The 55425-nt window shown below is 61.7% G+C and carries 56 protein-coding genes and 1 tRNA gene (1 of these 57 only partly in view); 27 read left to right on the forward strand and 30 right to left on the reverse strand.

All coding sequences use genetic code 11. From position 1 onward, the window contains the following. Positions 1-30: 30 nt before the first annotated feature. A complete protein-coding gene (locus tag EOC83_RS29160) occupies positions 31-198 on the reverse strand; it encodes a hypothetical protein (RefSeq protein ID WP_013531392.1) in 168 nt (55 codons plus the stop codon). Between the two features lie 156 nt (positions 199-354). Between EOC83_RS29160 and EOC83_RS29165 the strand changes: the two genes are divergently transcribed. The 5 genes from EOC83_RS29165 to EOC83_RS29200 all read left to right on the forward strand — a co-directional run bounded on the left by EOC83_RS29165 (position 355) and on the right by EOC83_RS29200 (position 5707). Then, a tRNA-Thr gene (locus EOC83_RS29165) sits at positions 355-430 on the forward strand. Between the two features lie 1097 nt (positions 431-1527). Next, entirely contained in the window at positions 1528-2181 is a 654-nt protein-coding gene (locus EOC83_RS29175) for an outer membrane beta-barrel protein (protein WP_013531390.1), read from the forward strand. A 269-nt stretch (positions 2182-2450) separates the two neighbouring features. Next, the gene (locus tag EOC83_RS29180) at positions 2451-2831 is read left to right on the forward strand and encodes a hypothetical protein (RefSeq protein WP_013531389.1); all 381 of its coding nucleotides are present in this window, start codon (positions 2451-2453) and stop codon (positions 2829-2831) included. A gap of 608 nt (positions 2832-3439) precedes the next feature. Next, entirely contained in the window at positions 3440-4147 is a 708-nt protein-coding gene (locus EOC83_RS29185) for a Crp/Fnr family transcriptional regulator (protein WP_063168079.1), read from the forward strand. Between the two features lie 1260 nt (positions 4148-5407). Beyond that, positions 5408-5707 (forward strand): DUF1236 domain-containing protein, encoded by a 300-nt coding sequence (locus EOC83_RS29200; protein ID WP_013531386.1) that lies wholly within the window; start codon positions 5408-5410, stop codon positions 5705-5707. Between the two features lie 366 nt (positions 5708-6073). Here EOC83_RS29200 and EOC83_RS29210 read toward each other — a convergent pair whose 3' ends face one another. Next, positions 6074-6643, reverse strand: coding sequence for a DUF2569 family protein (locus EOC83_RS29210; protein WP_063168081.1), 570 nt, complete (start codon positions 6641-6643; stop codon positions 6074-6076). A 126-nt stretch (positions 6644-6769) separates the two neighbouring features. Then, positions 6770-7384 carry a TetR/AcrR family transcriptional regulator gene (locus EOC83_RS29215; RefSeq protein ID WP_024503901.1) on the reverse strand — a complete coding sequence of 205 codons (615 nt, stop codon included), beginning with the start codon at positions 7382-7384 and terminating at the stop codon, positions 6770-6772. Between the two features lie 91 nt (positions 7385-7475). Here EOC83_RS29215 and EOC83_RS29220 point away from each other — a divergent pair, with 91 nt between their 5' ends. From EOC83_RS29220 to EOC83_RS29240, 5 genes are read left to right on the forward strand one after another with little or no spacing between them, the layout of a single operon-like run. Next, positions 7476-8567 (forward strand): spermidine/putrescine ABC transporter substrate-binding protein, encoded by a 1092-nt coding sequence (locus EOC83_RS29220; protein WP_063168082.1) that lies wholly within the window; start codon positions 7476-7478, stop codon positions 8565-8567. Positions 8568-8580: 13 nt separating this feature from the next. After that, positions 8581-9462: an ABC transporter permease gene (locus EOC83_RS29225; RefSeq protein ID WP_063168083.1), complete on the forward strand. Its 882-nt coding sequence runs from the start codon at positions 8581-8583 to the stop codon at positions 9460-9462. A gap of 1 nt (position 9463) precedes the next feature. Then, positions 9464-10246 carry an ABC transporter permease gene (locus EOC83_RS29230; RefSeq protein ID WP_013531381.1) on the forward strand — a complete coding sequence of 261 codons (783 nt, stop codon included), beginning with the start codon at positions 9464-9466 and terminating at the stop codon, positions 10244-10246. Beyond that, positions 10243-11307 carry an ABC transporter ATP-binding protein gene (locus EOC83_RS29235; protein WP_063168084.1) on the forward strand — a complete coding sequence of 355 codons (1065 nt, stop codon included), beginning with the start codon at positions 10243-10245 and terminating at the stop codon, positions 11305-11307. The genes EOC83_RS29230 and EOC83_RS29235 overlap by 4 nt, the downstream gene beginning before the upstream one ends. Positions 11308-11327: 20 nt before the next feature. Next, entirely contained in the window at positions 11328-12086 is a 759-nt protein-coding gene (locus EOC83_RS29240; RefSeq protein WP_063168085.1) for an MBL fold metallo-hydrolase, read from the forward strand. A 107-nt stretch (positions 12087-12193) separates the two neighbouring features. On the opposite strand, the gene EOC83_RS29245 is transcribed toward EOC83_RS29240, so the two are convergent. The 4 genes from EOC83_RS29245 to EOC83_RS29265 all read right to left on the reverse strand — a co-directional run bounded on the left by EOC83_RS29245 (position 12194) and on the right by EOC83_RS29265 (position 16919). Further along, entirely contained in the window at positions 12194-12895 is a 702-nt protein-coding gene (locus EOC83_RS29245) for a TetR/AcrR family transcriptional regulator (RefSeq protein WP_063168086.1), read from the reverse strand. 139 nt (positions 12896-13034) lie between these two features. Continuing rightward, the gene (locus EOC83_RS29250; RefSeq protein ID WP_063168087.1) at positions 13035-14462 is read right to left on the reverse strand and encodes an amidase; all 1428 of its coding nucleotides are present in this window, start codon (positions 14460-14462) and stop codon (positions 13035-13037) included. An 85-nt stretch (positions 14463-14547) separates the two neighbouring features. After that, positions 14548-15582 (reverse strand): extracellular solute-binding protein, encoded by a 1035-nt coding sequence (locus EOC83_RS29255; RefSeq protein ID WP_024503894.1) that lies wholly within the window; start codon positions 15580-15582, stop codon positions 14548-14550. 365 nt (positions 15583-15947) lie between these two features. After that, positions 15948-16919 carry an NAD-dependent epimerase/dehydratase family protein gene (locus tag EOC83_RS29265; protein WP_063168088.1) on the reverse strand — a complete coding sequence of 324 codons (972 nt, stop codon included), beginning with the start codon at positions 16917-16919 and terminating at the stop codon, positions 15948-15950. A gap of 722 nt (positions 16920-17641) precedes the next feature. Between EOC83_RS29265 and EOC83_RS29270 the strand changes: the two genes are divergently transcribed. Together EOC83_RS29270 and EOC83_RS29275 are read left to right on the forward strand one after the other, a co-directional pair. Continuing rightward, the gene (locus tag EOC83_RS29270) at positions 17642-18415 is read left to right on the forward strand and encodes an NAD kinase (RefSeq protein WP_013531374.1); all 774 of its coding nucleotides are present in this window, start codon (positions 17642-17644) and stop codon (positions 18413-18415) included. Between the two features lie 198 nt (positions 18416-18613). After that, positions 18614-20209 (forward strand): DEAD/DEAH box helicase, encoded by a 1596-nt coding sequence (locus tag EOC83_RS29275; protein WP_063168089.1) that lies wholly within the window; start codon positions 18614-18616, stop codon positions 20207-20209. A gap of 71 nt (positions 20210-20280) precedes the next feature. Here EOC83_RS29275 and EOC83_RS29280 read toward each other — a convergent pair whose 3' ends face one another. The 8 genes from EOC83_RS29280 to EOC83_RS29315 all read right to left on the reverse strand — a co-directional run bounded on the left by EOC83_RS29280 (position 20281) and on the right by EOC83_RS29315 (position 28835). Next, positions 20281-20886, reverse strand: coding sequence for a hypothetical protein (locus tag EOC83_RS29280; RefSeq protein WP_013531372.1), 606 nt, complete (start codon positions 20884-20886; stop codon positions 20281-20283). A 241-nt stretch (positions 20887-21127) separates the two neighbouring features. Beyond that, on the reverse strand, positions 21128-21778 hold the full coding sequence (locus EOC83_RS29285; protein WP_013531371.1) for an OmpA family protein: 651 nt from the start codon (positions 21776-21778) through the stop codon (positions 21128-21130). A gap of 175 nt (positions 21779-21953) precedes the next feature. Further along, the gene (locus tag EOC83_RS29290; protein WP_024503891.1) at positions 21954-22322 is read right to left on the reverse strand and encodes a GFA family protein; all 369 of its coding nucleotides are present in this window, start codon (positions 22320-22322) and stop codon (positions 21954-21956) included. A 168-nt stretch (positions 22323-22490) separates the two neighbouring features. After that, complete coding sequence (locus EOC83_RS29295; RefSeq protein WP_013531369.1) at positions 22491-22868, reverse strand: hypothetical protein; 378 nt, start codon at positions 22866-22868, stop codon at positions 22491-22493. A gap of 288 nt (positions 22869-23156) precedes the next feature. Continuing rightward, a complete protein-coding gene (locus EOC83_RS29300) occupies positions 23157-23576 on the reverse strand; it encodes a GFA family protein (RefSeq protein WP_013531368.1) in 420 nt (139 codons plus the stop codon). Between the two features lie 77 nt (positions 23577-23653). Beyond that, positions 23654-24785, reverse strand: a protein-coding gene (prfB, locus tag EOC83_RS29305; RefSeq protein ID WP_013531367.1) for a peptide chain release factor 2 whose coding sequence is annotated in 2 segments (ribosomal slippage) — positions 23654-24718 and positions 24720-24785 — 1131 coding nt in all. Because the reading frame shifts where the segments join, the coding sequence is not laid out codon by codon here. Between the two features lie 117 nt (positions 24786-24902). Next, positions 24903-27359, reverse strand: coding sequence for a penicillin-binding protein 1A (locus EOC83_RS29310; protein WP_013531366.1), 2457 nt, complete (start codon positions 27357-27359; stop codon positions 24903-24905). Between the two features lie 213 nt (positions 27360-27572). Further along, positions 27573-28835 carry an N-acetylmuramoyl-L-alanine amidase gene (locus EOC83_RS29315; protein WP_063168091.1) on the reverse strand — a complete coding sequence of 421 codons (1263 nt, stop codon included), beginning with the start codon at positions 28833-28835 and terminating at the stop codon, positions 27573-27575. 654 nt (positions 28836-29489) lie between these two features. Here EOC83_RS29315 and EOC83_RS29320 point away from each other — a divergent pair. Then, positions 29490-32438 carry a ribonuclease E/G gene (locus tag EOC83_RS29320; protein ID WP_063168092.1) on the forward strand — a complete coding sequence of 983 codons (2949 nt, stop codon included), beginning with the start codon at positions 29490-29492 and terminating at the stop codon, positions 32436-32438. A gap of 172 nt (positions 32439-32610) precedes the next feature. Here the strand turns inward: EOC83_RS29320 and EOC83_RS29325 are convergent, their stop codons facing one another. Next, positions 32611-33558 carry a glutaminase gene (locus tag EOC83_RS29325; protein WP_013531363.1) on the reverse strand — a complete coding sequence of 316 codons (948 nt, stop codon included), beginning with the start codon at positions 33556-33558 and terminating at the stop codon, positions 32611-32613. Positions 33559-33562: 4 nt separating this feature from the next. Further along, positions 33563-34711 carry an aminotransferase class I/II-fold pyridoxal phosphate-dependent enzyme gene (locus tag EOC83_RS29330; protein ID WP_063168093.1) on the reverse strand — a complete coding sequence of 383 codons (1149 nt, stop codon included), beginning with the start codon at positions 34709-34711 and terminating at the stop codon, positions 33563-33565. 145 nt (positions 34712-34856) lie between these two features. Here EOC83_RS29330 and EOC83_RS29335 point away from each other — a divergent pair, with 145 nt between their 5' ends. The 6 genes from EOC83_RS29335 to aat all read left to right on the forward strand — a co-directional run bounded on the left by EOC83_RS29335 (position 34857) and on the right by aat (position 40169). After that, positions 34857-36251: a M48 family metalloprotease gene (locus EOC83_RS29335; RefSeq protein WP_013531361.1), complete on the forward strand. Its 1395-nt coding sequence runs from the start codon at positions 34857-34859 to the stop codon at positions 36249-36251. A gap of 61 nt (positions 36252-36312) precedes the next feature. Then, complete coding sequence (locus EOC83_RS29340; protein ID WP_013531360.1) at positions 36313-37116, forward strand: DsbA family protein; 804 nt, start codon at positions 36313-36315, stop codon at positions 37114-37116. A gap of 149 nt (positions 37117-37265) precedes the next feature. Beyond that, a complete protein-coding gene (gene aroQ / locus EOC83_RS29345; protein ID WP_013531359.1) occupies positions 37266-37700 on the forward strand; it encodes a type II 3-dehydroquinate dehydratase in 435 nt (144 codons plus the stop codon). 26 nt (positions 37701-37726) lie between these two features. After that, positions 37727-38185, forward strand: a complete 459-nt coding sequence (gene accB, locus EOC83_RS29350) for an acetyl-CoA carboxylase biotin carboxyl carrier protein (protein WP_013531358.1) — start codon at positions 37727-37729, stop codon at positions 38183-38185. A 10-nt stretch (positions 38186-38195) separates the two neighbouring features. After that, entirely contained in the window at positions 38196-39539 is a 1344-nt protein-coding gene (gene accC / locus EOC83_RS29355) for an acetyl-CoA carboxylase biotin carboxylase subunit (RefSeq protein ID WP_063168094.1), read from the forward strand. A 12-nt stretch (positions 39540-39551) separates the two neighbouring features. Then, a complete protein-coding gene (gene aat / locus EOC83_RS29360; RefSeq protein WP_024503883.1) occupies positions 39552-40169 on the forward strand; it encodes a leucyl/phenylalanyl-tRNA--protein transferase in 618 nt (205 codons plus the stop codon). Between the two features lie 9 nt (positions 40170-40178). Here the strand turns inward: aat and EOC83_RS29365 are convergent, their stop codons facing one another. The 3 genes from EOC83_RS29365 to EOC83_RS29375 all read right to left on the reverse strand — a co-directional run bounded on the left by EOC83_RS29365 (position 40179) and on the right by EOC83_RS29375 (position 41753). After that, positions 40179-40565 carry a hypothetical protein gene (locus tag EOC83_RS29365; protein ID WP_024503882.1) on the reverse strand — a complete coding sequence of 129 codons (387 nt, stop codon included), beginning with the start codon at positions 40563-40565 and terminating at the stop codon, positions 40179-40181. Positions 40566-40640: 75 nt separating this feature from the next. Then, positions 40641-41231 carry a DUF2155 domain-containing protein gene (locus tag EOC83_RS29370; protein WP_013531354.1) on the reverse strand — a complete coding sequence of 197 codons (591 nt, stop codon included), beginning with the start codon at positions 41229-41231 and terminating at the stop codon, positions 40641-40643. 123 nt (positions 41232-41354) lie between these two features. Next, positions 41355-41753, reverse strand: a complete 399-nt coding sequence (locus EOC83_RS29375) for an NADH:ubiquinone oxidoreductase subunit NDUFA12 (protein WP_013531353.1) — start codon at positions 41751-41753, stop codon at positions 41355-41357. Positions 41754-42008: 255 nt separating this feature from the next. Between EOC83_RS29375 and panB the strand changes: the two genes are divergently transcribed. Together panB and panC are read left to right on the forward strand one after the other, a co-directional pair. After that, positions 42009-42824: a 3-methyl-2-oxobutanoate hydroxymethyltransferase gene (gene panB / locus EOC83_RS29380; protein ID WP_032808013.1), complete on the forward strand. Its 816-nt coding sequence runs from the start codon at positions 42009-42011 to the stop codon at positions 42822-42824. Beyond that, entirely contained in the window at positions 42821-43672 is an 852-nt protein-coding gene (gene panC, locus EOC83_RS29385; protein WP_063168095.1) for a pantoate--beta-alanine ligase, read from the forward strand. The genes panB and panC overlap by 4 nt, the downstream gene beginning before the upstream one ends. Positions 43673-43709: 37 nt before the next feature. Here panC and EOC83_RS29390 read toward each other — a convergent pair whose 3' ends face one another. The 4 genes from EOC83_RS29390 to gatB form a co-directional block, all read right to left on the reverse strand. Further along, entirely contained in the window at positions 43710-44126 is a 417-nt protein-coding gene (locus EOC83_RS29390) for a hypothetical protein (protein WP_082826463.1), read from the reverse strand. Between the two features lie 27 nt (positions 44127-44153). Then, positions 44154-44852 carry an AIM24 family protein gene (locus EOC83_RS29395; protein WP_027160398.1) on the reverse strand — a complete coding sequence of 233 codons (699 nt, stop codon included), beginning with the start codon at positions 44850-44852 and terminating at the stop codon, positions 44154-44156. Between the two features lie 161 nt (positions 44853-45013). Further along, entirely contained in the window at positions 45014-45508 is a 495-nt protein-coding gene (locus EOC83_RS29400; protein ID WP_063168096.1) for a GNAT family N-acetyltransferase, read from the reverse strand. A 4-nt stretch (positions 45509-45512) separates the two neighbouring features. Next, positions 45513-47012, reverse strand: coding sequence for an Asp-tRNA(Asn)/Glu-tRNA(Gln) amidotransferase subunit GatB (gatB, locus tag EOC83_RS29405; protein WP_063168097.1), 1500 nt, complete (start codon positions 47010-47012; stop codon positions 45513-45515). A gap of 354 nt (positions 47013-47366) precedes the next feature. Between gatB and EOC83_RS29415 the strand changes: the two genes are divergently transcribed. After that, positions 47367-47669 (forward strand): YjhX family toxin, encoded by a 303-nt coding sequence (locus tag EOC83_RS29415; RefSeq protein ID WP_082826465.1) that lies wholly within the window; start codon positions 47367-47369, stop codon positions 47667-47669. A gap of 47 nt (positions 47670-47716) precedes the next feature. Here the strand turns inward: EOC83_RS29415 and EOC83_RS29420 are convergent, their stop codons facing one another. Next, positions 47717-48148 (reverse strand): CBS domain-containing protein, encoded by a 432-nt coding sequence (locus tag EOC83_RS29420; RefSeq protein WP_013531344.1) that lies wholly within the window; start codon positions 48146-48148, stop codon positions 47717-47719. 87 nt (positions 48149-48235) lie between these two features. Next, positions 48236-48994, reverse strand: a complete 759-nt coding sequence (locus EOC83_RS29425) for a rhomboid family intramembrane serine protease (protein WP_013531343.1) — start codon at positions 48992-48994, stop codon at positions 48236-48238. Positions 48995-49382: 388 nt separating this feature from the next. Between EOC83_RS29425 and EOC83_RS29430 the strand changes: the two genes are divergently transcribed. From EOC83_RS29430 to EOC83_RS29440, 3 genes are all read left to right on the forward strand, one after another. After that, positions 49383-50015 carry a PAS domain-containing protein gene (locus EOC83_RS29430; RefSeq protein ID WP_024503876.1) on the forward strand — a complete coding sequence of 211 codons (633 nt, stop codon included), beginning with the start codon at positions 49383-49385 and terminating at the stop codon, positions 50013-50015. A 183-nt stretch (positions 50016-50198) separates the two neighbouring features. Continuing rightward, positions 50199-50816, forward strand: a complete 618-nt coding sequence (locus tag EOC83_RS29435) for a PilZ domain-containing protein (protein WP_013531341.1) — start codon at positions 50199-50201, stop codon at positions 50814-50816. A 266-nt stretch (positions 50817-51082) separates the two neighbouring features. Beyond that, positions 51083-51691 (forward strand): transglutaminase-like cysteine peptidase, encoded by a 609-nt coding sequence (locus EOC83_RS29440; RefSeq protein WP_063168098.1) that lies wholly within the window; start codon positions 51083-51085, stop codon positions 51689-51691. Positions 51692-51823: 132 nt separating this feature from the next. Here EOC83_RS29440 and EOC83_RS29445 read toward each other — a convergent pair whose 3' ends face one another. Together EOC83_RS29445 and EOC83_RS29450 are read right to left on the reverse strand one after the other, a co-directional pair. Next, positions 51824-52363 (reverse strand): gamma carbonic anhydrase family protein, encoded by a 540-nt coding sequence (locus EOC83_RS29445; RefSeq protein ID WP_024503875.1) that lies wholly within the window; start codon positions 52361-52363, stop codon positions 51824-51826. 19 nt (positions 52364-52382) lie between these two features. Then, positions 52383-52724: a hypothetical protein gene (locus EOC83_RS29450; protein ID WP_063168099.1), complete on the reverse strand. Its 342-nt coding sequence runs from the start codon at positions 52722-52724 to the stop codon at positions 52383-52385. 125 nt (positions 52725-52849) lie between these two features. On the opposite strand from EOC83_RS29450, the gene EOC83_RS29455 reads away from it, so the two are divergent. Then, a complete protein-coding gene (locus tag EOC83_RS29455) occupies positions 52850-53575 on the forward strand; it encodes a hypothetical protein (protein ID WP_063168100.1) in 726 nt (241 codons plus the stop codon). Between the two features lie 62 nt (positions 53576-53637). Here EOC83_RS29455 and EOC83_RS29460 read toward each other — a convergent pair whose 3' ends face one another. After that, the gene (locus tag EOC83_RS29460; protein WP_013531334.1) at positions 53638-53841 is read right to left on the reverse strand and encodes a DUF3126 family protein; all 204 of its coding nucleotides are present in this window, start codon (positions 53839-53841) and stop codon (positions 53638-53640) included. Between the two features lie 310 nt (positions 53842-54151). Next, the gene (gene cysE / locus EOC83_RS29465; protein ID WP_013531333.1) at positions 54152-55000 is read right to left on the reverse strand and encodes a serine O-acetyltransferase; all 849 of its coding nucleotides are present in this window, start codon (positions 54998-55000) and stop codon (positions 54152-54154) included. Positions 55001-55147: 147 nt separating this feature from the next. On the opposite strand from cysE, the gene EOC83_RS29470 reads away from it, so the two are divergent. Continuing rightward, positions 55148-55425 carry the start of a hypothetical protein gene (locus EOC83_RS29470; RefSeq protein ID WP_063168101.1) on the forward strand. 325 nt of this gene lie beyond the right edge of the window, so only the first 278 of its 603 coding nucleotides appear in the window; it begins with the start codon at positions 55148-55150; its stop codon lies beyond the right edge, outside the window.

Genomic DNA, 55425 nt, shown 5'->3' on the forward strand with positions numbered 1-55425 from the left:
CTATTCCCCTATTCCCCTATTCCTATTCCCTCACCCCATCCCCGTGACATGGCGCAGCCAGAACGCCAGCGCGATGAAACCGATGATGGTGGTGACGCCGGTCCAGTCGACATTGGCCTTCTTCACGTCGCTGATGATCTTCACCAGCAGCATCCAGGCCACGAAGATGATCGGGAGAATGATGACAAATCTGATCATGCGACACCCCTGCTCGAAGCGATTGCACCCTTCCCTAGATGTAGGAAGCAATCCGGCGGTTTTCAGGATGCCCTCGCCGATGGCCCATGCGGCATGCCGGGAAAAAACGGAGTTTTGTCTTTACTGGCTCAACAAATATGCTAACCGGAGCGCCGTGCCCTTGTAGCTCAGCTGGTAGAGCAGCGGTTTTGTAAACCGAAGGTCGGCGGTTCGATTCCGTCCGGGGGCACCAGCACAATGCAAAAACCATAACATTTTCAAAAGCTTAGAAAACAAGGTTCGGGTTCGATCCACCGCTTATCCACCTGGAATTTTTCATTTGCCAACGCGAGTATCCGCCCAGAGCATCACCGTATCCGGATCATCCTCTTCGTCCTCCTCCGGCTCGTAAGGTTCCGGCGCCACCAGCAAATCGATTCGCCTAAGGTCAGTCCCTCCCATTGGCGCATCGAGCGAGAGCGTTTTGAAGGTGTCATATTTGTGGATAGTGTGCTTGGTGCTAGGTTGCCAAATATTCAGCCTGGCTCAGATTTGGGAATATTGGGGGGACGTCACTTTGATCCGCATTTTGGTCGCACTCGCCGCCGCAATTTGCTTCGCGTCTTCGGCGGCTTCGGCAGGACAGGACAATATCCACTTCCTGGTCGGGATGCCCGATGCCAAGTTAAATTTGGCCGCTAAAATGGCAGGTAACCTCAACGGCGTTATGCAAAGGTGCCGGCTGAGGCCTACAGAGAATGGAAAAGCTATCATTGCTGTCCCTGTGCTTTTGTACGAGGGGATAGAAAAACACCTGACGCCTAATCCTCCTAAGTTCCGGAAGGCCATTCACACCTATGAAAGAGCTTACGCCATGGCGGTCCAGAGAGCGGGAAATTGCCAGGCTGAGAAGGCCAAATACCCGGGACTTTACCGATAGATGGCTGCGAAGGGACCCGGACATTGGGCGAGTCACCGCCCTGCGCGCCGCCGCCTAACTATGGCGTCGACGGCATCCTTCCTGATTGCTGCGGATTGAGCCGTCCGGTATACCCATCGGCATTCTTCACGAACACAGCTGCAAGCCTGATCCGTGCGGCAGCGGCTTCATTGAAGATCAGAACGGCACCCCTTCCACGCTCCGCACTTGAATTTCTCGATAATGCCCGCATCGAAGCCTGACGCGGAAGTATTGAGCTCTTCGAGGGATGCCTGCTTGCACCGGCCATCCCGATACCTATTTCGCCGAATTCAGGCGCAGCAACTTAGCCTACGGGTGTGACTTCCTAGCTATATACAAAGTTGCAGGCTCATCGATATAAAGCGATTGGCGATTTTGATGGGGATTTCATGAAAGCTTTTTTGCTCGCTTCATTCGTTGCGCTTTCCGCGGCTCCGGCCATGGCTGCCGATATGACGATCGCTCCTGTCGATACCCCTGAATGGACCTGGCAAGGGCCATACGCCGGCGTGTTCGGTGCCGGAACGTTGGAACACTACAAGATCTATGGACCGGGCGCCCAGGCTGGCGCAACGCATAATGTCGGCTCGGCAACGGTCGGCGGCTTTGCAGGCTATAACCTCCAATCCGGCAAGATTGTCTATGGCGTCGAAGGCGAGCTTGGCTACCGCTTCAAGAAGAACACCTTCGACGATATTCCAGGCCCAGGCGTCCTTGACGCCTCCACAGGTTTGTTCGGATCCGTAAAGGGTCGCGTTGGCATGGACATGGGAGCCTACATGCCGTTCGTCACGGCTGGTGTAACCGCTGCAAAGCTGAAGACATTCTACCCGGGTGGAAACGCTGAGCGGGATGCCACCTTGGTCGGTGGTGTTGTTGGAGCAGGCATCGACGTCGCGCTCACACACAACGTGTTCTTGCGCGGCGAATACGACTTCTCCTTCTTCGGCAAGAAGTCGCTTGAATATTGTGGCGGCGGATGCACGCTGGAACACACGCTTCAGACGCACGATTTCCGCGTCGGCATCGCGATGAAGTTCTAACTGTTCAGCGCGTCTCCGACTTTGACGCCCCCCGCGGGAATGGCAAGACCAAGGTCCAGCTTGTGAATGGCATTCCGCGGGCGCAATGTCGCCGCGAACCCGACGGCTAGGGGCCTGGATCGCAAATAGTTTGCCGTTCAGGCCCTTCGTTCGTTCCGGACCATGCCCATCTGCGCGCCATCCCTTCGTACCAAACCGTACGTTGAATCCTTCTTGGGTCACGCGTGACAAGAGAGTAAATAAATCCTTTCGCAGGAAGGGAGGCCGCGATGGCAGAAACGCATATAGAAGTCGCACGCGCGGTTATAGAAACCAGCTTTCGGTTGCGGCACCATTCCCTGGCCGGCACTGCCTCATTTCGCCGTGATATGGACCACTCCCGACGCGCAATCGAGGCCTCGCGCGAACTGCTCAAGCGCCTTCGCCAACGTCATCGCGATGACATGGCCCGGGAGGGAGATCCGGAGCCAGGTCCTGTTGCCGTCTCGGCCTTCGATGCCGACATTCTCCGCTCGGCGTTTCGAAACCTGGTCAGGGAAACAGGCGTTCCCGAGTGTGAATGGCGCCACCTGGCTGAAAGCTTGGTCCGCGAATATGTCGGGTGCGAGCAGGTTAACGTTGGCTTGTTGGACTGGATTACCCACAAGTAGTCAGCGGTATAAATTGCGTACCAACGCAAAGCAGCCCGTCCCGCCCACATTGCCGGTGACACGAAACGGGCTGCGGAAGCCCGCATGCGACGCTTCCTGCAATCCAACTTCGGGCGAGTACGGATGTTCCGTTAGTTTCTGCTGAAAGGCGGTACATTCTGCTGCCGTGGCCATTCGACAGTCACTGGTAGGGTAGACCCGCCGCTCCATTTGCGAAGCGACGGGCTCTCGCCCACCCCATACCTGTGAAAGCAATTTAGATGCCAAACTTTTGACCCGTTATGGGGCACAACCGTCGCCTTGCCAGTCGGTCGGTCGCCCTCTCGTCGCTCTGCCTCGACATTGATAACCATGTACATCATGCCGGCTCGTTGGCTGCGATCACAAATTGTCGGATTCGTACGAAGCAGAGTTCTGTACGATTCCAACCCTGTAACTTTGTACACCCCTGTTTTGTAATTCGGCGGCTGAGGGGACGCCGTGCATCAGGTTGCATTTCACTGTCAATCGCGCGCCAGAGGGCGTATATTTTTTAAATCGTCTGCACGTGTCTACGGGCGCAGACGGCAGGGAGATTGGAAAGCTCTTGCCCCAAGCGGGATTGAGCTATGACCAATCCAGAGAACGATTCCTACAGAAACCAATTGTTGCGCAGGCTTGACCCTGGTGACCTGGGGCTTTTGCAGCCACACCTTGAACTGTGTGACCTCGAGCCGAAAATGACCTTAGAGAAAGCCGATTCGGAGATCGAGACGGTGTACTTCCTGGAGGACGGCATCGCTTCTGTGGTCGCGACGGCTTCAGGTAAGGAAGCCGAGGTGGGCCTTGTCGGCTTTGAGGGAATGACCGGTGCCGCGCTCGTGATGGGCGCTGACTATGCAGCGCATCAATGCTACGTTCAGTCGGCCGGCAGCGCTTTCAGGATGGGAACCGAGCCCTTCAAGGAGGCTCTTGCGAACAGCCCAACGTTGCGCCTTTTCCTGTTGCGCTATGTCCACTACTTCCACATCCAGACCAGCTATACGGCCCTGATCAACGCAAAATCAAACCTTGAAGAGCGGTTGGCGCGCTGGCTTCTAATGTGTGACGATCGGGTCCACGGCGAGCGCCTTGCGATCACCCATGAGTTTCTCGCCGTCATGCTTGGAGCAAGACGCCCAGGCGTTACCGTTGGGCTGCAAGTTCTGGAAGGACGTGGTTTCATCTATTCTCGACGTGGCGAAGTGCACATCAGGGACCGCAGCGGACTTGCGGCCTGCGCAAACGGCACCTACGGCAAGCCAGAAGCCGATTACGTTCGGCTAGTTGGATTATAGCGCTCCAAGCATGCCGGACGTAGGCCGCGGTGATCCAAGCACCTGCGCCTCGCGCCAGCAATACAGCCCGTCCCGCCCACATTGCCGGTGACACGAAACGGCTGCGGAAGCCGCGATCCGATGCGATTGCAATCCAACCCTGGGCGCGCACGGATGTCCCGCAAGCTTCATATCCCGTGCGTCAGCACAAGATAAATAGCGGGGACGAGCATCAACCAGCCGCTCAGTCCAAGAACCACCAAGATGGCCATGCGCTCTGTTCGCCTGACAAGGTCGGCAATGTTTTCTTTGTCCGGCAAAGCGACGGAGGCCACAAACCCGGGCGCACGATCATCGTTGCCATTTCCCGGTTGGTTCGCGCTGCCACTCTCATTCGATCTCTGGACCAATGTCATTGTGATCGTTCACCGAAAAGAATCTAAACCGGCCCGTTCTCGGCGCGTGAGCCGGAACGGGCCGAGGCGGGAAATCAGTTAAAATCGAAGGACGACCGAAGGACCACGTCGGCGGTTGCACCGGATGCGACGGCGACCATGCCGCCAATAACTGCGGCAAACCCGTCTCCAGCCCCGCCGGCGGCGGTGGGGACGGTAGTGCCAGTCCCGATGATAGACTTGCTGCACTTCTGCCTGTGCGTCTTCTTCAAAGGTCTCTGTTTGTGGCGTCTCAAGTTCATCGAGGATGCCGTGTCCGGCCCCTGGAACACCCGCCATTGCGTCAGTTGGGCGGACAGCGCTTGCAAGGGCCGCTGCCCCGGCAACGCCAAACATTGCAGTCAAGAAGGATCGCCGATCCATAATAAACCTCCCAAGGTACATGTGCTAGAAATGCGCCCACGCCTGCCGAATGAGCATGCATGGGCGCACGGTGAAATACAGGACCCGCCCGCCGCCGAAGCAGCTCACGGGTCCTATCAGCGCAGGAAGGGACGTAGCTGCGCCGATCCACGCCATGTCAGCCAAGAACGACCCCCATCACCAGGAAGGTGATGGCTGTTGCGAAAATCGGTGCGAGCAACCATCGCGCCTGGCCGACACTTTTTTCCACTGTTTCTCTCCGAATTGGAGAGACAACAACCTTTAGGCCTAAGCCGTTCCGCCTACTCCCAACGGGTAAGACCATTGCGTTTTCCAACCAGACTTTGGTCCTGCGCGGATTCAGACAGAGGCCCGTATGAGGAACGTTTGGCCTGGCGACGTGTTCGGGTGGCTGGCGCCCAGCCGATCGTGCTGCCGCCAGGTTACAAGAGGAGAAAAACAAATGAGGATGCACCTAAGCAGCGCCGCTGCGGCGCTCTTGCTGTTGGCCAGCGTCGGCGCGGTTGCGGCACAGGATGTGGTTATCACACCGGAACAGGACACCGTCGTGCGCGAATACGTGAAGAAGCAACCCTTGGCTTCTGTGAAGCTTCCGGGGGTGGAGTTGAATGTCGGCACGGCTCTGCCAGACACGGTCGAACTCCACGAGGTTCCCAACGTCAAATACCGCTATACGGTGGTCGACAACCGAACGGTTTTGGTGGACCCGAGCACACGCAAGATTGTGAAAGTCTACGACTGAAACTTCGAACCGGCCAGGCCCGCCGGCAGGGATGCCGGCGGGTTGCGCTCGTCAAATCGCCACTCAATCGGACAAATGAAAATGATGAACCCTGAAGTCGAGACGTCGCAAGCGCTCGTGGCGCGCCTGGTTGATCTCCAGGCGAGAGCGCGGGCAGCACGTATAAATGAGGCCGAAATAAAGACCTTCCAAAAGGTCGCAGCCGTCACGGATGATGGTCGAGGTCGGTCGGCTCAGGATCTGGCCGTTCCAGGTTCGATGGCGACATAGTGGTGCACGAGGTCACACCCCAATCGCCGCCACAAGAATTCGGTTCTGCCCGCGGATCGCCGCGCGCAGTTCCAACATTCCAAGTTGTGCCTTCTTCTACGACGCGCCAGCAACCTGGGTGGATGCCCCAACCCTGGTGAAGGTGTTCCGCACCCTGACGGACTTGTAGACGTAGGCGACCCAGAGCCCTATCAGCACAAACGAGACTATGTGCGTCGCAAGCGCCTCGCCAGTGACCACTTGCCGAACCGAAACCCCGATCGCGGTGGAGACCCAGATCGCGTCCAGTATGACCGCCACCGGGATTGCGAGCCATTGGATGAGAAACAACTGCTTGAACCGAAGGCTCCGCCTCAGCATGGCAACGAGCACCACAAGCTGAAGCACCATGAATGCCAGCAGCAGGGCAACCTCGCCATAGACCACCATGGGTCCATTCGGCACCAGCATGAGCTGGTTGTCGCCATCGCTGGAGGCCCCCAATTCGGCGAGTGTGCGCAGCGGTGACAATGCCTGACCGATAGCCAGCAGCATCAGCCAGCCGCCGAAGCCCACAAGAGCCTCAGGATTCTGCGACGGCTTCGCGGCCGATCGAACAGCAAAGAAAACAGGCACGCCGATCAACAGCAGCATGATCGCCCAATGCCAGATGGAAAACGCCCCCATTTACGCCTCCCCTTTTTATGCTCCCTTAAGTTGTACCAGGCTTTAAATTCAACTCAAGAGGCGAGCGCTGGTGTGAAATGACAATATGCCGAACCGACGATTTTCTCCTGTCTGCTCCTGACTCCCTCACACCCCGATCGCCGCCACCAAAATCCGGTTCTGCCTCCGTATCGCTGCGCGCAGCTCCGGTATCCTCGCCGCGTCGCGTTTCACGAACTCGATGAACATCATGTTCATGTTGTTGAAGATCAGTTCGCCGAGCGCCGCCCCGTCGATGTCCTGGCGCACCAGGCCGAGCGCCTGCAGCCGGGCGATCAGGGCGCGGATCTGTTCGGTCAGCGCGCGGTCGAGCGCGGTGTAGGCCTGGCCGAACGGGCTGTCGGGCAGTTGCGTCGAGATCGCCATTGCCTGCCGCCACATCTCCTTGCTGAGATAGTGCAGCGAGTGCTCGATGTAGATGCCGATCAGCGTATCCAGCGCATCGCCGACATTGGCCGGCGGCCTGGCGACGACGCCCTGCCCGGCATTCAGCACCTCGTTGACCTCCAGCGAGACGATGGCGCCGAGGATGTCGCCCTTGTTCTCGTAGTAATTGTAGATGGTGCCGACCGAGACCTCGGCCTGCGTGGCGATCGCCTCTATCTTGGCGCCCTCATAGCCGGCCTCTCGAAACAGTTCCGCCGCCGCTTCGATGATGCGCCTGTGCCGGTCCGCCTTTTGCCTTGCCCGCAATCCGCTCATTCCAGCCTCTTTCCACAAAAACAGAATTGACTCAATTTTAGAATTGGTTCAATTTTTTGCAAGAAGCCACAAAGGCAAGGGAGAACACTCGATGTCCGCACATTCCAAGACCATGAATTCGCTTTCCATGTTGAAGAGCCATCTGCATGCTGCGTGCGCGGCCGCGGCGCTGTTGCTCGCAGCCGGCAGCGCTGTCCAGGCCGCCGACCTCAACGCGCTGATCTGGTGCGATCATGCCGATCCGGCGCTGCTGCAGCCCTTCGAGGAGGCCAATGGCGTCAAGGTCAACGTCAAGGATTTCGAGGGCACCGGCGCTGGCCTCGCCATCGTCGAACAGTCGCAGCCGGGCGACTGGGACGTGATGGTGATCGATTCGATCGACGTGCCGCGCGGCGTCGAAAAAGGCCTGTTCGAGCCGCTGCCGGAAGACAAGCTGCCGCTGGCCGACCTGTTTGCGCAGGTGAAGATGAACGGCTCCACCATGGTCGGCGGCAAGCGCTACGGCATCACCGAAAAGTTCGGCTACAACACGATCGGCTACAACAAGACCAAGGTCGATCCGGCCGACATGCAGTCGATGGCGGCCCTGACCGGCGACAAGTACAAGGGCAAGGTCGCCATCTACGACTACTACCTGCCGGTCATCGGCATGGCCGCACTGGCGATCGGCAAGAAGACGGCCGATCTCACCGAAGCCGACCTGCCCGCCCTCAAGGACGAGCTCTTGAAGATGAAAGCCAATGCCAAGCTGGTCGGCGAAGTGACCGCCAGCCAGACGGCGCTGGCGACGGGCGAGGTCGACATACTGGTCGGCGGCGGCGAATGGGTGACGGCGGGCCTAGCCAAGGAAAACCCGGCGCTGGACTTCTCCATCCCGAAAGAAGGTGCGGTTCTGTGGTCGCAGTCGCTGGCCATGTTCAAGGATTCCAAGAACAAGGACATGGCGCTGAAGTTCATCCAGTACATTATGAGCCCGGAGGGCCAGGCGCGGCTTGCCACCTCCTCCTGCTACTGGGGCATGCCGGCCAACACCAAGGCAGCACTGACCGACGACCAGAAGAAGGTGCTGCGCTTCGACGAACAGCCGGGCTTCCTGACGCGTGCCCAGGCCTATCCGGCGCCGAACGCCGATCTCGACAAGAAGATGCAGGACATGTGGACCGAAATGCTGCAGGCGAAATGAGCCGATAGCGCTCATGAGCTCGGCTGGAAACAACCCCTTGCCCCGGGCGGGCCATACCCTGCCCCGGGCGAGCTCTGCTCTGCCCTGGGCGCTGGTCACGCCGGCGCTCGGCTGGACGCTGCTGTTCTTCGTGCTGCCGTTCATTGCCATGGGGTTTTCCAGCCTGACGGCGCATGAGGGCGGCGGCTTCACGCTGTCCAACTACAGCCAATTCTTCACCAACCCCTCCTACTGGCAGGCGATGGTGAACTCGCTTGAGGTGACCGCGATCGTCACCGTGGTCTCGGTGCTGCTCGCCTATCCCTTCGCCTGGATCCTCGCCGAACAGGTGCCGGAGCGCTGGCAGCGGCTGGCGCTGATGCTGGCGGTGCTGCCGTTCTGGACCTCCTATGTCGTGCGCTCCTATTCCTGGCTGCTGGTGCTGGCGCAGAACGGCGTCATAAACCGGGCGCTGACCGGCTCCGGCCTCATCAGCGAGCCTGTGCATCTCGCCAACACGCGTTTCGCCACCATCACCGGCTTCGTGCACTTCTTCGTCATGTTGTTGACGCTGACGATCTTCGCCAATCTCAAGCAGCTCAGCCCGAGCTACCGCAAGGCGGCCGCCGATCTCGGCGCCGGGCCGGTGCGAACCTTCCTGCATGTCGTGCTGCCGCTGACCTTGCCCGGCATCATGGTCGGCGCCTTCCTCACCTTCGTGCTGTGCATCGGCGACTACATCACGCCGCAGATCCTGGGCGGCAACAACGAGCTGCTGATGCCGCAGCTGGTGATGATGCAGATCGGCCGGCGCGGCGACTTTCCGCTGGCCTCGGCGCTGTCGATCATCCTGATGGCGGTGGTCACCATCGCCTATCTCGCCTGCGCCCACTGGCTGAAGATCGAGCGGGCCTGAGATGCGCAGGATTGTCCGCATCGCCTCCTGGCTCTACGCGCTTGCCGTCTACGGCTTCATCTTCCTGCCCGTGATCGTGCTGGTACTGTTTTCGCTGCAGGCGACGTCGTTCCCGATCCCGCCCTTCACCGGCCCGTCGCTGCGCTGGTACGACGCGGTGCTCTCGGACCCACGGCTGACTTCGGCGTTGGTCAATTCGCTGCTGGTCGCGTCCATCTCGTCGCTCGCCGCCGTGACGCTCGGCTTCCTTTCCGCCTGGGGCTTTGCCCGCTTCGTCCTGCCCGGCTCCGGCCTGCTGCGCGGGCTGATCACCCTGCCGCTGACGGTCAGCTATCTCATCATCGGCATGGGGCTGCTGGTGCTGTTCAACTGGGCCGGCGTACCGAAATCGCTACTGGCTGCCGGCATCGGCCATGTCGTGATCAATCTGCCGCTGTGCTTTGCCATCATCTACAGCCAGATGGGCGACCATCAGATCAACATCGAGCGCGCCGCGCGCGACCTCGGCGCGCCGGAATGGAAGGTGCTGCTGTTGATCACCGTGCCGGTCATGGCGCCGGCCATCTTCGCCGGCTTCTTCCTGTCGATGACCTTCTCCTGGGACGAATTCGTGATCTCCTTCCTGCTCACCCGCTTCGACACCACGCTGCCGGTCGAGATCTGGAACCTGCTGCGTTCCGGCCTCAATCCCAAGACCAATGCCGTCGGCTCGCTGGTCTTCGCCGTCTCCATCGTGCTGGTGGTGTTTTTTGAACTGACATTGCTTCGGAGAAAGCCGGCATGAGCGCGCCCCTCGTCGACATCAGCAGTGTCTCGCATCGCTTCGGCCAGCACACCGTGCTGAAGGATGTCTCGCTGCAGATCGAGCCCGGCAGCTACACGATCCTGCTCGGGCCGTCCGGCTCCGGCAAGACGACGCTCTTGTCCATTCTGGGCGGCTTCGTCACCCCCAGCGAAGGCAAGGTGTTCATCCGTGGCGAGGATTGCACGTCGGTGCCGCCGGCCAAGCGCCCGACGACGACGGTGTTCCAGGACTATGCGCTGTTTCCGCATATGAGCGTCGGCAGCAATGTCGGCTTCGGCCTGCGCATGCAGGGCGTCGACGGCGCGACACGCGCCGCAAAGGCGCGCGAGGCGCTGGCGCTGGTCGGTCTCGCCTCTGCCTTCGACAAGAAGCCGCATCAGCTCTCCGGCGGCCAACGGCAGCGCGTGGCGCTGGCGCGGGCGCTGGTGATCGAGCCGGCGGTGCTGTTGCTCGACGAGCCGCTCGGCGCCCTCGACCTCAAACTTCGCCGGCAGATGCAGGATGAATTGAAGGCGATCCAGAAGCGCGTCGGCACCGCCTTTATCCATGTCACGCACGACCAGGAAGAGGCGATGGCGCTGGCCGACCATTGCGTGGTGATGAATGACGGGCGCATCGAGGACGAAGGTCCGCCAGAGCGCGTCTACGCACGGCCGGCGACGCGTTTTTCGGCGACCTTCATGGGCGAAAGCACGATCCTCGCCGGCACGGTCACGGAGGCGAAGGATAGGACAAGCACCGTCGCGACGCCGGTCGGGCCGGTCTCGCTGCCCGGCGCCTTGCCGGTCGGCTCTACCGTTGCGCTGGCCATACGGCCGGAGCATCTTGTCCTCGGCGAGGCGCGCGGCGGTGTCAGGCTTGGCACAGCCGAGGTGAGCGACGTGGTTTTCCAGGGCAGCTTCAAGCGCGTGCTCGCCGTTTCCGTCGAGGACCCTTCGCTCCACTTCATCGCCAAATTGCCCGCGACGGCGACCGTCCAGCCGGGCGACAGGGTCGCGATTTCCTGCGATACCGACCAGATCATCCTGCTGACGGACTGAACTTTCTGACGGATTGAAACATGGCAACGCTTGCGGTCATCGAGGCACCAGACTGGTACGAGACCATCCGCATGAGCGATGGCGTGACCTTGATCCACGAGCCTTGGATAAAACCGTTCTTCCGCTGCAACATGTGGCATGTGCGCGGCCGCGATCGTGACCTTCTGTTCGACACCGGGCTTGGCCATTTCAGCCTCAGGCGTCACGTGCCGTTGGTCAGCGAGCGCAAGCTGATTTGCGTCGCCAGCCACACGCATTTCGATCATATAGGCTGCCACCACGAATTTCCCGAACGGTGCGTGCACGCCGCCGAGGCCGGGATCCTCGCCGATCCGCGTAACGAGTGGACGGCAGCCGACACCTATGCGACCGACGAAATGTTCGATTGCCAGCCGCAAGGCTGGAACACGGCGCGCTACCGTATTCCGCCCGCACCGGCAGGCCGTTTGCTCAAGCATGGGGACGTCGTCGATCTCGGCGATCGTGCCTTCGAGGTGATCCACACGCCCGGCCATTCGCCCGGCGGCATCGCGCTCTATGAAAACAGGACGGGCATCCTGTTATCAGGCGATATCATCTATGACGGCCCGCTGATCGACGACGTCTACCACTCGGACATATCAGACTACATGGCGACACTGCTGCGCCTGCGCGACCTCGATGTCTCGGTCGTGCATGGCGGCCATTTCCCGAGTTTCGGCAAGGTGCGCTACCGCCAGCTTGTCGACGAGTATCTGGAACAGAAGCGGCAGGCCGGCTGCCATCTGCGGCAGCCATGAAAGCGGTCAGAGCGGTTCACCGTTTCACGGAAACGGCGAACCACTCCAACTCCTTGTTTGGCGCAATTCCGGACGGAAAACCGTTTCACACTTTTCCTGGAATTGCTCTAGCGCATCAGTTCGAAATGCCGCGGGAATGCCTGATGCAGCAGGAGCAGCATGGTCTTGCGCAGCACGTTGGTGTCACGGCTGGATGGATTGAGATGATCCCAATACCAGGCGCCGTGGACCAGATAATTCAGGCTCTCCGACAGCGTGTCGATGTCGACGTCGGTGTAACCGCCGCTGCGCGAAATCTCGATCAGCAACTCGCGCGCTTCGGCGGTGTAGGCAAGATCGCTCGGCAGGCCGATCTCATTGTAGATCTGCATGCTCTTGCGGTCGCTGGAGAACACGACAAAGACCGAAACCCATTTCGGGTGCTGGCGGGCGAAACGTTGCGCGCAATCGACCGCGCCCAGGGCCCGCTCAACCGGCGACAGGCCGGGCGCTCGCACCAGCGTCACCCACAGCTCGTCGTATCGATCGCTGAGATACTGCAGGACGGCGCGAAACAGGTTCTCCTTGCTGCGGAAATGGAAGACGACCAGGGCATTGGACGAGCCGACATGTTCGGCGATGCGCTGCATGGTGACGCTTGCCAGTCCCTCCTCCGCGATGAGCTCGATGGTGGCGTCGATGATCCGCTGCACGCTGGCTTCGCCGCGTTCGCGCCGACGGTCCTTGGGCGGCGCGGCATCGTTTGCCGCACGTCCATTCTTCGCCGTTGCGCCTTTGCGTTTTGCCGCCGCAGTGTTTTGTTGCGCCATCTTCGTCCAGCTCCTTTCGGACTTCTGCCGGCGATCGCCGGCGCCGCCACGGATCCGTCTATTCGAGGTGTCCGGCGTCGGCTCACCACAACCGAAACCGCAGATCAACCACGATCGCGGCAAGGGCCGCATCGCCCTGTTATAGCGACGGGCGCGTTTCGGCGTTTGTGTACCACTGCCCCTTGGCCATCTCATAGGCCATGGCCGCCCGGAAGACATCGGCATCGCAATAGGTGCGGCCGACGATCTGGATGCCTGTCGGCACGCCGCTTGCCGCCCGGCCCGACGGCACGGATAGAACCGGACAGCGGCTCATCATGTTGAACGGCGTCGTCATCACCCAGCCAAGCGACGGGTTCACCTGCTTGCCGTTGATCTCGACCGTGCCCGTTGTCTGATCGAACTCCGCCGGCACGGCGGGAAGCGCGTTGGTCGGGCAGATCAGCACATCGTAGGTCTCCAGCAGCGGCCCCAGCGTCTGGTACATCCTGGCCGCCACTTCCAGTGTTCCGACAAAGTCCGTCGCCTTCGACCTTTGCCCGTCCTCGGCGAACTGCCTGGCATAGCTCGTCATGTCCTTGCCGTGCTCCTTGAGCAGTTGCGACAGTGAGGCGCCGAACAGATGTTCGAGATAGGCCATGCCCGCCTTGAGCACGTCGTCGCCCCAGCCCAGATCGACTTCCTCGACCGTGGCGCCAAGCGAGCGAAACACATCGCAGGCGGCAAGCGTGTTCTTGCGCACGTCCGGATCGACCTCGAAAGAACCGAGGTCCATCGAGAAAGCAATCTTCCAGCCCTTGATCGGCTTGTAGTCGCTGGGCAGGCGCAGTTTGGGGCGGAGCGTGGCGATGTCGAGCGGGCTCGGTCCGGCCATCACGTTCTGCAGCAGGATCGCATCCCCGACGTTTCGCGCCAAAGGTCCGGTGTGGCAGTAGAAATCGAGGTTGAACGGCGGCTCGTCCGGATTGCGCCCGTAAGGCGGCTTGAAGCCGACAAGACCGCAGGCCGACGCGGGAATTCGGATCGACCCGGCAATGTCCGAGCCGGTGGCGATCGACGACGTGCCGGACGCCAGCGTCGCCGCGGCACCGCCGGACGAACCGCCGGGCGTGAAATCCGGGTTCCACGGATTGCGCGTCACGCCCCAGCGTTTCGACCAGGTGTAGCCGGCGCAGCTGAATTCAGGCGTCGCCGTGCGGGCATGGACAATGCCTCCGGCCTTGATGATGCGCTCGTTCATCGTCGACGTATGGCCACCGATGGCATCCCGGGACAGCAGCGAGCCGTGCGAGGTCGGCTTGTCCTTGATGTAGCTCTCGTCCTTGATGCCGATCGGCAGCCCCTCGAGCGCCCCGGTACGGGCCCCCCTGGCGTATTTCGCCTCGGCTTTCCTGGCCAGATCCATCGCCTCGTCGAAATGCGTGAAGGTGAGGCAGTTGATCGTCGGCTTGGTGGCTTCGGCGCGGCGGATGGTGGCCTGCATCAGTTCGACGGGCGAAAGCTTCTTTGCCTTGAACAGCCGCAGCGCCTCGCTGGCCGGCATGTAGCAAAGGTCGAGATCGGTCATGGGAAGTCTCCTGCGATCTGCGCATCGCGTTGCATGGACGGAGATGACCGCGCCGCGTGCTGCGGCGCGGGAAAGCCTGGTCAGGTCATTTCTGCAGATCGGTCCAGATCTTCGTGTAGAGCGCCTGCACGTCGGGCGGGCATGCCTGCATGAACTGGCCCTTGGCGGCGAAATCGGCGGGAATGTTGACTTCCGGCGCGGTCTTCATGTCGTCGGGCATGAAGGCTTCCGAGCCCTTGATGCCGTTCGAATAACGCGCAAAGGCTGAGATCAGCGCCGCATTCTGCGGATCCATGATGAAATTCTGGAACAGCTTGGCGTTGTCGACGTTTTTGGCGTCCTTGAGGACAGCGACATTGTCCATCCAGATCGGATAGCCTTCCTTGGGATAGCCATAGACGATCTTGTCGTTCTCAAGCCGCTCGCGCAGCGATATGCCGTTCCAGTTGACGCCCGCGGCGATGTCGCCCCTGCCCAGGCCGTCGACGGCCGCATAGTCGAGCGAAAGCCATTTCGCCTTGGCCTCCACCAGCTTGTCATGCACCTTCTTCAGCATCTGCATGTCGCTGCTGCAATATTTGCCACCCTCGTAAGCGATGGCGAGGAACATGATGTCACCCATTTCGGGTACGACATTGATCTTGCCGACGAGTTCGGGGGGTGGGTCGAGGAAGATCGCCGATGTGTTGGGGTCGCCGGCATAAACCGACTTGTTCACCGAAATGCCGGTCGTTCCCCACTGCCATGGAACGGTATATTTGCGGCCTGGATCGAATGGAACATCGACCCACCTGGGATCGACGTTCTTGAAGTTCTCCATCTTGTTGGGATCGGTCTCCAAGAGCAGACCTTCGCTGATCCAGACCGGCACGACGCTCGCCGAGGGCACGACGATGTCATAGCCGGAGGCGCCCTGCCGGACCTTGGCCAGGGCGGTATCGTTGGAATCATAGTCGGTGACGGTGACCTTGACCTTGTAGGTCTCCTCGAACTTCTTGATCAGCTCGGGACTGGTGTAGTTGCCCCAATTGTAGATGTTGAGTTCGCCGTCGGCATGGGCAACGCCCGTGACAGTCAGCAGCGACAGGCCGATGGCCGTCGCGGTCAGTTTCCAGTTCATGCTGTATGCTCCCATTGTTGGGACCGGCGGCGTTACGGCCTCAGGTCCGTTTCCTGCTGACGAAAAGATGGCCGCGACAATGCCGATCGACGGCACGAGAACGGCCGTCGGCATCGCATTTGCGGCATGCGGCGCACCGGCAACGGCAAGCCGCATCGCAGTCGAGATATTCCCCTCTTCACGGTGGCCATTCACCGGCTGGCGCCGGCTGTCCAACTCAATTCGCGACCTCAGGAGTAACTATGACTAAACATGCAGTCAATATCTTTATGCGGATACGGCCATGGCTCGCCGATCGATGCGCCCGATGCGGTGGTGACCAAGTGGGCAGCCAGGAAAGAGCTTTGGCCGCGACGTCGGGCGCGTCAGGCCGTTGGGGCCGCAACGGTTCCGGCCGCAATTCGCTGACGGAACCAATCGAAGGTGCGCCCGATGCCTTCCTGATAGCCCGTCCTGGCTTCCCAGCCAGGAAGGACATGCCTCGCCGACGTCAGGTCCGGACGCCGATTTGTCGGATCCTGGGGAGCCGGAGGGTGGTGCTCGATGCGGCTGCCGGGGACAAGCGACCTGACGAATTCCGCGATGCGCAGGACGGAAACCTCGTGATCGTTGCCGATGTTCAGAGGGCCGCGATGCGAGATGCCGTCGCGCCAGAAGTAACGTTCCAGCCCCTCGACGATGTCGTCGACATAACCCCAACTGCGCGATTGGGACCCGTCGCCATAGACCGTCAGCACCCCGGTTGTCAGAGCCTGGATGGCAAAGTTCGAAACGGCGCGTCCGTCGTCGATGCGGGTTCGCGGCCCATATGTGTTGAAAATCCTGACGACGCGAATGTCGAGCCCGACAACCCGCTGCTGTTCGAACAGCAATGCCTCGGTGCAGCGTTTGCTTTCATCATAAGAGGCCCTGGGACCGGTGCAGTCCACCGATCCCCTGTAACTCTCGGGTTGGGGTGAAACCAGGGGGTCGCCATAGACTTCCGAGGTCGAGGCGAAGCAGAAACGGCCGCCGGGCTTGAGCAGCGTCAGAAGATTGAGCGCGCCGCCGATGTTGGCCTTGATCGTGCGTACCGGCTCGCGCATGTACCAAAGCGGCGAAGCCGGCGACGCGAGATGGATGATCTCATCGAAGCGTTGAAGGGATGAAAAGCTTTCGGCATCGGCAATCTGCAGATCGAAACGCGGATCGGCGATATGTGCGACGTTGTCTCGCGTCCCGGTCCAAAGATTGTCGACGACGATCAGCTTTTCCAGATCGCTTCGCCGCAACAGACGGTCGACCAGATGTGAGCCGAGGAAGCCGCAGCCACCAGAAATCAACACGCTGCGCGACATGGAACCCCCTGCTCCAGACACCCGGCCAGTCAACGAGCCGCAGGGCTTGTTTCCCAACAACGGCGGATACGAGGCTACCCAAAAACCTTTCCGCCAATCGGTGCACCCATCTACACCGCCAAGCGCCGCGAGTGCAAACAGCAAGCTTTCACGAGTGGAACGTGCGGCAGCCGACCGGCCTCTGCTTTTAAGGAGAGAAACTGCCGCGCGATGTCGCGCACCGAAGCGGCCGCCAATGCCGCCGGTCGTCCGAAAGGATGATCAGGTTACAGCGCTACAGCGCCCTTTGCGGGCATGGCGCTCCGGCTGCGTCACCACAGCGCGACGCCGTGGGCTGCGGTCGGAAGCTCGTCTCTTCGGACTGGCGCACCAGTTCGGCAAAGAGCAGCGCGAAGCTTCCCAGCATCAGAAAGACAATGATCAGGCGTGTTACCGGCAATATGTCGGCCTCGACTGGCTAGCCCCCACGCCACCCATCCACTGCCGGCTAACATGACCGATCCGGCTTTACGAGACTTTAAGGCCGGTCTTAACCATCACATTCGCGTAGCCTTTGTCATGATACGCGAACGCATGTCCGCATCCGCCGTCCCGCGGTCGCCTCGCCATCCCGGAATGGCATTGCCATCCGGGATGGCGGCTCCGTTTGCAGACCTACCCCGCCCATGCTACCCCGAAATTGGCGCGGCCCTGCCGCTGCCACCGGTCGTCATCGGGGAGCCATGAGCAAAGCCGCCAGCCACATCGCCTTCGTCTCGTCCGACACCGCTGACGCCAAGACGGCGCTGGAAAGCCTGTCGGCGCGCTATGGCCAGTCTTCCGTCGAGGAGGCCGAGATCGTCGTTGCCCTTGGGGGTGACGGCTTCCTGCTGCAGACCCTGCGCGACACGATGGGGACCGGCAAGAAGGTCTACGGCATGAACCGTGGCACCATCGGCTTCCTGATGAACGAGTATCGTTCCGGTGGCCTGACCGAGCGTCTCGAAGCCGCCGTCGCCGAAACCATCCGCCCGCTGGAGATGCTGGCCGTGACCTCGGAAGGCGAAACGATTTCGGCACTGGCTATCAACGAGGTGGCGCTGTGGCGTCAATCGTACCAGACGGCCAAGATCCGCATCACCGTCGACGAACAGGTCCGGCTTGAGGAACTGAACTGCGACGGCGTCATGATCGCAACCCCGGCCGGGTCCACCGCCTACAATCTTTCGGCGCACGGGCCGATCCTGCCGCTCGACGCGCCGCTGCTGGCGCTGACCCCGGTCAGCCCGTTTCGCCCGCGCCGCTGGCGCGGCGCGCTGCTCTCCAACAAAGCGACGGTGCGCTTCGACATCCGCGAGCCGGAAAAGCGGCCGGTGAACGCCGCCGCCGACCATACCGAGGTCAAGGCGGTGACCTCGGTGACGGTGCGAGAATCACCCACGGCGACAGCAACGTTGCTGTTCGATCCCAATCATTCCTGGAACGAGCGTATTCTCGCCGAACAGTTCCGCTATTGAGCCGGCTCTGCGACCGACAGGTCGATTAAGCATCCCGATTAAGGTTACAACTTCACAATCGTGCCATTGCTGCCCGTTTCTGTTGACAAATCGAGGGCTTGCTCCTAATTGCAATACCGATCTTGCAGGCGCGTGGCGCTTGCCGCGACGCCATTAGACGCCGTTGCGCTTCCCCGAACCAGCCAAAGACAACAACACTTGTCCTCAGACACCACGACCGCTCAAGAAGCGTTGACCTTCGCAGACCTCGGCCTGTCGCCGAAGGTCCTTTCCGCAGTCACCGACGCCGGCTACACCCAGCCGACGCCGATCCAGGCTGGTGCGATCCCGCACGCCTTGCTCGGCAAGGATATTTTGGGCATCGCCCAGACCGGCACTGGCAAGACGGCTTCCTTCGTGCTGCCGATGCTGACCCGCCTCGAAAACGGCCGGGCCCGCGCCCGTATGCCGCGCACGCTGATCCTGGAGCCGACGCGCGAACTCGCCGCGCAGGTCGAAGAGAATTTCATCCGATATGGCAAGAACCACAAGCTCAACATCGCGCTCCTGATCGGCGGTGTCTCATTCGACGAACAGAACAAGAAGCTGGAGCGCGGCGTCGACGTGCTGATCGCGACGCCCGGCCGCCTGCTCGATCACCGCGAGCGCGGCAAGCTGTTGCTCAATGGCGTCGAGATCCTCGTCATCGACGAAGCCGACCGCATGCTCGACATGGGCTTCATTCCCGACATCGAGCGCATCTGCGAGATGATCCCGTTCACCAGGCAGACGCTGTTCTTCTCGGCGACGATGCCGCCGGAAATCACCAAGCTGACCGAGAAATTCCTGCATGCGCCGGTGCGCGTCGAGGTCTCGAAGGCCGCGTCCGCCGCCACCAACATCACCCAGCGGCTGGTCAAATCAGGCTCCAAGCCGTGGGACAAGCGCGAGACGCTGCGCAACCTGATCAAGGCCGAAGATGCCGAACTGAAGAACGCCATCATCTTCTGCAACCGCAAGGTCGAAGTGTCGGAACTGTTCCGCTCGCTGCTGAAGTATGATTTCGACGCCGGTGCGCTGCATGGCGACATGGACCAGCGCGCGCGCATGCAGATGCTGGCCAATTTCCGCGACGGCAAGCTGCGCTACCTCGTCGCTTCCGACGTCGCCGCGCGCGGCTTGGACATCCCCGACGTCAGCCATGTCTTCAACTATGACGTGCCGATCCATGCCGAGGATTATGTCCACCGTATCGGCCGTACCGGCCGCGCCGGACGCTCCGGAAAATCCTTCACCATCGCGACCAAGTCGGACACCAAATACATCGACGCCATCGAGCGGCTGATCGGCAACAAGATCGAATGGCATGACGGCGACTTGTCGACGGTGGTTGCCAGCGAAGGCGGCGAGGACGATGCTCCGCGCCGTGGCAAGGGCGCACCGCGCCGCGCCGGTCGCAAGGACGACGACCGCAGCAGGGAAAAGGGCGGCGAGCGCAAACCGCGCGAACGCCACGCCAAGCGCAGCGAAGACACGGCACCGGAAACAGTCCGCGAGGACCAGCCGGCGGCCGAGGTCGCAGCGGCAGCCGCCGACGTCGGCGAACGGCGCTCGCGCAAGGAAGCGATCCGTTCGGAAAACACCGAGCGCAAATCGTCCGATCGCAACGAACAGCGCGCACCGGAACGCGGCGATACCCGGCCGCAGCGAGACAACAGCCGCCCTGCCCGCCAACGTCACCAGGAAGACAACGATTCCACCGTTGGCTTCGGCGATGACATGCCGGCCTTCATGCGGATCGTCGCCAAGGTCTGATCCCGACCGCTTCGAAGGCAAGCCAGCCATCCGGCTTGCCTTCTCGGTAGAGCTCCAGCCTGGTTCGCCCGTTACATCGGCCCAGGCATCATCTTGGTCGGTTTTTCCAGCATCGGAAACTCGGCCTTCGAGCATTTCACGTTCGGGTTCGTCGGACTGAACATGCCGTTCGGATTGTCCCCGAGCCAGGCATGAAGGTCGTAATGGACGAACTCCTTCGGGATGAGAGGGTAGTGCCCCTCCATCGGCCCCATGAAGGTTTGGCCAAACAGCTTCGGAGGCTCCTTTATGTCCGGCGTCAGAGGCACCAGCCATTCCGCGCCCACCAGCCGCAAACCCTTCTTGGTCGGTTCATAGATCAGCACGTTGGGGTGCATCGGGTCGAGCTTCTGGCCGACACTCGGGACATTGACGAAGTGAATACCCATGGCGCCCTTCGGGTAATCCATCGCGCCCGCTATCTTTTCTCCGCTGTAGTAGACGCAGCCGACCGTCGACAGATAGAGATCGCGGACGGCAGCGGTGTAATCCTCATATTTGGCGAGCGACTTTTTCAAGGCTTCGATGTCGGCCTTGTTGGCGTCCTCGGCCCGAGCCGAAGCAACGTTCAGCCACGCGCCTACCAAACCTGTTAAAACGAGGACGCCACAGCGCCCAAGGCTGGCTGTTCTTGTCATGCATTCCTCCCAGATTTCTGATCTGGCCGTGCAAGACCGAGGCGGAAAAATGCTGATTGCGCGGCCGGTTACACCGCCTCATCCCCGCTGGACTGCCATGATGCTATTCCTTTCCATGGCCGCCGGAAAGCTATATTTTAGCAATAACTAAATCTATACCGTACCCATCCAGAGCGCCGATGTCAGCTCAAACAAAAACGGCCCCGCATGAGGGCCGTTTCGCATCCGCTTGCCGGACGGATCAGGTGAGCGGCGACAGCTGGATCTCGACGCGGCGGTTCTGGGCCCGACCTTCGGCTGTGGCATTGGATGCGACCGGACGTGTCTTGCCGAAGCCTGTGACGGCGAAGCGCCGCTGATCCACGCCCTGACCGGACAGATAGTTCGCCACCGCCAAAGCACGACGCTGCGACAAATCGAAATTGTGCTGGTCGCCACCGGTCGAATCGGTGTGGCCGAACACGTCGACCGTGGTCTGCTTGAACTTCTTCAGCACCAGCGCGACGGAGTTCAGGACCTGGTAGAAGCCGGGCTTCACCGCATCCTGATCCGAGTTGAAGGTGATGTCGGACGGCATGTTGAGGATGATCTGGTCGCCGCTGCGGGTGACGCTGACACCGGTGCCCTCGAGCTGCCGGCGCAGTTCGGCCTCGTTCTGGTCCATCGTGGCGCCGATGGCGCCGCCGGCCAGCGCGCCGATGCCGGCGCCGATCAGTGCGTTGCGGCGGTCGTTGCCACCGGCAAGCAGGCCAAGGCTGGCACCCGCCAGGGCGCCAAGGCCGGCGCCGGCCGCCGTGTTGGAAATCTTCTGGTCGCCTGTATACGGATCGGTGGTGGTGCAGGCGCTCACGAGCACAGCCGTCGCCACGACGACGAGCACAGTCTTTTTCATAGGATGGTCCCTCTCCAAGTCACGCCTTGCGGTGGCGCCAAATCAGCCCTTCCCGCGACTTGTACCATGAATTGCGGCGAAAAGCGGAACGGCAAAAGCGCCGTTCACGGCTTTTCCCGAGTGACCAATACCCGGTGGTGGCGCCGCATCGCCGTGCCGGAATGGTTTGGATAAGCTACCAGAGGTTCTTGCCGTCTATGACAACCACTTCGACCTTGTCGAGATCGAAATCATCGAACAGCCGCGAGTTGACGCTGATCTTGGGATTGTCGAAATCCGGCTCGCCTGTCGACCAGTCCGGCGTTTCGGTAAAGGTGCCGCAGCCGCAGGTGGCGCAAAAACCGTGCTTTACGGTCTTCGACCCCCAACGATAGAAAGAGACGTTCTCCATCGGGCTGGTGAGCTTGAATTGCGAAGGCACGTAATAGGCCCAGAGCGAGCCGCGTTTCGAGCAGAAAGAACAGGTGCATTGCGTCACCGTCTGCGGTGCTTGCGAAACCTCGAACGTCGTCGCCTTGCAATGACAGCTTGCCTTGATGGTCATCAACGAACTCCTCCTGTCGCCGCCACCCTGTGCGGCAAAGGCAGCATAAAGAGGTGCTCCTGACAACTGTCTGTCAGCAAGCATCACCGGCGCTACCGCGACAGGCGCGTCTCAGCAAGCCCGTCCCGTCACACGCGATCAGGCGGACGTAGGAATGCGCTCCTATCGTCAATACGAGCGCGGCGGCACGAACAGGCAGATTGTCCTGCCGGCGTCGAGGCCCCCCTGGTGCGCGCACCAATGGAACTCGCCGTCCGGGCTGTCCTTGACACGCTTGTCGGTCATTGGAACGACCTCACCCGTTCCGGCGATGACATAGCCCTCGGGTTTCTCCAGCACTTCGCCTGTATGGGTCGTGCGACAATCATAGTTGGCGCAGCATGCGAACGGATAACTCCAGCCTTGTGGCTTTGCCGCCGTGGGCGTGGCGTCATGCGCGAAGGCAGGTGCCGTCAGCATTGCCATCGCGCCGATCGCGAACAGGGAAAACAAAAGTCGGCCAGCCGGTTGAACGGCATTGGCCGATCTGAGTGTGGCAGCAGACATGGAAACGTTCCTTTCAAACGAGCATCAAGCGTTTCGCTTGCCCGTTCCCGGAACGTATCTTCCCAGTGGCCGGATCGTCGGGTCGCAGATATGCCGCGTCCGGCCATAAATGCTTTTTCTCTCCCAGCCCTTGGATGCTGGGCTGATTCCTTGGTCGGCGCAAGAACATGCATTCCCGACATCGTTCTACAGACGTCAGGCATCCGCTACCGCCGACGAGATGAGGCCAAGGTCAATTCCCGGCAAACGGGCGTCGAATAAACGGGATTGGCCCGCTGTGGTTCCAGCCTATTGCTGGTCGGAGCCGGCAATCACGTGCTCTTGATACTGCGGCAGGTCATCGGTGATGGTGAACCAGCCCGCCTTCGAACCGACGAAGATGTGCTCGGTTGGACGAATGGATGGGTCGTCGACGAGCGTTCCCATGGCGACATGGACATAGGCGCCGTCGCGCACGAGCGAATAAAGCAAGGAGCCGCACTGGCAGCAATGCGCGTTGTGGCCGCTTTGGTCGCCGAAGATCAGGAGTTTGTCCTCGCCTTCGGTGAGGACAAACTTTTCACGCTCGATACCGGCGAAAGGCTTGAATGCCGAACCGGTGGTGCGCCGGCAGTCCGAACAATGGCAATTCGCGGCATAGAGGAATTCGTCGGCCACCTCGTAGTGAACCGCGCCGCAAAAGCATTTTCCGGTGAGCTTGCTCGGCACTCTCTCCTCCATTGCTGTGGTGCGCAGGGGTATGTTCAGATGAGGCCAGGCCGGCCTCACCTGAATATGGGCATATCCTAGTCCAGGTCCGCCACGGCTTCGCCGGCACCGCCTTCGATGCGCTGCGACAACGAGGCTTCCATGAAATCGTCGAGGTCGCCATCGAGCACGCTCGACGGGCTGGTGCTCTCGACGCCGGTGCGGAGATCCTTCACCAACTGATAGGGCTGCAGCACATAGGAGCGGATCTGGTGGCCCCAGCCGATATCGCTCTTCGATGCTTCGGTGGCGTTTGCAACCGCCTCGCGCTTCTTCAGCTCTTCCTCGTAAAGGCGCGAGCGCAGCATCTCCCAGGCCTTGGCCTTGTTCTTGTGCTGCGAACGTTCGGCCTGGCAGGCGACCGCGATGCCAGTGGCCAGATGCGTGATGCGCACCGCCGAATCGGTGGTGTTGACGTGCTGGCCGCCCGAGCCGGACGAGCGATAAGTATCGATGCGGACGTCGGATTCGGAGACGTCGATCTCGATCGTGTCGTCGATGACCGGATAGACCCAGACGCTGGCGAAGGACGTATGCCGGCGCGCATTGCTGTCATAGGGCGAAATACGCACCAGGCGATGAACGCCCGATTCCGTCTTCATCCAGCCATAGGCGTTGTGGCCTTTGATCATCAACGTGGCGGACTTGATGCCGGCCTCTTCGCCGTCATGCATTTCCAGCACTTCGACTTTGAAACGGCGCCGCTCGGCCCAGCGCGTGTACATGCGCAGCAGCATCGAGGCCCAGTCCTGGCTTTCGGTGCCGCCGGCACCGGCATGGATTTCGAGATAGGTGTCGTTGGAGTCTGCTTCACCCGACAGCAGCGTCTCGACCTGGCGGGCCTTCGCTTCGCCTTGCATCGAGCGGATCGCGGCTTCCGCCTCGGCGATCACGCCCTCATCGCGCTCTTCCTCGCCGAGTTCGATCAGGCCGATATTGTCTTCCAGCGCCTGCGTCAGACCTTTCACCGAGGCGATGCCTTCTTCGAGGCTCTGGCGTTCGCGCATCAGCTTCTGCGCTTCCAGCGGCTCGTTCCAGAGGCTGGCGTCCTCGGCGCGCACATTGAGGTATTCAAGCCGCTTTATGGCTTGATCCCAGTCAAAGATGCCTCCTCAGCAGGGTTATCGCCTGCCTGATCTCGTCGACAATATTCTGCGTTTCCGCGCGCATGGCTGGCTGTTCTGTCCTGTTTGCTGAAATCGGTCGGCGCGATACATAGGCACGCCGCCGCCGGCTGTAAAGCAAAATGGGCCGGCCCAAGGCCAGCCCATCCGCCCCTGAAAATCGTCAGTAGAGGCCGCCGCCGCCGGACTGGATAGCCTGATTGGCTTGCGGCGACAGCGCGCCACCGGTGGCATTTGAGCCGTCGGCGCCCATGCCGATCACCCAATAGCTGTCGGCGGGACCGGTGCCCGGCTTGAAGGCTTCGATGATGGTGCCGGGATCGCCCGATGCGGCACGCATGCCGGTCTTGCGATTGATGGCGACCAGGTTCATGCCTTCCGGCACCTTGAAGTCGACATTGGGCGTGCCGTCCAGCGCCACTCGCATGAAGTCCTTGAAGATCGGGGCTGCGAGACCGCCACCGGTGGCGCCATGGCCGAGGCCGCGCGGCGTGTCATAGCCCATGTAGAGGCCGACGACGAGGTTGGGCGTGTAACCGATGAACCAGGCGTCCTTTTCATCGTTGGTCGTTCCGGTCTTGCCGGCGATGTGACGGCCGAGTTCGCCGATGGTGGCGCCGGTGCCGCGCTGCACGACGCCTTCCATCATCGAGGTGATCTGGTAGGCGGTCATCGGGTCGAGCACCTGCTCGGAATTGTCGACCAGCTCCGGCTCCGGCTGGTTCTGCCATTCCTGCGCATTGCAACCCTGGCAGCCACGTTCGTCCTGCTTGAACACCGTCTTGCCGTAGCGGTCCTGGATGCGGTCGATGAGCGACGGTTTGATCGACTTGCCGCCATTGGCCATGATCGAATAGGCCGACACCATGCGCATCACGGTGGTTTCGCCGGAACCCAGCGCCATTGGCAGATAGGGTGCCAGATGGTCGTAGACACCGAAGCGCTCGGCATATTCGACCACCAGCTTCATCCCCATGTCATTGGCAAGCCGCACCGTCATCAGGTTGCGCGACTTCTCGATGCCGGAGCGCAGGGTCGCCGGACCGGCGACGGTGCCGTCATAGTTCTTCGGCGTCCAGCTCGTGTTGCCGCTCTGGATCGTGATCGGCCCGTCCATGATGACCGAGGCCGGCGTATAGCCATTGTCGAGCGCTGCCGAATAGACGATCGGCTTGAACGAGGAGCCCGGCTGGCGCATGGCTTGCGTGGCGCGGTTGAATTCGGACTGCGCATAGGAGAAGCCGCCGACCATGGCCAGCACGCGGCCGGTGTGCGGGTCCATGGCGATCAGGCCGCCTTCCACTTCGGGCACCTGGCGCAGGCTGTAGGTGCCCTCGGCACCATCGTTTTTCTGCACGAAGATGACGTCGCCCGGCTTCAGCACCTCCGCCGGCGACTTGGCCTTGACGGTCTTGCCGGCGACCACATGGCGCATGGCAAAACCCATGTCCTCCTTGCTGATAGTGCCTTCGACGCGCTCCTTGACGATCTCGCCCGACGCCTGCCGTGCGGGCTGCAGGCCGATCGACAGGCCGGTCGCCGAACTGTCGAGCACGACGGCGAGCGACCATTCGGGAACATCCTCCAGTCCCTTGACGGCGCCAAGCGGCACGCCCCAGTCGCCCGAGACATCGATCGATGTCACCGGCCCGCGATAGCCGCGCAGCGTGTCGTATTTCATCAACCCGTTCTGCATCGATTTGCGGGCAATGAGCTGGATCTTCGGATCGAGCGTGGTGCGGACGGAGAGGCCGCCTTCGTAGAGCGCATTCTCGCCGTAGCGGGCGATGATCTGGCGGCGCACCTCTTCGGTGAAGTACTCGCCGGCGAACAGATAGGTGCCGCTGCGCCGCGGCGTCACGCCCAGCGGCTCGGCCTTGGCCTTGTTGCCTTCCTCACGCGTGACATAGCCGTTCTCGACCATCTGATCGATGACCCAGTTGCGGCGCTCGATCGCGCGATCGGCATGCTTGAAAGGGTGATAGTTGTTCGGCCCCTTGGGCAGGGAGGCCAGGTAGGCGGCCTCGGCCACGGACAGTTCGTTGACCGATTTGTCGAAATAGGTCAGCGCCGCGCCGGCGACGCCATAGGCGCCGAAGCCGAAGAAGATTTCGTTGAGGTAGAGCTCGAGAATGCGATCCTTGGGATAGGCCTGCTCGATGCGGAAGGCGAGGATCATCTCCTTGATCTTGCGCTCGTAGGTCTGGTCCGAGGACAACAGGAAGTTCTTCGCCACCTGCTGGGTGATCGTCGAGGCGCCGACCTGGCGCCGGCCCGAGCCGAAATTCTGCAGGTTGACGATGATGGCGCGGCCGAGGCCGGTCACATCGATGCCCGGGTGATTGTAAAAATTCTTGTCTTCCGCCGACAGGAAGGCCGCCTTGACGCGGTCCGGAATGGCCTGGATCGGCAGATACAGGCGCCGTTCGCGCGCATATTCGGCCATCAGCGCGCCGTCGGACGCATGGATGCGGGTGGTCACCGGCGGCTCGTATTTGGCCAGTACCTCGTAGTCGGGCAGATCCTTCGACAAATGGCCGATGTAGATCGCAACGCCCGCCGCGACCAGAAGGGCCAGCGTCGTGCCGATGCCGAAAAAATAGCCAATGAGACGAATCATACCCGCTCCAGTCCTTGGTTCGGGAATTTCCTAAACGAAGCCGCCTTTCACGCAAGCTTTCGAGCCGGTCCCAATCCGTAATCGAAAACCCTTGTCGCCGCCATGTGGACAAAATACGGCAATGCCTGATTTCACGGCTGCTGGCCGGAAATAAAAGCACTGGGTGTTGTCGTCGCGCAACGCCGCCTCTGGTTGCAGGCGTCGCCGGTCATGTCAACCTCCGGTTCCCGATCCGGCCTTGGCCGACGCGAACAGCGCGACGGCGTTGGTTATGCTCTGGGCCGCCTTGCCGCGCCAGTCGGCGTTGAGCAACTGCGCCTCGTCCTTGGCGTTCGAGAGATAACCGAGTTCGACCAGCACCGACGGCACATCGGGTGCCTTGAGCACCTTGAAACCCGCGGAGCGCTGCGGATTGTTGATAAGACCGACGCTGGTCGACAACTGGCCAACCAGCGTGTGGGCGAAACTCATCGAGAAGTTGTGTGTTTCGCGGCGGATCAGGTCGATCAGGATGTCGGTGACTTCCTTGTTGTCGTTCTTGATTTCCATGCCGGCGAACTGGTCGGAGAGGTTCTCACGGTCGGCAAGCGCCTGCGCCTCGGGGTCCGAAGCCTTGTCGGAGACGGTATAGACGGTGGCGCCGCGAATGCCCTTGACGCTGATCGTGTCGGCATGGATCGAAATAAGCAGGTCGGCCTCATGCTGACGGGCAATGCGCACGCGGTCGTCCAGACGCAGGAATTCGTCTGTGTCGCGCGTCATGAACACATCATAATTGCCGACGGCCGCGAGTTTGTCGCGCAGCTCCGTGGCGAAGGCCAGCGTGACGTTTTTTTCGATGGTGCCGTTCAGGCCCTCGGCACCGCCGTCGATGCCGCCATGGCCGGGGTCGATGACGACGGTGAACCGATGGCCCGGATTGGAGACCGGCCCGGTGCCGACCCGCCCTCCCTTGTCGGTCGAAACGGTCGATCCGGTGGTCAGCGCCTGATTGGCAAGTGCGGCATCGAACTCGCGTTCGGATGCCGCCGACATGTCGATGGCAATGCGGTAGCCGGTTCCGTCCTCGTTCTTGAGCACGTCGAGCTTGTCGACGGCAAAGGGTCCCTTGCCGGTGAGGATCAGACGCGAAACGCCCTCGCCGAGTTCGCCCAGGCGCACGCCCTTGACCAGGCCCCGCGCCTTCAAATCCTTGGCATCCACGGCGAATCTCGTATTCGCGAGATCGATGACAAGACGGTTGGGACCACGCAGCAGGAACCATTTGATATCGGGTTCGCGGTCGAAATCCATGACGATGCGCATCTTGGTGGCATCGCCGGCCATCTTGTAGCCTTTTGCCACGAGCGGAGCGTCGGCGGCACTGGCATTTGAGGACAAGACGGATGAGGCCGCCAGCAGCAGCAAGAGGCAGAAAGCGGCCAGGATCCGGCCGCCGACACGACATCCCTTGTCTGTGAAGTCCGCCAATCCCATCTCTCTTGCAGTCGCTCCCGGTTTGGCGCCCGGCGCCCGGTCGTTTCGTCGAAATGCCGGTTAGGCCGCGAACTCGATTAACGATTGGTATCCAGAGAAGGTTAACCAAGCCTTTTCATGCAGGGCCGCAAGCCTGGCTTTACGCTACGGAACGGCTTTTTGCCGGCATCGGAAATCGGGGTTGCCATCCACCCCGCCAAATCATAAAAGCGATGGTGGATCACTGCAATCCTGGAACCGCCCTCCTCCGCAGCTTCTTGCTACAGGGTCAGACGTAAAGGCGGCTCCTTTCGCTTCAGGCGAAAAGGGTTCAGGTGATCGCGACGAATTTCGCAGGCGTGCTCCCGTGGCGGGGGAATCGCCTGCGTGAGGAAAACGGCCGGGTTTGTTCCCGTGCCGGCTCTGTATGAGCAAACAAGCTGGTCCGGTTCGTCCGGGCTTTGGTTCAAAAGGTTCTGTTGGTGACGATGGCTTCAAGCGCAATCATGGAAAGGTCCGCATCAAACCGCGCCATTATGGCTGCGGGCGGCACCGCCATGGCGCTCAAGCGGCGGCCGACGGACGTTCAAATATCCGGCACCCACATTCCAGACACGCAGCAGCAGGCTTTGCCTCGCAAGCTGCGGCTGACGGCTGCCGGGGGGAAACGAAATAATGCCCAACAAAATGCTGATAGACGCCTCCCACCCGGAGGAAACACGCGTTGTCGTCATACGCGGTAACCGTATTGAAGAATTCGACTTTGAATCCCAGGACAAGAAGCAGCTCAAAGGAAACATCTACCTAGCCCGCGTAACGCGCGTAGAGCCCTCCCTTCAGGCAGCCTTTGTCGAATATGGCGGCAACCGTCACGGTTTTCTCGCCTTCAGTGAAATCCACCCCGATTACTACCAGATTCCGGTCGCCGATCGTCAGGCACTGCTGCGCGCGGAAGCGCAGGAGGCTGAGGACGAGGAGAACGAGGACGGCGACGGCGATGATCGCCAGAGCCGCGATCGCGGACGGCGCGGCCGCAGGCGCGGCGGCAAGCCCCGCGACCGGGGCGAGCACAAGCGCGATGCAGCCGATTCCGGCGAGGCGAGCGACGCTGCCGACGAGGCAGAAGAAGGTGCCGACGCTGGTGTCGAGGACATCTCGCACACGTCCGAGATCATTGAACATGCGGCTGATTCGTCCGAACATGCCGATGCGTCCGAGCATGGCGAGGATTCGGCCGAGCAGGACGAAGGCGAAATCCGCGAAGGCGGCCCGACGTCGATCGCCGCCTCGGTCGAGGCCGATGTGATTTCCGAAGCCGTCCCGCTGGCCGAACAAGGCAGCGAAGCGACCTCCGGCGACAATGATCGCGGCATGCTGGAAGAAGTGCAGTCCTCGCATCCGGACGATCACGAGGTCGAATCGGTCGGCGCCGAGGATGCGCTGGAAGAAGTGCGCAACCGCCGCAAGCCGGTGCGCCGCCAGTACAAGATCCAGGAAGTGATCAAGCGCCGGCAGATCCTCCTGGTGCAGGTCGTCAAGGAAGAGCGCGGCAACAAGGGCGCGGCGCTGACCACCTATCTGTCGCTGGCCGGCCGCTATTCGGTGCTGATGCCGAACACGGCGCGTGGCGGCGGCATTTCGCGCAAGATCACCAGCGCGGTCGACCGCAAGCGGCTCAAGGAGGTCGTCGCCGATCTCGAAGTGCCGCAGGGCATGGGCGTCATCCTGCGCACCGCCGGCGAGAGCCGCACCAAGGCAGAGATCAAGCGCGACTACGAATATCTGATGCGGCTTTGGGAAAATGTCCGCAATCTCACCTTGCAGTCCACGGCCCCTGCCCTGGTCTACGAGGAAGGCAGCCTGATCAAGCGCTCGGTGCGCGACCTCTACAACAAGGATATCGACGAGATTCTTGTCTCCGGCGAGGAAGGCTACCGCGAGGCCAAGGACTTCATGCGCATGCTGATGCCGAGCCACGCCAAGGTGGTTCAGCCGTTCCGCGACACGACGCCGATCTTCGTGCGCAACGGCATCGAGGCACAGCTCGACCGCATGCTGCAGCCGCAAGTGACGCTGAAGAGCGGCGGCTACATCATCATCAACCAGACCGAAGCGCTGGTTGCCATCGACGTGAATTCGGGCCGCTCCACCAAGGAGCACTCGATCGAGGACACCGCGCTCCACACCAATCTGGAAGCGGCCGAGGAAGTCGCGCGTCAGCTAAGGCTGCGCGATCTTGCCGGCCTGATCGTCATCGACTTCATCGACATGGAGGAGAACCGCAACAACCGCTCCGTCGAGAAGCGGCTGAAGGATCACCTCAAGAACGATCGTGCGCGCATCCAGGTCGGCCGTATCTCGCATTTCGGCCTGATGGAGATGTCACGCCAGCGCATCCGCGCCAGCGTGCTGGAATCGACCATGAAGCCTTGCCCGCATTGCGGCGGCACCGGCCATGTGCGCTCCGATTCGTCGGTCGCGCTGATGGTGGTGCGGGCGATCGAGGAATTCCTGCTCAAGGATTCGCGCAGCCACATCACGGTGCGGACGCCGGCGGCGACAGCACTCTACGTGCTCAACCACAAGCGCGGCACGCTGGTGGAACTCGAAAGCCGCTTCGGGCTGACGATCACCGTCGAGGCCGACGATTCGGTGGGTTCGCAGCACTATGCGATCTTCCGCGGCGCGTTGGCTGAAAAGCCGGAAGGCTTTGTCGAGGCGCGCAGCTTCCCGGCCTATGTCGAGCCGGACGAGCCCGAGGATGAGATTGCCGTCATCGAGGAAGACGACGAGGCGCCGATCCAGGCAGAACAGCCACGCCAGCAGCCGCAGCAACAGCAGCCGCGGCCCGCTGCCGGTGGTGAGGAAGGCGAAGGCCGCGACCGCAAGCGCCGCAAGCGTCGGCGTCGGCGTGGCGGCAAGGATCGCGATCGCGAACATGGCGCCCCTGCGGACGGTGCTTCCGTCTCGGCTCCGGCCGGCGAGTTTTCGGACTCGGACTCGGCCGCCGGAGATGGCGACGCGGAAGCGGACGACAATGCCCCTGTTGGTGTTTCCGAAACTCCTGCCACAGCTGAAGCTTCGGACGAAGGCCAGGGCAAGAAGCGCCGGCGCGGCAAGCGCGGCGGCAAGCGCAACCGCCGCGAAGACGGTGAAGGCGAGGCTGAGGCAAGTGCTGGCGAAGCAGCCGACGCGTCCGAAGGCGAAGTCTCGGCAACCGAGGTGATCGCCAGCGAGCCGGTGGTTACCGCAGCGGCCGAAGAGCCGGTGGTGCTTGCTCCGGCCAATGACGACGCGCCGAGCATGGAGAAGCCGAAGAAGCCACGCCGTGCCGCCAAGCCGAAGAAGGCCGCAGCCGAAATCGTCGCCGAAGAGCCGGCTGCCGAGGCGGAAGCACCGGTCGAGACGCCGGCCACGGCGTCCGACGAAGCAGCGGCTGTCGAGAAGGCACCGAAGGCCCGCCCGTCGCGGCGCAAGCCGGCGGCGGTGAATGCGCCGGTCGAGCCGGTGGTGTCTTCGACTGTAGCGGAAGAACCCGCGGCCAAGGCCGAGGACAAGACCGACGACAAGACCGACGACAAGCCGAAACGCGGCGGATGGTGGCAGCGGAAGGGCTTTTTCTAAGCCTTTCAGCCACCTGAGCTAGTTTGTTGACAAAAAATCCCGCGCCGTCTCGAAGACGGTGCGGGATTTTCTTATCTGGCGCTATTCCGGATCGCGAAAGGCTAAAACGCTTCCTTGATTTTTATGCATGTCGTTGTCCCAAAACCGCTCCGCACCTTTTGGGCGACATGCATCACGGCGCGAAGATCGACCAGTTCATCATCCTGGCCAGCTTTTCCAGCGCGATCGACCCCAGCTTGGAGTTGCCGTTGGCATTGAGGCCGGGCGACCAGACGGCAAGCGACGCCACGCCCGGCACGATGCCCAATATGCCGCCGCCGACGCCGCTCTTGCCGGGGATGCCGACGCGGAAGGCGAAATCGCCGGAGCCATCATAGTGACCGCAGGTCAGCATCATCGCGCCGATGCGGCGTGCCCGTTCGGCCGACACCACGGAATGCCCGGTCGCCGGGTTCTTGCCGCCATTGGCGAGAAAGCGGCCGGCGAGCGCCAGTTGCCGGCAACTCATTGCGATGGCGCAATGGTGGAAGTAGACGCCCAGCGCCAGCTCCGGCGCGTGGTGGAGATTGCCGAAGGATTTCATGTAGTTGGCAAGCGCGAAGTTGCGATAGCCGGTGGCCCGTTCGGACGCCGCGACCTCACGATCGATGATGATCGTTTCGTCGTCGGCGAGGAACTGGATGAAGCGCAGGATTTCGCCGATCGCCTCGCGCGGCTGGTGGCCGGCAAGCAGGATGTCGGAAATGACAATGGCGCCGGCATTGATGAACGGGTTGCGCGGAATGCCGTTCTCATGCTCGAGCTGCACGATCGAGTTGAATGGATTGCCTGACGGTTCGCGGCCTACCCGCTGCCAAAGCGCGTCACCGACATTGCCGAGCGCCAGTGTCAGCGTGAACACTTTCGAGATGCTCTGGATGGAAAATGCCTGGTCGGCATCGCCGGCCATCAGCACGCGGCCGTCATTGGTGACCGCCGCGATGCCGAACTTCTTCGGATCGACCTTGCCCAGCTGCGGAATGTAGGAAGCGACGTCGCCGCGATCGGTGCGCTCGGCCATTTCGGCGGCGACTTCGGCCAATGCCCGATCAAGTTTGGGGGCCTGTTCAAGTTCCGGCATGGTGCTACCTCAACCAGCGTTCGATGCGCACCATTGCCTCGACCATGTCGTCGTGGCTGCCGGCGTAGGAGAAACGCATGGTCCGGTGCCCAGCCTGAGTGTCGAAGTCGCGGCCGGGCGTTGCTGCAACATGCGCCTCGGCCAGCATCTTTCGCGCGAAGGCCATGCTGTCATTGGTATGCCTGGTGACGTCACAGAACGCATAAAAGGCGCCGTCCATGGGCGCCGCCAGCGGAAAGCCGAGTTCCGGCAGGCGTTTCATCAAGAGCTCGCGATTCCAGGCGTAGCGGCCTTTTACCGCCTCCAGTTCCTCGGTCGCCCTGAACGCTTCGATCGCGGCAATCTGCGATAGCTCCGGCGGCGAGATGTAGAGGCTCTGGGCGACGCGCTCGACCGGCCGCACCAGTTCCTGCGGCAGCACCATCCAGCCGATTCGCCAGCCGGTCATGCAGTAATATTTGGAGAAGGAATTGATCACCGTCACATCGCCGCCATAGGCAAGTGCCGTGGTGTCGGGGGCGGCATAGGCCAGCCGGTGATAGATTTCGTCGGAGATGACGGCGATGCCGAGGTCCTGTGCCGTCCTTACCAGAGCCGCCAGTTCATCGGCTGGTATGACCGCGCCGGTTGGATTGGCGGGACTGGCGAAGAGAACGCCTTTCAGCGGCTTTTCACGATGCGCGGCTTCCAAATGGCCGGCATGCAGGTAGGCGGCGTCGCCGAGCTCGATCTCGACCACCTCTATGCCGAGTGCGGCCATGATGTTGCGGTAGGCAGGGTAACCGGGTGCCGCGATGGCGACGCGGTCACCCCGATCGAACATCGCCAGGAAGGCAAGATTGAAGGCGGCCGGCGATCCGGTGGTCACCGCGATCCGGCCGGGCTCGATATCAAGCCCATAGTGATCGGCGTAGTGTCCGGCTATCGCCTTGCGCAAACCTGCCAGTCCGAGCGCGTCGGTGTAGCCGATGCGCCCATCCTGCAGCGCCTTGGCTGCTGCGGCGCGAACCAGAACCGGTGCGGGATCGGAGGGTTGGCCGACGGCCATCGAAACAACCGGCACGCCCTGGGACTTCAGCCGGTTTGCCTCTGCCAGAATGTCCATCGCATGGAAGGGCTCGACATTGCCGCGGCGTGAGAGCGAAACGACCATTTAACCAGTATTCCCGATGACTGACGGCGCCAGGCACTGGCGCATGTGCCGCACAAATGCCCGATTGATGTGAGGATCACAAGTTGAGGAAGTTTCCGGCGCCGACTTTTCATCTTTCGCCCGCTCGTCTACCAGTGGACACATCATGTTGAGCCGACCCAGATCGACGATTGCCCAGGCAGCGCGCGTCTTCGCGACGCTTTCGCTTGGCGTTGCCGTTGCAATGTCGAGCTCGGTCAGCGCCTTCGCCCAGAACGTGCCGGTGGTGCGCGACGCCGAGATCGAGGCGCTGGTGCGCGATTACGCGCGGCCGATCTTCAGGGCGGCCGGCCTGGCGAATGACGGCATCGACATCGTCCTGGTCAACGACCAGAGTTTCAACGCCTTCGTCACCGGGCGTCGGCTGTTCATCAACACCGGCGCGCTGATGACGGCTGAAACGCCCAACGAGATCATCGGCGTCATCGCGCACGAAGCCGGTCATATTGCCGGCGGCCACCAGCAGAAGCTGCGCGACCAGCTCGAACGAGCCAAGACGATGGCCGTCATCGCGACATTGCTTGGCGCCGGCGCCATTGTCGCCGGTGCCACAACCAGCAGCCGCGGTCTCGCCGGCGCCGGCATGGGCGTGGCTGCCGGCGGCGGCGAAATGGCACAGCGCAGCATCCTCGCCTATCAGCGCACCGAGGAGATGACGGCCGACCGCTCGGCGATCACCTATCTCAACGCCACCGGCCAGTCCGGCATGGGCATGCTGAAGACATTCCGCCGCTTCCAGACCGCACTTTCGCTTTCGGGCGCCCAGGTCGATCCGTATCGGATCAGCCATCCGATGCCGCAGGACCGCATCGCCAATCTCGAAGTGCTGGTGAAACAGGACCCCAATGTCGACAGGCCGGACCCGCCCGCGCTGCAGCAGCGCCATGACATGATGCGGGTGAAGATCGCCGTTTACATGGAAGGCCAGGCGGCCGCGTCCCGGCTGATGCGAAAGATGCAAGGAACCCTCGCCGCCCAGTACGGCGACGCCCAGTCGACCTACCTGTTCGGCAACATCGCCGCCGCCCTCGCCAAGACCAATGCACTGATCAAAGCGCAACCGAAGAATGCCTACTTCCAGGAACTGCGCGGCGACATCCTGATGAAAGCCAACAAACCCAAGGAAGCCGCGGACGCCTATGCCAAGGCGGTCAGCCTCGATTCGGCTCGGTCCGGTCTGCTGCCAGTGTCCGTGGGCCAGGCGCTGATGGCCGTCGGCACGCCCGACTCCCTCAAAAAAGCCGTCGTGCAGATCAACAATGGCCTCGGTCGCGACAAGGAAAATTCAGCCGGATATCGCTATCTGGCGCAGGCCTATGGCGAGTTGGGCGACATACCTGGCGCTGAACTTGCCACCGCTGAAAGCCATTTCTATTCCGGCAACTACAAGGATGCGAAGATTTTCGCCATGCGGGCGCAGCAGCAGATGAAACGCGGCGAGCCGCGCTGGCTTCGCGCCCAGGATATCATAAACTACAAGCCATCAACCAAGATCAAGTGAACCTTCCGGCCCCGCGCCACGACATAGCCAGACCGGAAAACAGGCAGAAGGAACAGGAACGATGAAAAAGGCACTGCTGCTGGGCACCACGGGGGTTGCGGTCGCTCTGGCCATGCTGGCTTTCGGATTCGTTGCCGGAAACCCGCAGATCGCCAAGGCCGGGACCGCACAGCCGGTCGAGACGGCGGCGGCCGATACCAAGATCGACCGCACCGAGGTCGAAGGCATCATCCGCGACTATTTGTTGAAAAACCCGGAAGTTCTTCTGGAGGTCCAGGACGCGCTTGAGGCCAAGCAGAAGGAAGAGCAGCGCATCGCTCATCTCGGCGTGATCAAGGATGCCAAGGACCAGATTTTCAACTCCGCCTTCGACGGCGTCGTCGGCAATCCGACCGGCAAGGTCACCATCGTCGAGTTCTACGACTATAATTGCGGCTTCTGCAAACGTGCCATCGACGACATGAAGGCGCTGACCAAGACCGATCCGGACCTGCGTTTCGTGCTCAAGGAATTCCCCATCCTCGGACCGGATTCGCAGAAGGCGAGCGTGGTCTCGATGGCCTTCCACCTGATGCACCCGGAAAAGTACGGCGAGTTCCACAATGCGTTGCTCGGCGGTCAGGGACGCGCCACCGAGGCGGCGGCCATGAAGGTCGCGCTGTCGCTCGGCGCCGACGAAGCGGCGCTGCGCGAGAAGATGAAGGACCCGACAATCAACGAGGCCCTCGCCAAGACCTACGATCTTGCCAACAAACTGGCGATCACCGGAACGCCGTCCTATGTCGTCGGCAACGAGGTGGTGTTCGGGGCGCTCGGGCAGGAAGTGCTGGCTGAAAAGATCGAGGCGGCGAAAGCCGCGCTCTGATCTTGCTCGCCAGCTATCTCTCACTGGCACATTTCCGCCTGTTGTGGACAGTGAAAGAACGCACTTGCGCTCTTTCCGCGGGCGGCTATGCCCATTATAGAGGGCCCAGCGCGCCGGCTTGATGACGGCGCCGGGAAAGGTCGGCTTTTTTGAAAACGGTTTTCGTCCTGAACGGTCCCAATCTCAACGCGCTCGGCAAGCGCGAGCCGGGCATCTATGGCGGCAAGACGCTTGCCGCGATCGCCGACGACTGCAAGCAGGCAGGCACGGCGCTGGGGTTCGAGATCGATTTCCGCCAGTCGAACCATGAGGGCGACCTTGTCGACTGGATTCAGGAAGCCGGCGACAAGGCTGTCGGCATCGTCATCAACCCGGGCGCCTACAGCCACACCTCGATTGCCATCCACGACGCCATCCGCGCCGTCGCACCATTGCCGGTGGCCGAAGTTCATCTTTCCAACATCCATGCGCGGGAACCATTCCGCCACGTCTCCATGGTCGCGCCGGTCGCCGTCGGCATGATCTGTGGCTTTGGGCCGCTCGGCTATACGCTGGCGCTACAGGCGCTGGCCGCACGCCTATGACCGGCCAACAAACAGAAGGCTCGAAAATGTCGATAAAGAAGACCGGTGTTGACCAGCAACTGATCCGCGATCTGGCGGGCATACTGAACGACACCAATCTCACCGAGATCGAGGTTGAACTGGGCGACCTGAAGGTGCGCGTCTCGCGGCAGGCGCCGGCCGTTCATGCAATCGCGGCGCCGCAACCGGCCTATGCGCCGGCAGCAGCGCAGGCTGCCGCCGTTGCCGTGCCTGTGGTGGCGGACCTTTCCAAGAATGCGGTCACCTCACCGATGGTCGGCACGGCCTATTTGGCTCCGTCGCCGGACGCCAAGGCATTCATCGAAGTCGGCCAGAAGGTCAAGGAAGGCCAGACGCTGCTGATCATCGAAGCAATGAAGACGATGAACCAGATCCCCTCGCCACGCGCCGGCACGGTGACCGCGATCCTTTTCGAGGATTCGCAGCCGGTCGAATATGGCATGCCGCTCGTCGTGATCGAGTAGAGCGGGCCTGATGTTTCAGAAGATCCTCATCGCCAATCGCGGCGAAATCGCCCTCCGGGTACTGCGCGCCTGCAAGGAACTCGGCATCCAGACGGTGGTGGTGCATTCGACCGCCGATGCCGACGCCATGCATGTGCGGCTCGCGGACGAGAGCGTCTGCATCGGTCCGCCGCCATCGCGCGACAGCTATCTCAACATCCATCAGATCGTTGCGGCCTGCGAAATCACCGGCGCCGACGCCGTGCATCCGGGCTACGGCTTCCTGTCGGAGAACGCCAAGTTCGCCGACATACTGGCCGCGCACAACATCACCTTCATCGGTCCGTCCGGCGACCATATCCGCATCATGGGCGACAAGATCGAGGCCAAGCGAACCGCCAAGCGCCTCAGCATTCCGGTTGTGCCCGGTTCGGACGGTGCCGTCACCGACCAAAAGGAAGCCAGGCGCATTGCCGCCGAGATCGGCTATCCCGTGATCATCAAGGCATCGGCCGGTGGTGGCGGGCGCGGTATGAAGGTAGCGCTTACCGAGGCCGACCTTGAGGTCGCCTTGCAAACGGCGAGCACGGAAGCCGGTGCGGCCTTCGGCGACGATGCGGTCTACATCGAGAAATACCTGGAAAAGCCGCGCCATATCGAGGTGCAGGTGTTCGGCGACGGCTTTGGCCGCGGCGTGCATTTCGGCGAGCGCGACTGTTCCTTGCAGCGCCGCCACCAGAAAGTCTGGGAAGAGGCGCCCTCGCCGGCCCTCAATGCCGAAGAGCGCGCCCGTATCGGCGGCATCTGCGCCAAGGCGATCGCCGACCTCGGCTATTCCGGCGCCGGCACGATCGAGTTCCTCTACGAAAATGGCGAGTTCTATTTCATCGAGATGAACACGCGCCTGCAGGTCGAGCATCCGGTGACGGAAGCGATCACCGGCATCGATCTCGTGCATGAGCAGATCCGCGTCGCTTCCGGCGGCGGCCTCTCGGTGAAGCAGGAGGACATCAAGTTCAACGGCCACGCCATCGAATGCCGCATCAACGCCGAGGACCCACGCACCTTCACCCCCTCGCCCGGTACGATCACCCATTTCCACACACCGGGTGGTCTGGGCATCCGCGTCGATTCCGGCGTCTATTCCGGCTACAAGATCCCGCCCTATTACGACAGCCTGATCGGCAAGCTGATTGTACATGGGCGTAACCGCGTCGAGTGCATGATGCGCCTGCGCCGCGCCCTGGACGAGTTCGTCGTCGACGGTATCAAGACGACGCTGCCGCTGTTTCGCGATCTCGTCGGCAATGCCGACATCGCCAATGGCGATTATGACATCCACTGGCTGGAAAAATACCTGGCCAAGGAAGAGTAGCGCGGAGACGCGATGACCCGCCCCTACGCGCCCGGCTATCGCATCCCCACCGACCTGCTGCTCAAGGCCTACGCCTCGGGCGTCTTCCCAATGGCAGAAAGTGCCGGCGACCCGGAGGTGTTCTGGGTGCGGCCGGAGACACGAGGCATCATCCCGCTTGACGGCTTTCACACGCCGAAAAGTCTCTGGAAAACGATCAAGAAACATCCCTTCGACATCCGTTTCGATTTCGATTTCGAGGCGACCATCGACGGCTGCGCCGAAAAGCGCGCGGAGCGGCGCTCGACCTGGATCAATGCGCCGATCCGCGAAGCCTATATCGAGTTGCATCGGATAGGCCATTGTCATTCGGTCGAAGCGTGGCGTGAGGACCGGCTGGTCGGCGGCCTCTATGGCGTGTCGCTCGGCCGGGTGTTTTTTGGCGAGAGCATGTTCGCCAGAGAGACGGACGCTTCCAAGACCTGCCTCTTCTACCTCGTCGAGCGCTTGAAGGCGCGGGGCTTTGCTCTGCTTGATACGCAGTTCACCACCGAGCACCTCAAGCGGTTCGGCGCGGTCGACGTGCCGCGCGGCAAGTATGAGAAGATGCTCGCCGATGCGTTGAAGGGCGAGGCAATATTCTATCCCTGAGGATTGAGCCTACTTCCCGGTAGCGGCTTCCAATGGCGTCTGCGAATGGAACATCATCTTCCAGCCGTTGGCGCGATGGACGTAGCCGGTGCTGACCAGCGCGGCATAAGCCTCGCCATTCTCCCGTGTCGCACGCGCCTCGTAAGTCAGCATGATGATGTCGCTGCCCGGCTCGATAATGCCCTTGAGATCCATCTGCAGGTTGCGCCAGCGGTTGGGCTTGGCCGCGGTCTTGGCCAGATCCGCATTGTCCATCGCCTGTGCCATCTGCGGAAATGCCACCAGGCATTCGGTGTCGGCGTTGGCCGCGTAGTAGGCGGAGTCGCCCGTCCAGAATCCCTTTTCGAGTTCCAGCAATTCGGCCTTGCTAGCCGTGATCCGTTTGCTGTCTGACATCGGAAGATCCTCCTTACGCATGAATGTGCGCTCGTCCGTGGCCCAACGCATTGTGGCCAGGACGGTTCCGGGGGATCAGTTGGTGTCGGTAGTATCGGGTTCCGAAGCGTCCGGCTCCGTCACATCAGGCGTTGTGACGTCCGGAGTGGTCGCGGCTTCCGGTTTGGCTGCGGCGGGCTTGGGAGCCTCCGCTTTGGTTGCGTCAGCCTTGGCTCCGTCGGGCGCCGGCACATCCGACTTCTGCTTGCAGGCCTTCAGCCAGACGTCGTAGACGGCATGCTCGACGGCGTTGAGGCCGGGGCTTTCGGCAAACATCCAGCCGGTGAAGATGCGGCGGATCTTGCGGTCGAGCGTGATCTCGTCGACCTCGACGAAGGAATCGGTCTTCGGCGCCTCCGCCTGCGGCCGCGAATAGCAGACGCGCGGCGTCACCTGCAAAGCGCCGAACTGCACCGTCTCGTCGATATAGACATCGAAGGTGATGATCCGGCCGGTGATCTTGTCGATACCGGCAAACTCGGCAACGGCATTGGTAACCCGGTCCGCTCCCGCGGGCGGCGCCGGCGCGGGTGCCGCGGGCTCAGGCGAAGCGGCGAAGGCCACGGTGCTGACGGCAAGACCGGCGGCTAGCGCCAGACTGGCCGATATTGAGTAAGAAAAGCTCATGCAAAGATACCGGTGGTTCGCGCCCGGGTGATTCTGTCGATCGCCAAGGCTAGTCGCCGTTTTCTGATCAGCAAGCAGCTAAACACCAATTGTGGCGATAAAGGACCGGCTTGCACCCTGTCGCTACGACCCGGGTGTCCAGGCATCGTAGTCGCCGGTGACCTGCGGGCGATGCTGATTGGTGAGCACCGAGCCCTTCGGACGATAGGCCGCCGGGCTGCCGGTCAGATTGGGCTGATGCGGCTTCTGCCAGTCGCGTGGCTTGTAGTCCTCGCTGGACGGCGCGACGTCGACACGGTGGTGCATCCAGCCGTGCCAGCCGGGCGGTATCGCCGAAGCTTCCGAATAATTGCGGTAGATGACCCAGCGGCGCGTGCGGCCTTCCGAATCGATGCCGCCTTCGTAGTAAAAATTGCCGGTCTCGTCCTGGCCGACCTTCTTGCCATACCGCCACGTGTGCAGGCGGGTTCCTATCGTCTGGCTGTTCCACCAGGTGAAAAACTGCGTAAGGAAAGTCTTCATCTCAAAACCCTCGCGCCGGCAGCGCCCGTTTCCTGCTTATGGCGTCAGGCCTTGCCGAAGGCAAGGCTTTTGCCACGGCGTGTGCGCAAATGGCTTTCCTGAAACCCGACACAAGCCTGTGATCCTGCCGGTGGCTGCATGCACGCTTGCCAAGCCTTTGCGGTGTTTCTAAAGCTCTGCGCGCCCATGCTTGTATCCAGCCCGGCTTGAGGCCAAAGGAGGTGACGATTGGCCACGGAATTGCCGACCACCGACATGCGCATCAGCGCCGAGGCGATTCGCCACCGCAAGGGCGGCGCGCCGATCGTTTGCCTGACCGCCTATACCTATCCCATCGCCCGTCTGCTTGATCACCATGTCGATCTGCTTCTGGTCGGTGACAGTGTCGCCATGGTCCTCCACGGCCACAAGACGACACTGGGTGCCTCGCTGGAGATGATGATCGCACATGGGCAAGCCGTGATGCGCGGCTCGGCCAGTGCCTGCGTCGTCGTCGACCTGCCGGCTGGCAGCTATGAGGTCACGGCAGCACTTGCCGTCGCCTCGGCGCGGCGGGTCGTCGACGAAACCGGCTGCCAGGCGGTAAAGCTCGAAGGCGGCGTCGACATGGTTAGCCAGATCGCGGCCATCGTCGCCGCCGGCATTCCGGTCATGGGGCATATCGGCCTGCAGCCGCAATCGGTCGAGAAGGACGGCGGCTACAAGATCAAAGGCCGCACCGAGGAGGCTGTTGCGGCTTTGCTTCGCGATGCGCTCGCCGTCGAGAACGCCGGGGCTTTCTCGGTGGTCATCGAAGGCACGGTCGAGAGGGTCGCCGCCGATATCAGCCGCCGCCTCGCCATCCCAACCATCGGCATCGGCGCCAGCGGCGACTGCGACGGCCAGATCCTGGTCACCGACGACATGGTCGGGCTGACCGTCGATCGCGTGCCGAAATTCGTCAAGGAATACGCCGACCTGCGCAACGCGATCTCGCATGCCGCAAAGAGCTATGCAGCAGAAGTGCGAAACCGGACATTCCCGGGCCCCGGCCATGTCTTTTCGGCGACAAACAGCAGGGATGACGCATGAGCCAACCCGTCGTCGTCGATAGCGTTGCCGCACTTCGCACGCAAATCCATGACTGGCGCCGTGACGGCCTTCGTGTCGCCATGGTGCCGACCATGGGCGCTTTGCACGACGGGCACATCTCGCTGGTCAGGATCGCACTCGAAAAAGCCGAGCGCTGCGTCGTGTCGATCTTCGTCAACCCGACACAGTTCGCGCCGAGCGAAGACCTCGACAAGTACCCGCGCCAACTCGCCCGCGATCTCGACCGGCTCGGCGCGGCAAAGGCCGACCTTGCTTTCACACCGACGGTTGGCGAGATGTATCCCGCCGGCTTCGCCACGAAAATCTCGGTCGGCGGCCCCTCCGCCGGGCTCGAATCGGACTTTCGGCCGACCTTTTTCGAAGGCGTCGCCACCGTCGTGGCAAAGCTCCTCCTGCAGGCAACGCCCGACTTTGCGGTCTTCGGCGAGAAGGACTACCAGCAGCTTTGCGTGGTGAGACAGCTCTGCGGCGATCTCGACCTGCCCGTCGAGATCGTCGGCGCCCCGACGATACGCGACGCGCATGGTCTCGCCATGTCGTCACGCAACGCCTATCTCGATGAGGCCGAACTGAAGGTCGGCCGCCAACTCAACGTGATATTGCGCAAAACGGCTGCGGCCCTGGCGGCAGGCGCCCACCAAACCGACGCAACCGAAGAGGCCAGCCGCGACCTCATCGCCGCCGGTTTCCAGAAGGTCGACTATGTCGAGGCACGCGAAAGCCTGACGCTTGCGCCATGGCGTCGAAACCGCGAAGGGCGTCTTCTCGCAGCGGCATGGCTCGGCAAAACCAGGCTAATCGACAATGTGGGGGTTCCCGCTGCCTAGCGAAGGCTCGATCCTCCGCGGCGGATTGCTGCCGCGCCTAGCTCTCGCTCTTTTGCCGGCCGGCCCTGACGATCAGGTGTCCCGCGACGATCCCAACCACCCCGGCAAAGGCTTTCACCAATGCATCGATGAGGCGTGCATGGCGACCGGGATCAATGAGCTGAAGCAGTTCCAGCATGCCGGCGATCACAGCCACAAAGATCACCACTTGATACAGTCGGTTGGGGAAGCCGACCGCGAGGGCGAAGCCTAGCAGGACATAAGCCAAGGCACGCTCGACATTTGCTTCAGCGAGATGCGGCCGCATCTGGATCGGCGACAAGGTCGCGAAAATGATGATGGCGAGCAGCGCCAGCGCCGCAGTGCGGAACAATTTGGTCATGGCCCTTGCATATCCGTGGTGAGCCGGCACGGCAAACGCCGCGATGACGCATGGCCGGGTCGCGGCCGCCATTGCTGCCCGCCAGTGGCCTTCGCCGAACTATTCCTCCGTCGGCATATGCAGATACATCGACTGGATGCCGACACGGCCCGGTCCGGTGAATCGGTTGACGATGAAATTCATGTTGGCGCCGAAGAAGCCGCTCGACAGGCGATCGATCTTGGTCTCCATCCTGACCGAGGCATCCTTGAACAGCCAGCCGCCTGGTTCGATGTCGATGGTTTCGCCGGCGGCGAGCGTCTTTTCGAAGACGTTGCCATAGCCGTGCAGCCAGACGATGCCATCGCCGGAATCACCGCGAAAGCGGTCGATGAAAAAGCCGCTCTGGCCGAACAGCATCGTCGCCAGGCCGCGCACCCGTTCGAAGGTGTAGTCGACATTGCCGGTGGCGGCGAGAAACTGGTGCTCGCGCACCTGGATCTCTTCGCCGTGCCTGAGATGGATCGGCACGATGTGGCCCGGCCCATCGCGGCTGAAGGCAACGATGCCCGCCCCCGACGCCTCGGTGACGAAGATCTGCATGCCGGCCATCATCCGCTTCAGCGCGCCCTTCAGCGATTTCAGGCCGATGGTGATGGTGGAATTCTTCCACAAAAGGATGTGGTGCTCGAAATAGACCGGCATGCGCGTGACATCGACCGAAAGCACCGGCACCAGCTCGCCCGCTATATGATAGGTGACGCCGCCAAAGGTCTCGTCCGACACCTGTGTCGGCATCAGTTCCGGCAAGCTTGGCATGACGATTCCCCAAGCTGCCTCGCATGCCACCGGTCAAACACCGATCATGGCTGGGGTCAGCGGCCACAGCTTTGCGCTCGATATTTGCGCCGTCAAATGAAAGCCGTGTGCTCGAGGGTCCACTCGCAACAACGTGATGCAATCGCGCGATCATCGAGCGCTCAGGCGGTCAGCATCCGCTCAAGAATCAACGCAGCAATACCGGACTGCGCCGGCCCATAATTGTCGGCCCGGCCAATCTCGGCAAAGCCGTTGGCCAGATAGAAGGCGACCGCACGCCTGTTCTGCTCCACGACCTCGATGCGTAGAGAGCGGGCTTCCGGAAAATTCTCGATCACCTCATCGAGCAACATCCCGCCGATGCCCCGGCCTTGCAGGTCGGGTGCGACATGGAGCTGTTGCAGGTCGACCACGGTGCCGCCTTCGACGCTTTCGGCATAGGCGACGCCGCCGATGCGCTTGCCGTCGTCGGCGACCAGGAATTCGGCATTCGGCCGCTCAAGGCTAGCTCTCAATTTCGCCGGCGAACACCAATCCTCGATGACCCGGTCGATCCGATCAGGGCCATAGACCGCGTCATAGGTCGTGTGCCAGGTTTCGACCAGCAGCGCCCGGATGGCCGTCAGATCACGTTCACCTGCGGTGCGGACAAACACCGCGCTACTCGATGCCCAGCTTGGTCTTGACGAGGTCGTTGACCGCTTGTGGATTGGCCTTGCCGCCGGTCACCTTCATCACCTGGCCAACGAACCAACCGGCCATGCTCGGCTTGGCGCGCGCCTGTTCGACCTTGTCGGGGTTGGCTGCAATCACCTCGTCTACGGCCTTCTCGATGGCGCCGGTGTCGGTGACCTGCTTCATGCCACGGCTCTCGACCAGCTGGCGCGGATCGCCGCCCTCATTCCAGACGATCTCGAACAGGTCCTTGGCGATCTTGCCGGAAATGGTGCCGTCCTTGATCAGATCGATGACCGCGCCAAGCTGCTCGGGGGAAACCGGAGCGTTTTCAATGTCTTTTCCGGCCTTGTTCAATTGCCCGAGCAGATCGTTGATGACCCAGTTGGCGGCGAGCTTGCCGTCGCGGCCGGCGGCCACCTTCTCGAAATAGTCGGCGATCGGCTTTTCCGAAACCAGGATCGAGGCGTCATAGACCGACAGGCCGAGCGACGCGATCAGCCGCGCCTTCTTGTCGTCTGGCAGTTCCGGCAATTCCTTGGCCAGCGCATCGACATAGGCCTGGTCGAATTCCAGCGGCAAGAGGTCCGGATCGGGGAAGTAGCGGTAATCATGCGCCTCTTCCTTGGAGCGCATCGAACGCGTCTCGCCCTTGACGGCGTCGAACAGCCGCGTCTCCTGGTCGATCTTGCCGCCATCCTCGAGAATGGCGATCTGCCGGCGCGCCTCGTAGTCGATGGCCTGGCCGATGAAGCGGATCGAGTTGACGTTCTTGATCTCGCAGCGCGTGCCGAACTCGCCGCCCGGCTTGCGCACCGAAACGTTGACGTCGGCGCGCATCGAACCTTCGTCCATGTTGCCGTCGCAGGTGCCGAGATAGCGCACGATGGTGCGCAGCTTGGTGACATAAGCCTTGGCTTCGTCGGCCGAGCGCATGTCGGGCTTGGAGACGATCTCCATCAGCGCCACGCCGGAGCGGTTGAGGTCGACATAGGACATGGTCACATGCTGGTCGTGCATCGACTTTCCGGCATCCTGCTCCAGATGCAGCCGCTCGATGCCGACTTCGATGTCCTCGAATTCGCCCTGACGATCGGGGCCAACGGAAACGATCACCGTGCCCTCGCCGACGATCGGCTGCTTGAACTGCGAGATCTGGTAGCCCTGCGGCAGGTCTGGATAGAAGTAGTTCTTCCGATCGAAGACCGACTTGTGGTTGATCTGCGCTTTCAGCCCAAGGCCGGTGCGGATCGCCTGCTTGACGCATTCCTCGTTGATGACCGGCAGCATGCCGGGCATCGCCGCATCGACCAGGCTGACATTGGCGTTGGGCGCCGCGCCGAAAGCGGTCGAGGCGCCGGAAAACAGCTTTGCTTCCGATGTAATCTGGGCATGGACCTCGAGGCCGATGATGATCTCCCAGTCGCCGGTGGCACCGGAAACAAGGCGCTTGGCGTCGGGCGTGCGGGTGTCGATGAGGGACATGGTGGCCTGCGTATTGGAACTGCGGATAATGCGTTTCGCACACTTTGGTGTGCAACTTCGCTAGTGCAAACCGCCAAAAGAGACAAGCGCCCAAAAAACACAAGCGCAAAGCCGCGGACTGGCCTTTTCAGCTGCGTTCGCCTATGGGAGGTCCATTCCAATGGAGAGTGGATGTCCACTTACGCTCAGTCCCGGTAAGGCCCTGACCTCCTGGCGAGGCAGGGCAGAAAACCTGAAACCCCGTGCCGCGAAGCTTCGCGGCGGCGGCATTTTTTGTTTTCCCGGAAAACTCTCACATGGATATTTCGCGCAGCGCATGACCCCGAAAATCGGTATCGATTTTCGGAAAGGATCATGCGCCAAATCATAAGTGCCACAGCGTCCTTTGCGCGTGCAAGAGGACGCGCGGCGCTGTGGAAACAGCGCATCCTGCACCTGCTCGCGCAGGGCGGACGCATTGAAATCGAAAAGAACGAGAAGAAACGGATCGCCTCCGTCAAATGCCTGACCCGCGACGGCTGGCATTATCCGGGCGTCGATCTCGAGCTGTTTCGAAAACTGAAGCGGAAGAAGGCTGTTTCTTCGTCTGACGGTGGACCCTACCGCATCACCCGGCGCGGGCTCGCACTCGTCCGCTCCGAACTCGACAACAGGTAACCACGGCTCCGCCGGTCGGTTCTCCGGCCGGCGGTTCGCCTCACCGCTCAGGCGGTGGCGATGTAGGCTCTGATCTCGTCGGCCTCGCGCTCGACATCCTCGATGCGGCGCTTGACCACGTCGCCAATGGACACGATGCCATCGAGCATGCCGTCCTTTTCCACCGGCAGATGGCGGAAGCGGCCTCGGGTCATGATCTCCATCACCTCGTTGACGGTGTGGTTTTCGTTGCAGATCTTCACTTTCGGCGTCATCGCCGAACGCACGGGGATATCGAGCGCGGCTCCACCTTCGCGGGCGACAACCCGGACGATATCGCGCTCTGACAGGATGCCGACGATCTTGCGATCGCCATTGGTGATGACCAGCGCCCCGATCTTGTGCTCTGCCAGGATACGGATGGCTTCGCTAAGCTTTTCGTTCGGCCCGAGCGTCAACACGTCATGGCCTTTTCTCTCGAGAATTGCCTTAACCGTCATGGCGTCCTCCTCTGCTTTGCCTGCCGGTTCCTGCCCTGACCGGCCTTCACGTAAGAGTGAACATCGTGCGCCGTGATCGGTTGCATTTCAAGTGTGGTGGTCGGCCGTCTCCCATTCGGGCGCCTGCCATCGCCTGTCGAACCAGCGCAGGCCGAAGAAGCCGGCGACAAAGCCGCCAATATGGGCCTCCCAGGCGATCTGGCCGTCTACCCCCGGGGCAAAACCGAGCAGGCCGGTGGCGAGATTGATGACCATCCACATGGCAAGGAAAATCACGACACCGCGCAAGCGCAACACGAATGCGATCGGCAGCACCGGGCCGGCGAAGGCGGCCTTGCCGGCCGAACGATCGGTGCGGAAGCCAAAACGCGCCGCAGCCCCCATCATGCCTGATATCGCACCGGAAGCCCCGACCAGCGGCGCCTCACCGTAAGGATGCAGTGCCCAGAAAAGCGCGACCGAAGCCAGCCCGGTTGCGGCAAAGAACAGCGCGAACCACAGCGTTCCCAGACGGTTTGCCAATGGTGAGCCAAACGCGGCGAGCCACACCATGTTGATGGCGATATGGGCAAAGCCGCCATGCATGAACGCGTAGGTGAAGGGCCGCGAAAACAGGAACCAGTCGAAGCCGTATTGCCCGGTGTAGAGAACGGGGATGAAGGCCCCGTCATACAGCAATGTCATCTGCTGGGATTCGCTCAACACATATTGCTGCAACAGATAGACGACGACGCAGATGCCGATCACCGCCAGCACGACGGGCGGCAGGTTGAACACCGGCTCGCGCCGCGGCTCGGGCGCGCCCTCGACCGGGTCGGCTTCCGAGGGAATTACCGGTTCACTCATTTGAAATTGCACTCACTGCGGGATTCCAGGTTCGAGCATCTAGATTAACGCGGACCGAACAGCAAACCGCGAATCATCTGGCGCGAATCAAAAAAGAAGCCGTTCAAGGTTTCCCTTGAACGGCCGGTCGAGCCCCCTGCTCCCCTAAAACTCTGACTGAAGTGCTGCCGATCGTCGCGAAACGACCGCTTCTGGAGTGGTTTTTGTGTGCCACGGGGCTGGCTCAGACGCAACGTAAACCACTTGTTAACCTTAACGACCCCGACCCGTGAACAAGTGTTAACGACGCTGGCACGCTTCCTGCTCCGCAACGCATGTAGGTCCTCGGAGGGCGCCCTTCTGTTCACCGATGGGACATCAGACGACAGATTGCGCGGAGCAGCATAGCATGAACCAGAATGGATCGATCACGCTGTTCCAATATTGGAACCGCCTGCGTGATGGACGCCCCGCCCCGAAGCGTTCGGAGGTCGAACCGGCCGACATCAAGTCGCTGCTGGCCGACACCTTTATCCTGGAACGTGACACGCGCGGACAGGCCGTATTCCGGCTGGCCGGCACGAGGCTTTGCGCCTGCTACGGCCGCGAGCTCAAGGGGTTTTCCTTTCCATCGCTGTGGCGCGAGAAGGACCAGCGGCTCGTCTCGCGCCTGATCCATGGCGTGTTCGAGCAGAAATCGGTCGTGCTCATCAGCTATGAGGGCTTCAGCCGCAACGGGCGCTCCAATAAGTTCGAACTGCTTGCCCTGCCGCTGGACGGCGGCGTCGAAAATCCGCGCTGCCTGGGCGTCATCAGCGCCGTGGAGAAACCCTTCTGGCTGGGTGCCGATCCGATCACCGATGCGTTGATCGATTCAATCCGCGTCATAGATCCGGAGAAGGAGCTTCTGAACAATCGCCCGGCGATCGATGTTCCCTCGCTTGTTCCCGATGAACTTGGGGCACCCGAGACGATCTCGGCGCTCGGCCGGGTGCGTCGCATCCGTCATCTCGTCGTCTTCGATGGCGGGCGCGAGGAATAGTCCGCTGTTTTTTGAGACCTGATGCACGTCGCCCAAAACTGCGCGGCGGTTTTGGCACCACGGCCTGCAAAAAGGAAAACGCTGGAGCGCCCGCTTTTCCCCTTTGTTAACCCGCTTTGTTGTACTTCTGTGATGAAGTTCCTCGCATCGGCGCGCGGGATGCCAAACGGGGTGTAGGCAGTCATGAGGTCAGCGGCGGTCGACTATGCGCCGTCCCAAGCTGAAAGGCGAAACTTTCAGCGCGTCCGGGTTAAAATTTACGGACGCTTCATGCTGGAAGACCGCACCGAACATCCCTGCCAGGTCGTCGACATGTCACCGGGCAATGTCGCGTTTCGCACCGACCGCATCGGCATGCCCGGCGAAAAAATCATCGCCTACATCGATCATATCGGCCGCATCGAAGGCGTCGTCACACGCACCCTGCAGGACGGTTTCGCAATGACCGTCATTGCGTCGGATCGCAAGAAGGACAAGCTGGCCGCGCAATTGACCTGGCTGGCCAACAAGCATGAACTCGACCTGCCGGAAGATCGCCGCCACGAGCGCGTCGCACCGCGCAATCCGACAAGCGTGCTGCAGCTCACCGACGGCCGCCAGTACCAGTGCCGCATCATCGACCTTTCGCTCTCCGGCGCCGCTGTCGAAATCGACGTCAAACCGGCGATCGGCATCCAGGTCATGCTTGGCACCATGCGCGGGCAGGTCGTGCGTCATTTCGAGGACGGCGTCGCCATCGAATTCGCTGTGATCCAGCGTCCCGAAACGCTTGATTCCGAATTCAACACGCCACGCGCCTGAGCAGGCCCGACAGCAACATTCCAGGAACCGGCCCTTGCGGCCGGTTTTTTGTTTTCGACGCCATGGCATGCTTCGGCCGCTGTTGGAGGGGCCTGGAAGCCCTCCGCCCCCGTCGTGAGGGGCCCCAATATCCAAACGAATTAATACTCAAATGATTCAAATTTTACGTTTATTCTATTGGACTTTTACTCAATATCTACTTCGCGCTTTTGCGTCAAATAAATCCACATGTGGCAATGTCTCCTTCGAACGGGGAGACTACAACAATGAAGAAAACGAGGGGCAAGCTGTTGCTGGCGGCAATGGCGATGCAGCTTTCCGCTTGGGGATCAGCATATGCCGCGGGACCGGCCTATATGCACACCGGCGGACGCACCACCCAGCCTGTTGGTCACTATGAGTTCTGCCAGCGCATTCCCGGCGAATGCAGCGAACGGACCCGCAGGGGTGCGCCGGTCGAACTGACCCGCAAGCTGTGGGCGACGATCGTCAACATCAACAATTCGGTCAACACCCGCATCAAGCCGCGCACCGACATGGAAAACTACGGTGTCGAGGAATATTGGGCCTATCCGGCCAATGGCTATGGCGATTGCGAGGATTACGCGCTGGAAAAGCGCCGCGAGTTGATGGATGTGGGCGTCCCCGCCGGCAATCTGCTGATGACGGTGGCGCGCCAGCCGAATGGCGACGGCCACGCGGTGCTGACCGTGCGCACCAGCCTCGGAGAATTCATCCTCGACAATCTTGAGACCAAGGTCCTGTCCTGGACGGACACCGACTACACCTATCTCAAGCGCCAGTCGGACCAGAATTCCGGCGTTTGGGTGACGATCAATGACGGCCGCTCCGACGCGGTCGCCAGCGTCCGCTAAAACAGAGCTCAAGCGCGCCGCGTGAATGCGAGGCGCTTCAGGAGAAACCCGGTCGAGTCCCCACCCTCCCCGTCCCCAACGACCGGGTGAAAGGAGCCGGCCCCGTCCCCGGGCCGGCTCCGCCATTTCTGGCTATGGCCGTTCGAAAACCTTCTTCAACCCCGCCTTGAAGCGCTTGCCGTTGGCGACATAATGCGCCGCCGAGCCGCGCAACCTTGCCACGGCCGCGTCGTCCAGCACCCTGATCGCCTTGGCGGGCGAGCCGACGATCAGCGAATTGTCCGGGAATTCCTTGCCCTCGGTAACCAGCGCACCGGCGCCGACCAGGCAATTCCTGCCGATTTTCGCGCCGTTCAGCACGATGGCGCCCATGCCGATCAGGCTGTTGTCGCCGATCGTGCAGCCATGCAGCAAGGCGCGGTGGCCGATCGTGCAGCCTTCGCCGATCGTCAGCGGGAAACCGGGATCGGTGTGCATGACCGTATGTTCCTGCACGTTGGTGTCGGCACCGATGACGATGGGCTCATTGTCGCCCCGGATGACGGCGCCGAACCAGAAGCCGGCATTGCGTCCGACCCTGACGTCGCCGATCAGCGTCGCATCGGGCGCGATCCAGTTCGAGTCCGCATCGGCGAAGCTGGGCTCTGTTCCATCGATCGCATAAAGCGGCATTCCTGGTCTCCGAATCGTCTCAAGCTGGCAGCTCGGACCCTAGGAGACGGACCGACCATGAGGCAATGGCAAGCACGACGACGCCCAGCGCCAAGGTCCACGCAATTGCCGTGCAGCCGCAGGACATCAGCGCCAACGTTGAAATGCGGCGCTGACGCCGGGCATCGATGGCGTCGTTGACCAGCATGAACGGTCCCGCACAGGCCGTGGCGAGCAGCGAGCGCAAGACATGTGACGGCGACACATAGGGTTCGGTGAAGGCGACCTTGCGGCCCGACACCAGTTCCATGGCCGATCCGGCCAGCCCGCAGGCCGTCAACCCGACGGCAAAAGCAAAGAGTGTGAGTTCCAGCGGTCCCATCTTAACTTTCCGTTTACCATGAAATTGCACAGTCGTTCCATGCAGGCTGCAAGAGCCATGCCGTGCGATGTGTGCCGCCCGGGGACACTGCAGGCGGACGGGCGGCCCGAGATCCGAGGACTGAGATGAAGCAGGCAGCGCTCGCCAACGAACTCACCGTGGTCGATTCCAGGCTGATGAAGCGGGTGCTCTACGGGTTCGCGGTGCTCGCCCTGTTGTCGGTGGCGATCAGCCTTGCCGGCAAATGGTTCGGCCATTCGATCGCCATGGCCGGATACACCGACGACGCAACAGCCCACCAGGTGGTGATCGGCAACAATGTCATCACGGTCCCGGCCAATGCCATCCGTTTCGCCCAGGCCCGGCGCGACGGCATCGCCTCGCGGCTCGACCTCTATCTGCGCTATCCCCAGATGGACGGCTACAGCGAGGCCGCGCGAGATGATTTCAACCATACGGGAACAGCCAAAAGCATCGTCTTCCTGTCCTTCGAACAGCAGATGATGTCGCGTGACATGAGCGGCCGCTTCGCGCCGATCTACAGCGCGCTGATCATCCGACCCGGCACTGCCGGGCCTGGCGGCACGATGATTTATGGTTTCAACGAGAAATCAGGCTATCTGAACGAGGTGCTGGTTGTCGGCAATCGCCCCGGCAAGGAGCCGTTCGTGGCCCGTTGCCTGAGCGGGCCGAGTGCCGACCAATCGCTGGCGCCCTGCGAGCGCGACATCCAGGTCGGCGACGAACTCAGCCTCACCTATCGCTTCCCAAGGGAGTTTCTGGGCGATTGGCAGGCGCTCGACGCGGCAATCGCCACCGAAGCCGGGCGCGTTCTGAAGGCGGGACGTTAAGAACGCTTCAAGGGAACCGGCTGGCCGGCCGCATGAGCCGGCCGACCGCAAGATTTGCTGGCTCAGGCCAGATCGATGTCGAGAATCGCCATCGAAAAATTGTAGTCGCCGTCGTCCTCGTCCTTGAAGACGATGCCGAGGAATTCGTCGCCGACATAGACCTCGGCCGAATCGTCCTTGCGCGGCCGCGCCTTGACCTCAAGCTTGGGGTTTTGGAAGACGCGCTTGAAATAGGCGTCCAGCTTTCTGATTTCGTCCGGCTTCAACAGTCTTCTCCGATCATCGGGCTTGCTCGTTCGAACGCGCTTCTGGCACGTCGACAATGGCGATGTAAAGGCAAGCGGCCTGATTAAGGTCTGTTGATATTCACGTGAGGCCGGCCTGCAAATGGCGGTTTCCTGCGCTTCCCCGTTCTACCGCGTCGCGGTAGAACTGTGCTCACGTACCCAAACGTACGCTCCGCTCCGGTTCTCGGAACCCACCATTTCGGCTCGGCCTGACCTGAATCTCAAAAGACCTTGGGCGAGAACAATCGCCCATGTCTGCCCACGGCCTCAGGCAGCGGACATATGACAATCAGATGTCGAAACTGACGACCTGATCCATCGTCTGCGACGGCAAAAGCTGGTCCATCTGGCGCGACGGCTGATCGCAGCCGGTCTCGCCGACGACGCGGGCCGGCACGCCGGCAACCGTCTTGTTGTGCGGCACAGGCGACAGCACCACCGAGCCGGCCGCGATCTTCGAGCAATGGCCGATTTCGATGTTGCCGAGTATCTTGGCGCCGGCGCCGATCAGCACGCCGTAGCGGATCTTGGGGTGGCGGTCGCCGCCGGCCTTGCCGGTGCCGCCCAGCGTCACGCCATGCAGGATCGACACGTCATCCTCGATGACCGCGGTCTCGCCGACCACGAGGCCGGTTGCGTGGTCGATGAAGATGCCCTTGCCAATGCGGGCGGCCGGGTTGATGTCGGTCTGGAAGACCGAGGACGAGCGGCTCTGCAGATAGAGCGCGAAATCCTTGCGCCCCTGGTTCCACAGCCAATGCGCCAGCCGATGCGTCTGGATGGCGTGGAACCCCTTGAAATAGAGCACCGGCATGATGAAGCGGTCGCAAGCCGGATCGCGATCGTAATAGGCCTGGATGTCGACACGCACCGTCGTCGGCCACTCCTTGTCGTCGGCCAGCATGGACTTGAAGGTCTGGCGGATGAGATCGGAGCCGATGTCCTGGTGCGCCAGCCGCTCGGCCAGCCGATGAATGACTGCTTCTTCCAGGCTGTCCTGGTTGAGGATGGTCGAATAGAGGAATGCAGCGAGCAGCGGGTCGCGGTTGACAGCCTCCATGGCCTCGTCGCGGATCGAACGCCAGATCGGATCGACCGGCTTCAATGCGCTGTGTCGGGAAATGCTGATGCTGTTCATCGCCGTCTCGTCCTGCGTCCTGCCTGGCTTGCCTGTTGTGCTTGCCTGCTGCCCGGCCGCACATATAAGCCAGATCATAGCACGATTGAACTCAATTTTCCTTAGTGCTTTGTCAAATGGATTTGGTTCGCGGGAATTCAAGCAGCCATGGAAAACGAACCCTTGATCGACGACGCGCTGAAAAGCGAGCTCTCAGGGCTCTACCGGGCACAGGGCCGCCACTACCACAACCTTGCCCATATCGAGGCGATGCTGGCGCTGGCTGGCGACTATCGAAGGTTGCTGGCCGATCCCGAGGCGATCGAAGCGGCGATCTGGTTCCACGATGCCGTCTATGACAGCAGGGCCAAGGACAATGAGGCGCAAAGTGCCGCCCTTGCCGAAAAAAAGCTGGCGGGCCGCACAGATCCTTCACGTCTCGACCG

The sequence above is a fragment of the Mesorhizobium sp. Primo-A genome (assembly GCF_003997175.1).
GTDB lineage: Bacteria > Pseudomonadota > Alphaproteobacteria > Rhizobiales > Rhizobiaceae > Mesorhizobium > Mesorhizobium ciceri.

Excerpts from the sequence above, each read along its gene's own strand:
- EOC83_RS29335 (WP_013531361.1), top strand. The coding sequence starts at position 34,857 with ATGTTGAGCCGACCCAGATCGACGATTGCCCAGGCAGCGCGCGTCTTC.
- EOC83_RS29365 (WP_024503882.1), bottom strand. The coding sequence starts at position 40,565 with ATGTCAGACAGCAAACGGATCACGGCTAGCAAGGCCGAATTGCTGGAA.
- EOC83_RS29230 (WP_013531381.1), top strand. The coding sequence starts at position 9,464 with ATGCGCAGGATTGTCCGCATCGCCTCCTGGCTCTACGCGCTTGCCGTC.
- gatB (WP_063168097.1), bottom strand. The coding sequence starts at position 47,012 with ATGTCCCTCATCGACACCCGCACGCCCGACGCCAAGCGCCTTGTTTCC.
- EOC83_RS29440 (WP_063168098.1), top strand. The coding sequence starts at position 51,083 with ATGAAGAAAACGAGGGGCAAGCTGTTGCTGGCGGCAATGGCGATGCAG.
- EOC83_RS29215 (WP_024503901.1), bottom strand. The coding sequence starts at position 7,384 with ATGAGCGGATTGCGGGCAAGGCAAAAGGCGGACCGGCACAGGCGCATC.
- EOC83_RS29395 (WP_027160398.1), bottom strand. The coding sequence starts at position 44,852 with ATGCCAAGCTTGCCGGAACTGATGCCGACACAGGTGTCGGACGAGACC.
- EOC83_RS29320 (WP_063168092.1), top strand. The coding sequence starts at position 29,490 with ATGCCCAACAAAATGCTGATAGACGCCTCCCACCCGGAGGAAACACGC.
- EOC83_RS29160 (WP_013531392.1), bottom strand. The coding sequence starts at position 198 with ATGATCAGATTTGTCATCATTCTCCCGATCATCTTCGTGGCCTGGATG.
- EOC83_RS29325 (WP_013531363.1), bottom strand. The coding sequence starts at position 33,558 with ATGCCGGAACTTGAACAGGCCCCCAAACTTGATCGGGCATTGGCCGAA.
- cysE (WP_013531333.1), bottom strand. The coding sequence starts at position 55,000 with ATGAACAGCATCAGCATTTCCCGACACAGCGCATTGAAGCCGGTCGAT.
- EOC83_RS29330 (WP_063168093.1), bottom strand. The coding sequence starts at position 34,711 with ATGGTCGTTTCGCTCTCACGCCGCGGCAATGTCGAGCCCTTCCATGCG.
- panB (WP_032808013.1), top strand. The coding sequence starts at position 42,009 with ATGCGCATCAGCGCCGAGGCGATTCGCCACCGCAAGGGCGGCGCGCCG.
- EOC83_RS29370 (WP_013531354.1), bottom strand. The coding sequence starts at position 41,231 with ATGAGCTTTTCTTACTCAATATCGGCCAGTCTGGCGCTAGCCGCCGGT.
- EOC83_RS29430 (WP_024503876.1), top strand. The coding sequence starts at position 49,383 with ATGAACCAGAATGGATCGATCACGCTGTTCCAATATTGGAACCGCCTG.
- EOC83_RS29255 (WP_024503894.1), bottom strand. The coding sequence starts at position 15,582 with ATGAACTGGAAACTGACCGCGACGGCCATCGGCCTGTCGCTGCTGACT.
- EOC83_RS29225 (WP_063168083.1), top strand. The coding sequence starts at position 8,581 with ATGAGCTCGGCTGGAAACAACCCCTTGCCCCGGGCGGGCCATACCCTG.
- EOC83_RS29315 (WP_063168091.1), bottom strand. The coding sequence starts at position 28,835 with ATGGGATTGGCGGACTTCACAGACAAGGGATGTCGTGTCGGCGGCCGG.
- EOC83_RS29185 (WP_063168079.1), top strand. The coding sequence starts at position 3,440 with ATGACCAATCCAGAGAACGATTCCTACAGAAACCAATTGTTGCGCAGG.
- EOC83_RS29280 (WP_013531372.1), bottom strand. The coding sequence starts at position 20,886 with ATGACAAGAACAGCCAGCCTTGGGCGCTGTGGCGTCCTCGTTTTAACA.
- EOC83_RS29235 (WP_063168084.1), top strand. The coding sequence starts at position 10,243 with ATGAGCGCGCCCCTCGTCGACATCAGCAGTGTCTCGCATCGCTTCGGC.
- EOC83_RS29425 (WP_013531343.1), bottom strand. The coding sequence starts at position 48,994 with ATGAGTGAACCGGTAATTCCCTCGGAAGCCGACCCGGTCGAGGGCGCG.
- EOC83_RS29295 (WP_013531369.1), bottom strand. The coding sequence starts at position 22,868 with ATGTCTGCTGCCACACTCAGATCGGCCAATGCCGTTCAACCGGCTGGC.
- EOC83_RS29180 (WP_013531389.1), top strand. The coding sequence starts at position 2,451 with ATGGCAGAAACGCATATAGAAGTCGCACGCGCGGTTATAGAAACCAGC.
- EOC83_RS29420 (WP_013531344.1), bottom strand. The coding sequence starts at position 48,148 with ATGACGGTTAAGGCAATTCTCGAGAGAAAAGGCCATGACGTGTTGACG.
- EOC83_RS29435 (WP_013531341.1), top strand. The coding sequence starts at position 50,199 with ATGAGGTCAGCGGCGGTCGACTATGCGCCGTCCCAAGCTGAAAGGCGA.
- accB (WP_013531358.1), top strand. The coding sequence starts at position 37,727 with ATGTCGATAAAGAAGACCGGTGTTGACCAGCAACTGATCCGCGATCTG.
- EOC83_RS29175 (WP_013531390.1), top strand. The coding sequence starts at position 1,528 with ATGAAAGCTTTTTTGCTCGCTTCATTCGTTGCGCTTTCCGCGGCTCCG.
- EOC83_RS29310 (WP_013531366.1), bottom strand. The coding sequence starts at position 27,359 with ATGATTCGTCTCATTGGCTATTTTTTCGGCATCGGCACGACGCTGGCC.
- EOC83_RS29270 (WP_013531374.1), top strand. The coding sequence starts at position 17,642 with ATGAGCAAAGCCGCCAGCCACATCGCCTTCGTCTCGTCCGACACCGCT.
- EOC83_RS29240 (WP_063168085.1), top strand. The coding sequence starts at position 11,328 with ATGGCAACGCTTGCGGTCATCGAGGCACCAGACTGGTACGAGACCATC.
- EOC83_RS29220 (WP_063168082.1), top strand. The coding sequence starts at position 7,476 with ATGTCCGCACATTCCAAGACCATGAATTCGCTTTCCATGTTGAAGAGC.
- accC (WP_063168094.1), top strand. The coding sequence starts at position 38,196 with ATGTTTCAGAAGATCCTCATCGCCAATCGCGGCGAAATCGCCCTCCGG.
- EOC83_RS29455 (WP_063168100.1), top strand. The coding sequence starts at position 52,850 with ATGAAGCAGGCAGCGCTCGCCAACGAACTCACCGTGGTCGATTCCAGG.
- EOC83_RS29265 (WP_063168088.1), bottom strand. The coding sequence starts at position 16,919 with ATGTCGCGCAGCGTGTTGATTTCTGGTGGCTGCGGCTTCCTCGGCTCA.
- EOC83_RS29390 (WP_082826463.1), bottom strand. The coding sequence starts at position 44,126 with ATGGCGGCCGCGACCCGGCCATGCGTCATCGCGGCGTTTGCCGTGCCG.
- EOC83_RS29415 (WP_082826465.1), top strand. The coding sequence starts at position 47,367 with ATGCGCCAAATCATAAGTGCCACAGCGTCCTTTGCGCGTGCAAGAGGA.
- EOC83_RS29285 (WP_013531371.1), bottom strand. The coding sequence starts at position 21,778 with ATGAAAAAGACTGTGCTCGTCGTCGTGGCGACGGCTGTGCTCGTGAGC.
- EOC83_RS29200 (WP_013531386.1), top strand. The coding sequence starts at position 5,408 with ATGAGGATGCACCTAAGCAGCGCCGCTGCGGCGCTCTTGCTGTTGGCC.
- EOC83_RS29210 (WP_063168081.1), bottom strand. The coding sequence starts at position 6,643 with ATGGGGGCGTTTTCCATCTGGCATTGGGCGATCATGCTGCTGTTGATC.
- EOC83_RS29250 (WP_063168087.1), bottom strand. The coding sequence starts at position 14,462 with ATGACCGATCTCGACCTTTGCTACATGCCGGCCAGCGAGGCGCTGCGG.
- EOC83_RS29340 (WP_013531360.1), top strand. The coding sequence starts at position 36,313 with ATGAAAAAGGCACTGCTGCTGGGCACCACGGGGGTTGCGGTCGCTCTG.
- EOC83_RS29375 (WP_013531353.1), bottom strand. The coding sequence starts at position 41,753 with ATGAAGACTTTCCTTACGCAGTTTTTCACCTGGTGGAACAGCCAGACG.
- EOC83_RS29450 (WP_063168099.1), bottom strand. The coding sequence starts at position 52,724 with ATGGGACCGCTGGAACTCACACTCTTTGCTTTTGCCGTCGGGTTGACG.
- aat (WP_024503883.1), top strand. The coding sequence starts at position 39,552 with ATGACCCGCCCCTACGCGCCCGGCTATCGCATCCCCACCGACCTGCTG.
- EOC83_RS29445 (WP_024503875.1), bottom strand. The coding sequence starts at position 52,363 with ATGCCGCTTTATGCGATCGATGGAACAGAGCCCAGCTTCGCCGATGCG.
- EOC83_RS29290 (WP_024503891.1), bottom strand. The coding sequence starts at position 22,322 with ATGACCATCAAGGCAAGCTGTCATTGCAAGGCGACGACGTTCGAGGTT.
- EOC83_RS29245 (WP_063168086.1), bottom strand. The coding sequence starts at position 12,895 with ATGGCGCAACAAAACACTGCGGCGGCAAAACGCAAAGGCGCAACGGCG.
- panC (WP_063168095.1), top strand. The coding sequence starts at position 42,821 with ATGAGCCAACCCGTCGTCGTCGATAGCGTTGCCGCACTTCGCACGCAA.